Here is a 57,671-nt window from a genome sequence, read left to right as displayed (position 1 = left end):
GTTTTCGAGCCAGAGCCCCGTATGGAAATCATGCGAGGGTGTGGTAACGCCTGGATCCTGAATACTGATGCCCACATCGCGAACGAAGAGGGCGCCCTTATTCTGAGCTGTTCCCACGGCGCGAATGGCCATGGTTTTAACTTTCAAGGGATCATGCAGAGTCGCAAATTGCAGCCCTTTTAACTCGACCACAGTATTCGGAACGACCTGCACCGCCACCAGAGTTTGCTGATCACATGTAATACGTGTGCAGTCGATCGCAAGGGTGATTTTTGCACGTGGGTTACCGGTCAGAGTAATCTTGGAAAAACCTGACGCCGCGGTGTTGCCAAGAGTCAGAGCATTGCCACGCACGAAGACATCGCCTTCCAGGCGAAGCTCCAGCTCGCTGGCGTTTCGGCATGAGCTGGGACGCGTAACATAGGAACTGATGCTCCCGGGTGTGTTCGTCATGCTCGTCGAAAGATCGGTTGCAGCGGGAATGGACCGAACGCAAACCGGCTTTCTTTGAAAACAGGGAACGTCAAATTCTTCGAAATTGGCTGAATTTTCTGCACCTTTTTTAAGACGACTCTCCCACGGTTCATCAGTCAGGGCCATGGGCTTGAATCCGAGTCGTGTTTTGAAGTCATCATGGGGTTGATCGCATGTCCGAAATCTAAGCGCACGTTTGCCCGTCATTTCCAGGATGAGTTCATTCTCCAGGAAAGGGCTGCTGATGGGCTTCAGCTGCAGTCGTGAGTGTCCTGCAGAATCGAGCAGGATCGGCTCACCGGTCAGATCCATATGCTGGGGTTCGAAACTCTCGCAGTTGCTCGTGCAGTAGTCGAGCAGGAGGGTTTTTTCCTCAGGCGTTCCCAGAAGCTCAAAGGCTATATCCTGGGGTTTGATACCCAGGCGTTCGATCATCTGCTGTTCAAACAACTTAACCTGCTCGGTACTGAAGAGTTCCTGACCATCCAGACGATAGATCATGAACGAAAGGCTCTTGCCGGGTTCTTTGGAAAGGTAGCGCAAAAACCAGGTCGTCTGACTGTCACCGATCAGACTTCGGCTCAAGGCCCAACCTTCCTTATTCAGGGCAGGTTTCTTTTCATGGGCACAGCTGAACTGAAGGGTCAAGGCTTCCGATTCAGGACGGAAGGGAATCAGGGCATCCTCCGGTCGTTCCAGAAGCGCAGCCCACCTGGCGATATTGAGCTTACGGCCCATGGCAAAGCATGAGTTGGGAACCACCACATACGTGGGGCGTGCGCTATCCTGCGGATTTTCAATCTGCAAGGCGCCGTAGCCATCCGTCTTGCCTGCGGCGTGCACCGACGCTGGCCGGGATGCACCATCCAATTGAGCATCGAATCCGCTGCTGCAGCTGAAGGATGGGAGAACCTTTTTATCCCCTTCTTCAAACTGTTGAATCTCTTCAGAGCTCATGATCCGCGGAGACGTGGACACGTACCCAAACAGATTTTTAATCGTATCTTCCCCACAACCCTCAAACAGCACCTGACGTTTCTGACAGGAACTGTCCCGTGTCGTCACCACAAACTGCTTACGAAGACCAGGTTGCGCATTGGTCTCGCCCTCATCGGCTTCATGATAAAGGGCAATATCAGGGGCTTCGAGAGCACCCGGGCAGGTCAGAGGATTTTTTCCCTTTGCATTCTGCAGCTGACTCGATGCAGGTCCACTGCATTGCATCACGCAGGGGAGAACAGTCAGCCAAACAAACGATCGGATTATATTCATGGGTTTCGGCTCCGGGCTGTCTTGGGAAAGAGCAATTTATCAAAGGCCACTGGATCTTTCATGCACTGCTGGGCCTGAGCCGCCGGCATCACGCCGCCTGCCATGTAAGCCGCCGGAAAACCCGCTGCCTGGCAGATGTCCGTCACGCGGCGTGTGCCTCCGGGCACGTTCAGGATTCCAGCCGTCGTCGACTGAGGAACCTCACAGAGTGGGTTGATTTGATAAATCAGAAGGTTGGTTCCGGTCACCTTGGTCGATGAGCAAATGGTTTTATATTCAGGCTCCTGATCCTTGGCCCGAATTTCACAAAAATACATGGCGCAGAGCGAGCGGGTCAGCTTTTTACTGTTTTCCTCGCGATCCTTGCCCATGGCCTGAAGGGTGCTGGTCATCTTGGTGACGAGTGCCGGCAGTGAGGATTCCTCCTGGCCCGTCATGGAGCCTTTGCCCAGGAGAAATTCCATTTGGGCTCCAATTTCATCCTGCCGCCTGGCGACATCGATCAGCTTGTTATGGGGGCTGCCCGAACTGGTATCGGTGTACAGGCCACGTTCCCATTTATCCGCCAGATCATAGAGCGTTTGGGCCCGATTGATGAGATCCAGATAGGTCTTTTCCAAAGCGGCCACGCGGCTGGGATAAGCCCCGGACGCATCGAGAAGGCCTGTTTCGCTATCATAGGTTCCATAAATTTTTTCCAGTTGACCCACAGAATGGGTCAGCTGAATATTCTTGGCCGTCAGCTCATCAAAGTTGAGGCTGCTTTTATTCAAGGTATCCCGTGTCAGGAGCACCTTGCGTGCCAGCATCGCCGAGTAAGGGGGAATCTGAGCTTTGATCTTCTTTTCCAGCTCCGGATCCTCGGGATTCTGATTCAGGTCAAGGTAATGGGCCATGATTTCCAAGGCCGCTCTCTCTCCCAAAGCTTCGAGTTCCTGATCCGACAAGGCCGTGAAATCACCACAGGTCGTATCATGAATGCTGGCCAACACATCATTCCCGCATTGCCCGACTTTCTCCATGAGACCGTCCAGACTATCCTTGGCCGTCGGATTCTCATATTCCATTTGAAAGACCGCCCAATCGATATCACCCAGCGCTTCCCTGGCCATCGTCCGATGAGCGCAGAAGCGGGTCCGCTGCAGACGATCCGACAAAGCCTTGGGATCGCGCAAGGTCGTTTGAGCCAGATCGCAATGAAGAACCCCTTCAAAAAGCGAAGCGGCATGCTTCTGAACCGGTGCCAGGTTACGCGTCATGCTTTTTTGAAAAAGCTCCACCAGCGTTTCCTTGGCTTCCCGGGTTTCCGCCTGACCATGATAAAGACAAAGAGCCTTCATAAAGCCAAAAGGCGCCATCGGCGTATCCTGCACGTCATTCGGCAGGCGACCCGCGAATTTCAGGGTTTCGATGAGCGTATCATCGCAGACCTTCTGCGGATTACGTTCCGAGATCTCCTTGGGAATCAAGGTCCGATCGGGCCTGAAGGCCAGGTTGTATTCTTCATCACTCTGAGCATGGGACGCCGGGGCACTCCCAAGGATCAGAACGATGCTGAGTAAAGGAATAAAAGACTTCATAGTGTCATCCTAGAGAGAAAAAGGAGTTGTAAAGTTAAAACCAATTCTCAAACTACGCTTTTCAAAGCAGGTTTTGATCGTCAGAGGGCTCATGGGCTCCAACGCCACTTCATAGGTTCCAACCAGCGGTGCCCCAAGGAAACGGAGAGCACGGGTCTGACGCGTCTGAGGATCGACAAACGTTTCCGGGACATCATCGAGGCGGGAGAAGTATTCAAGATAAGTCTTGAACAACTCATCGGTGGACTCCTTGCTCACGAGAGGTGCGATGATGTCGACCCGTTCGACGTCCGTGGCCAGCTGGGGAACGCCCAGGCTGCCACCATCTTTCAGTGGCAGATAGCGGACTCCAAAACCCAGATGCCTGACGACAATCCTGGGATCGCAGTTGCGATCGTTCACACCAGGGAGGCCCTGACCTTCGAGGCCCAGGATCACATTCACCACGCTCATGTTGTAATTCGTCTGCATGCTCAGGGGCTCCCATTGCATAAACGAGCCGTTTTGCTTGATGTAGTCCTCGTAGTTCGCATCGTTGCCTGGAGGCAGAGCTTCAGGGGTGATCTCAAAGCGTGCGCGGCCTTTGCTCAGAAGCTCCTGCATGAAGCCACTGTCAGCTGGCATAAAGAAATCCGCTCGACGGATCACGACCGGGGTTTCATCAAAGGCCAGGGAATCCGTGCTGCACTGGAACGGAAGATCATTCAGGCGCGAGCAATTTTTAACGGCCTTCATGAGATCGTTATAACTTATGATGTAAGGCACCAGCTCTTCCTGCTCGCCTTTACCCTTGAGTTTCGACAGCGTATTGATACGGCTGCGGTAAAGGTTGTAGAGGAAGTTGACATAATGCATCTTCTCTTTCTTGGCCCGCAGGTACTCGTTCGCCCCGCGAGTCAGATCCGCAGCCACAGTCTGCGAAGCGAAGAACATGTCCTTCTGCTGATCGAACGAATCGGGCTTTTTAGCCAGATCCAGAATTTCCTGACGCTTGACACTGATCGATTTGGCGATTTCGTCAAGACCGGATTTCATGTTAGCCGTCAGGTCCAGAGATTTTTTATCGACTGTTTCAATTTGTTCTTCGATGCCGGCGATTTCCTTGGCCAGTCCGGTGATTTGGGCGGTGAGGCTGGCTGTGTCGGATTGCAGAATCTCGACCACCTGCTCCAGCTGACTGGAAGTGAGCAGACTCATCTTATCCTTCAACTGACCTGTGAGCTCGTTGATGACCTGTTGCTCGACGTTGGACTTGTCCTGCAGAAGTTTAACTTCATCAGCGGTTTTCTCAACCATGTTCTTGCGGGTCGCGGAGTTGGCAATCAGGGCCTTCAGCCGATTGATATCAACATCAATACCTTTTTTCTGGATATTGAGACCATCAATCAAAGCGCGCAGAGCATCCTTCTGATGACCTTCCTGCTCAATCTGGCTTTGGACGATTTTCAGATCGAACGCGATCAAACTGTTTTCTGCCTTCATCTTGTCCAGTTCGCGTTTGAGGCGATTGATTTCACTGTCAATACGCGCCGCTTCCGCTTCCAGATTGCTCATGGCAAAATCTTTTTCGATCAGGAATTTGCTGGCGTCGGCCATGATTGTCATCGTTTCATTCTGGAGCGTCAGGTCCTGACCCGTGATATCCGCCAGAGTCCGGTTCATCACCAGCTCTTTAAGATTGCCGGGTTCATACTGTTTAATGGCCGCTTCCATTTGCTGTTCAAGCTCAGCTTTGGCCCGCTCCAGTCCTTTGATTTCGGACCCGTAGTTGACTTCCATTTGTGCAATGTCATTGGCTCCATTCCAGATATCCAATGCCACGTCGTAAACTGATTTGGCCTTTTCGCCCAAATCAATCTCCAAAGTCACCAAAGGACCAAGACCGGCCACACCTGTCGTCGCCTTCACACCCGATGCGCCTACCCAGAGAGCACCCGCGACAGACGTCACCACAGTATGAGCCGCTTTGGAAATACCCAGACCGATGGCGGCCGTGCGAAGCAGCGTAAGGTTTTTTTCCAGCAGCTCTTTTCTTTCTTTGAACTTTGGCAATTCCACCTGTTCGAAGATTTCCTGTTCCTTTTTGTGGGTCTCCCGAGCGATTTTTTCCATGGATCCGAAAGCCGCACAGGGGTTGGAACCACTCGCCGCACCAGGTACGGCGGACGGAGCCGTCAAAAGACACTGACGCAGGGAGCTGATATTTTTTGTCAGCTTTTCACCCTTTTCGCCAAAGAACTCCCGGCGCATCTGAAGAAGGCCCTTCCAATAGGCTTCTTCAGACATTGTGATAGCTGGTGTGGGACAGGAGCCTCCTCCGTCGCTGTCGGAAAATCCTTCTGCCGAGCCCTTGAGTCGAGCCTTTTGAGCGATCAGCGCGCAAATTCCCATGACGATCGGTTTACGTGATTCCTGGTAGACCTGGGTACTGGACGCCTGAAACTTCGACGTCAGGTTATTCAATTCGGAAATTTTTGAGTTTCGCGCCTTGATTTCAGCTTCGTGCGAGGCAATGGTTTCATCCAGTGCTTGGGAATCCGTCTTGCGGACCGTAATCTGCGCTTCCAGGCTATCGATTTCGGATTTGAGCTGCTCGATCTGCAGAGCCAGGTTCAAATTCGAAAGGTTGACATCGATCATCCAACGGAACTCGTCCCGCTTTTCACGCGCCGAATCCCGGGCCAGGGACGTCAGGTCCACATCAGCTTGTTTTTTGATGATCTCCTGCTGGGTTTCGGCCTGTTTCTTGGCCTTGGCCAGTTCAAACTGCAGCCGATGGATGGCGTTGTTACGCTCGAGTATATCGGCTTTCTTGGCCATGATGCGGCCTTTAAGATCATTTTCTGAGAGGGCCGTCTCGAAATTGCGTTGGATCGAGGCTGCCGTTTCATTCAGCTGAGCGATCTCATAGCTTTTGAGCTCGATGCTGCGCGTATCACGAATGCGGTCATTTTCCATGCCGCGCCGTGTCTCGTCGAGTTTAACCGCTTCCCAGCTCTTGATTATGTCATCCACGCGGTCTTCCAGGACGGCGATGGAATTCAGCTGAGCTGCCAGGCTCGACAACAGGTCATCAGACTTTTTCGTGGTGAAAACTTCGGGATCGATATTCAGAAACAGATGACCCTTCTGAATCGAACGAAGTCGTTCAATCGTGTCATTCTTCAGACGAGCGAGCTCAAAGTATTCGCTGGCAAAGGCATCGGTATCGGGAAGGTCGATCAGGGCTTCCTGAATGATCCAGGATGCATCCTCGTACTTTTTAGAGGCAAAAAAGGTCTCCGTTCCATCATTCCCCGTCACCTTCTGCGTCACGTCCTTGCCGGCCAGCCGCATTTTGAGAGTTTCCGCCCTGCTGCGCGAAATGTTCTGATAGAGCCAATCCCCATGGGCTAGAATTGTGCGAGCCTTGACGGCGTTGAGGCGAGCTTGCTGGCGGAGGAAATTATTGAATGACTCCGAGTTGGTGCCGGTCTTTTCATCGACGGTCGCTGGCAGATCATGGCTGCCGAAGTTCATACGAGCCAGCTGGGCGAGGCCCTGATCCACGATGCGAATGCCCGTGTCAAAAGCCTTGCCGACACTGGCTTTCATCTGCCGTACTTTGGTCCCGTTATTGATATAAGGGAGTTCGGAGACCATGAACAAAGGAACTTCGGCTCGCTTTGCGTAGCATTCAGCATCGCAAATCAGGCCCTGGAATTCCTCTTTGGTCATCTTCGCCGGCGGCACGCAGGAGTTGAGCCAGGCTTCAATGTCATCAAAGTAGACGCTCATATTGGCGAAATCTGCATGCGTCAGCGAAACATTGAGCAGCGCAATGCGGCGGTTCAGAAATTTTTGCGCTTCCGCCGTATGACGGGAGTCGCAGAGGGGCTTCACCTCCTGGAGGGGATCGTTCTGAGGAGCCGCCCGGACGGCTTCGCTCACCATGAAGCTGAGGAACAGGGACATCCAAAAAGAGTGTTTCATATTCAATTCCCGCTCTTGAGGGCTTGGAAATAAGAGAGAAGCATGACAATTTTGCTGGACAACTCAACCTGAGCCGGATCATCGACCATGGTTTCCCGCGCCTCCTTATAGAGTTCGGCCGTGGCGATCAGGCACTTGTTGAAGTTGTCCTGATTTTTGGCTGCGTTCGCCGCGTCCTGACCCGAACTCAAAATCTTGGAGATATCGCTGCACACGCTCACCTTCTGCCGCTGTGCCTCCGTCAGCATCGGCAAGCGCGAGACGCTTTCCAGATCGCTGAGGAAAGGTTTCAGCGCCGTTTCGAAACTATCCAGGGCCTTATGGGCGACGGTGATTTGATCCGTGCCTTTGGCCATGTTTTTGATTTTCTCTTCGATTTTCTTCATCAGCGATTTGGTCGTGCCGCTGTCGGTATACAGCAGGAGCAGATCGCTTCGAATCATCATCAGAAGGCTGTTGGTGTCACGGAAGCCGCGATTCAGGGCGGAAACCTTGTCGATGGGAATGGCGACATAACTTTTGTTCACAACGGCCTGCAAGGCATCCTTGCGGTTTTTGATCACCTTATCGTGTTTTTCAATGGCACGACCGACGGCGTCAATCAAAGTGGCCTCGATCTTTTTTCGGACGATGGTTTCATCTTCCGCACGACTGAGCTTGGTTTGGAATTTGCAAAGATGAGCCGGAATCCTGGCAAAACCACGCGAACTGTTCCCAGCGAATTCCTGGACACTGCTTGCATAGCCGGCCCAACCGTCAGGCACAAGGTCGGATCGCAGGGTTTTCAGGTTATCCACAAAAGTTTGGGCACGGCTGTAGTAGCGGCATTTCTGATCCAGCTTTTCCGCCAGCAGAAACATCGAAACGTTGGCTGTGAAACGTTCCAGGTCCAATGCGTTTTGCCGTTTGATCAAAGTCTGATCAAAATCCGCGGGCGCATGGCGATCTTCGATGGAACCGATATGGAGCTGATATTTCTGGACCAGTCCTTCAATCTTATGCAGATTGCTATAGAGCAATTTACCTTGCTCCGCTGACAGACTCTTCACAGGGAAGTAGGTAACGACCTGGCCCGAGTCACCCTGAACAATAGTAGGGATGGCCCGCGGTGTACCCTCGTCGCTGTTCAGGTTAAGATCCTGGGCTCCCAATACCAGAAGTTCCTGGCTCAGGACTTTGTCAACCAGATCCTGGAACAGAGGTCCGTCGTTGCCAGGTGCATAGACCCGCTCCCAGGACTTTTGCAGTTCTTCTGCGGTGTACTTGAACTTCGGTGGGGCTGCCATGGCCTCGAGGCTCAAAAAGCCAGCAAGCAGCAGCGAGCATCCAGCAGTTTTCGATAGAGCGATCATGGGCTGTCCCTTCAGTTGAGGCAATGCCATTTGGTTTTATGAAAGACGAGTGTGCAGGGCTCATCCTTGCCTTTGAATGCAGTTTTGTATTCATTCAAAGCCTGCTGGAACGACGTGAGAGTTTGCGAAGAACCCGCGGTACTGCCTTGCGCCTGCTTCAGCTTCTCTTTGACGTCTCCGTCCAAACGGAAGAGGTTATTGAAGAGCGCCGAGCGTATCAGGTAGTCGTCGACCCGCTTCAGATTATCGTTGCGGATATCGGAGTAATACACAGTGTTCTTCTGGAAATACTGCTCCAGCCTTTGCTCCGCACTGCGAACGGGAATGGCACCTGAATTCTGCAGCTGAGCATCAAAACCATCGAGGTAGGCTCCGAGTTTGCTATCATCGATCGTGATATGCGAGAGCCCGTTTTTTTCTTCAACGGCCACGATTTCGGGGGACAAAGCCGTATCGCGCAGGAACAGCGAAATCTCGCCCAGATCCTTGCCGGCCTGGTCCATAAGGATACTGTACTGCGTGTAGCGGGATTCCAGCTTGCTGGCTTCAGTGACGAAAAGGTTCAGGGATTCCTGGACGCCCTTGAGGCCCTGATTGAGCGACTGCGTGACGGCATCGCTGCCGGTGGCCACTCCATGCACGGAACTTCGAAAGACGTCGTTGGTATAGAGCTTGCCGTAGCGATAGATGGAAGCCTCGGTATGAGCGGATTCCGCGCAACGCGCTTCTTTTTTCAGGACATCCTGCACGCGCGAGGCGTGATAGATCATATCGATGTCTCGATCCGATCCATAGCTGACCGGATTACGGGAACAGGTTTTGGCATCCGAAGGATCGGTACAGACTGTCTGCACAGCATCCATAAACTCTTCAAGCTGCTGTTTGGCGGCTTTGATGTAGTAGCAGCGGAGACTTTGAGCACGCACGCGATTCAAAAGTCCGAAGTAACTCACACCGGCGAAATAATTTTGAATCTTATTCAGGCCGCGTTCCGCACTGCCGACGCGATGAATGACCTGCTCATACTTGCCGCAACCATAAAGACGAAGCAGACAGGCATGCTCGGCCGCCTCGCTGGAACCATCCACCGCTGAACCTGTACACTCCTGCGGGAGAGACGCCGACGAGCAACTCCAGCCTTCGCTCTGGGCTTGCAAAGGCCCCGCAGCCAGCATCAGGAAAAACAAAATCCGTTTCATAACCTTCCTTTCCAATTATCTGATAATGACAGCAGCCTAAGAGGCTGGGACACATTAAATGTGTCCCAGCCTCCTAGGAGCAGCTCACGCTTTGTTGACTGTATCCGCCTTCGCCACCTTTCATGTCATGACGATAGGTCTTTTTCCATTGATTCTGGTACGGAACCTGAACGTTGGTGAACTGTAAACTACCGCCCCAGGACTCAAAGCCCGTAGCGGGTGAATGTGCGAACCAGTAAAGATACCGACCTTGCGTATCGATCGAAGCGGTCGCGCCCTGGGCCACCGTGAACGACTTCACTTCCCAGACGTTACTGGTGGTGACCAGTTTCAGCACAAGGCTGAGGTTGCCTCGGCAGTTATTCACGAAGCGGAAGTTGGTCCTGCGCAGCGCCTCGTAATCGGGTTCACTGCCGTGCGCGAAGTCGCCCTGATGCTGCCGGATGAAGTTGACGAGTTCCTTGTAATGAGCACGAACCGACCTGTCGTTACGGATCCACTGACGAACCTTGTCACGGGCAGCATTATCAATGCCTCGATTCAGGGCAGCCTGATAAGCCATGTCGATGACATGATCCAGATTCCAGCTGTTTTCCGCTCGCAGGAGCCATTCCACATGGGCCGACACCGCGTAATCATAGGTATAGGTCACATCAGGATGGGACATCATTTCCCCGGTCCACCACTTCAGGCCGCCCTCGGAGGCTTCATTCAACACATCCATGTAGCTTCGGATCAGTTCCGCGCGAGGCAGGTCCTTGATGCGACGGAGGTAGCTCACCAGCTCGTCATGATGGGGTCGCAGTTTCTTTTGCTTCAGAATCCAGACTGCAAAGAAGGCTTTTTCTTCGGCATGGGCTTCCCGGGATTTGGCGGCGCGGAAGGCGCGCTCTGTAATGTTTTTGACTTCAAATTCACTCGTCGCCATACCGTAGACGAAATAGTCGACAATGTCCTTGAGCTGGAAACTGCTCAGCTTCGGCTTCATGTCGGCAGCAAACGATTTCAGGGCTTCCTCGGACGTAGAGACACCAAAGACCTGAACAAAGGCCGATTGAATATCATCCAGTTTGGGATTCATCGAATCGCTGCCGCAGCCGATTTTATATTTCCGCGTCTTCAGTTGGTCCGGCACATACTTGCGAACGACATAATCGCTCGACTCCAACGTCATACTCTGCAGCAAGGCAGGTTCTGCAACCAACCGATCGATAAACTTGCCTGCAAAGAAGCGAGCCGCCGACTCGCAACTGAATTGCACCAGAGTATCCTCGGCCGCCTTGAGCCTCATCAGGGGATTGCGGACGGCTGATGCCACATCCTGCTGTCCCTGGTTGCTGATGCGGTAGCCATCACTGGCAAATTCCGGTCGCGATACGCTCGGACAATTCAGGGTGGGCTGAGCTTCCACCTTGCCATTGATATAGTCTGTGAAGGGAGCATCGGCCGAGGTGATGGTGGACAGTTTACCGGTTTCAGGGAAGCCGAAGGCCGTCTGCAGTTCACCATCCGAAGCTGTACAATTCAGCCGGAAAGCCTTGCCATCGGTCAGCAGAACCCGCAGCAGTCCAAGCTCATTATCCTGCACACGAAACAGGCGCGCATCGAAGGGATAGGGGGCTACAGCGTGGGTGGGAATGGACAGATCCTTGGCCAGCGGGCTTGCGGTATTGAAGCAATGTATGGCGCCGAGGTCATCAGCGCCGGGTAAATCCTTGACGCTCTCACGCAAAACAGGGATCGAGCCGGCTTGCGGCGGGCCAAACGCATCCATAATGTTCTGACAACCGACTTCAAAGAGGCGCTTATCCATAGGGCTTGAGGCATTGAAACGCACCAGATGATGAACCTTGCCCGCAGCCTGGTCGATCACTCGGAAAACCTGGCTGAACATAGGGCTGGTCTGCAGGTTGCCTTTGAGGGCATCACAGCGCAGGATGGGTTGTCTGGTGACCTGGAACATGTCGTCGAGTTCGGATTCTGTGATCAGCTCAGGGTTGTCTGTTTCCAGAAAGGCTTCACCAAACGCATTGACGACAGCGCGGGGGTCACGGCCTTTGCAGTTGATGGCAAATCCGAGCGGAGCATACTGCTCGGTGCCATCCGCAGCCTTCTTCTTCTGATTGATGATCATGACAGGAAAGCTCTTCGGCAAATCCTGCAAAGCCAGGCTCCGTTCACCTGCGATCTGAAACATTCTCACTTCGAGCAGAGTCGAATCGATAACGGCCTGCCCCAGGTTGCTGCTCGTGCCAGGGCTTGCATCCTGAAGCGACGATTCCGGGTCCCCGGAGTGACAGGATGTACCGATCATAGCCATGGCCATGACAGACAAGAAGGCTCTCTTAAACATTTTGGCTCCCTAAACAAAGGCCACTCACAGTGTCAATGTCTGGCCGCAAAGCAATCGATGTGCCAGTTATTGAAGTTGCGAATTTCATGAGATTCCAGGGTTTTTACCAGAAAAGAGCCAGGGATGGTGTGCAGTTTTCTGGACCTCGGGGTGAACCGGGTCCAGCTTTCGGGACATTGCTGAGCGGGGTGAGCCCACATTCAAGGCAGGTTTTCCGACCAGGCCTCAAGCATCCGCGTTTGGCGAGTTTTGTCGTTCAGGAGAAGCGCCGCCCACAGGAAAAAATCCTCGGCCTCTTCACCGTCCGCATTCATAATCATGCGATAGCGATGTCGCAGGACCTCCCGACCGTGACGATTCAGAACCAAACATCGTGTGCCATCCGATGACCGCTCATACGCGCAGCGAAGATCATGGTTGACGGAAAACTCCTCCGTGTTTTTCCGAAACTGGAGAGTACCCGTCCTGGAGTAAATCGCAAACCAATCGCGTTCCAACCGATAGGCCAGCCCTTGAATACGTCCCTTGAAAATAACACCTTGCCAAAGGCTGAAGCGGCCGTTGGAAGCCAGAACAACTTTGAGCCAAGGGACGTTCCAAACCTGGAGGACAGCCTTCATGGATTTCCTGTCTGTCGATGAGTGGGCGAAGGATTCATGTTCCTGCCGTCTTGCATCAGCAAACATGGTGCCATGCCTGGGTTCACACGCCGTGGTGCCTTGCGCGTCTCCAAACATGGACATCATGAACCCAATGTCCATTTTTATGGACGTCCCCCAGGCTCTGCTTTTTCAGAATTCGCTTTCTGTTCCTTGGGTTCTTGGCTCAACAGTCTGTGGCACTTCTATTGCTTGTCGGTCGTCCATGTTGCAATTGAGAGTCATTCGGACCTCGTTAACCAAGGAACGTACCATGCACAAGCTGCTGAGAGGACTCACTGCGAGTCTTTGCATGATTCTGGGAGTTCAAATTCCGGGATATGGCCACCTCGGTCCTCTGTCTTAAACACTAAAACATCCAAGAGGAAAAGACATGTTCAGTCCCCGGCAAACAAAATCGACGACATGCGCGCTTCTGCTGCTCGCAGCAGGATGCGGCCATGAATCGAGCGAGCCCGTCTCCATTTTGGCTGAAGACAACCCGGCCTCCACAATCTCCTGGCACGAGGCGGCTATCGATTCCACACTGCTCGAAGTTCGCATGTTCAAGCTGGAAGGCGAGATCAGTCCCGCTCTGAGTGAATTGCCTTCAGGTGGTTTTCCGGTTGTGATCATGAGCCAAAAGAAAAAGGATGCCAACGGCGTCGATCAAAAATCCCTGATGGGTTTCGCTATCTCGTGCAAAGGCCGCGATCCACGCGCCGTGGCTCGATCATTCGGCGAAGTATTCCTGGACACGAGTGATATTGAATTCATTACCGAGAAGGATCTGGAACAGGAATACAAAATTTCCGAGCAGCCTTTTCTGTCCTGCGATGCGTTAAACGGCGAGGGCCAGGTGGCCCCACTGTTCAGTCAGCTTTATCGGGTTATGGATCAGACTCAAAAGAAAAGCCACATCCTGGCGCGCTTCAACGTTTCCAGCCCCTTGGACAAAAATCTGTTCGAGATTGGCTGCCAGAATGTGCTGAACACTTTTGCCAAGGCCAGTGATCCGATGATTCCCATTTTTAAGGAAAATCTCGCGGATATCCCTGGCGGTGACAATATCAGTGCCTTTCACTGCTTGAGTACAGCCTCGCGCCTGCCCCAGGATCTTTCCATTCCTGCCGCTCAACCACGTCAGCTGCCATTTGATGCGCGGATCTTTAAAGTCAAGGATGACGAAACCAACGTGAGTCGTGTTCTCCTCACAGGTGGGCATGCCTTTCGTTTGAGCTGCCAGGCTCCCGACGACCGTCTGCAGGCAGCCTTTGGCTTGCCTGTCACGGGTGAACTGACCACGCTGGATCCTTCGGATGCCGAGTTCCAGGATTATCTGGATGGCAAAATTGAAGAGCAGCCCGTCCTTTACTGTGAGACCCCGACTCGACCTGATTTCGCCAGCGACGCGTATAAGATCGTCAATCAGCCCGAGCAGCCTGTTCCCCTGCTGCGTCTCAAGGCTTACCAGAATACGCTGGTGCAGTTTTCCTGCCCGTCCGCGGCAGCCCTTTTTGGCAAAATTCCGGGCTCGCTCCAGAACGTAACCGATCAGTCGCTGGACTATCTGGTCCGAAGCTATGTGCCCGGTCAACCCAAAGCGAAGGTCTACTCCATCGGTTGCGCTGCCAGTAACCTGGATGCGGCCGACATTCAAAAAATTTATCTTGATGTACACGGTCGCGAGATTGCGCCCGACCTCCAGAGCAGTCTTCTGAGCGAATGCCGCCTGAACCCAGGGGTCTGCAGTGAAACCTGGCTGGAACAAAAATTTGTCGATGCCTTGAAAAAATCCAAACTGGATAGTGCTGACATTGTCATCACAGCCTTTGCCGCAACCTTGAAGCGTGCCCCGCTTCCAGAAGAACTCAACTATTTTGCCCGTAAATTCCAGGCCAATGGCATGCGTCCGCATAGCCGTGAAATCCAGGATTTCCTCAAGACGGCTCAAGGCCTGGATCGCAGCACATTCGTGGCGTCCCTCGCCTATGCCTTCGGCACCGACTACCATGATAATTTTCTGGATCTCTGGACCACACGCCGTTTCGATGAGCCGAACCTGGTCATCACCCTCGATTCCCTCAAAACGGACCACGATGCCTGGATTCGCAAACAGTTTTTGGACCAGAACATCAAGCGGGTTTACGAACTCTACTTTGGGACCATGCCCAAGGATTTCCAAATCGCAGCCGTGAAAAAGAAAATCACGGAAAAAGCCTCGACGAGTCTGTTTCAAGACATCAATGCCATGCTCCAAAAAGTGCCTACGGAGTGCGTGACAGTTTCTCCCAAGAAAAAGGATCAGCCTTTCCAATTTCTGCGGCCCCGCTCCAAGCTGAAATCCGTGACAGGAACCTGGTCAGCCCTGGCTGATGGAACGAAAAAAGTTGGCCCGGCGGGTCACCCCGGCCCTTACACACCGAACAACTGGATGGCCAATAATTTGAATCTGGGACGCCTCCTGATTGCCACCAAAAACAGCGCCAATGCCTGGGGCGGTTGGGCGGGCTGGAAGGATGGGCTCACGTTCAGCAAGATCGCGGAAGTGAACATGATCATCAATGACAAAAAAGATGCCTTTGGTGACAACAGCGGCTCGCTCACAGCCTGTTTTGAATAATGAAAGGAACTGGAATATGAAACGCCTTCTTCTCCTGGCTCTGATTGCTCAGCCCGCTTTTTCCGCTGATTGTCTGTTCTATAAGGAACTGAATCGGGGCGGCACGCCTCTGGAACAAAACTCGAATCAGAATAGCGCCTATCAACTGGCCACCGCCTGGAATGATCAGATCAGCAGCGTTTGGGTCAAAGATGGGTTTTATGCTGTCCTGTTTGATAATCCTAAATTTCAGGTCAGCAAGGTGCTTTACCTTTATGGATCGGGATTATCATTTTCCAAGAATGTGTGGGATCGGACCAGCGGCACGGCCGTGAACGGCGGGACTGGGTTCAATCTGGATGGCCTGGGATACAATAAGGTGACGTCTTCTGTGCTTTGTCTGAAGGACTAATCCCTGACGATGCATGAGGCCGTATGGCTCCTGTGTTGGGAGTGATACGGCCTTAGCTTTAGCTGGGTTCTTTGCGTTTCAGAAGCTTGAATGTGTTGAAGAACTGCTTTCTCGATTCTGCAACATCCTTGCTATCCCAGTCCACGACTTTGGCCAGGAACTGCAATTGGTAATGATGGTTGTTGCCGATAAACATAATGCTCTCAAAACGGTGATCCTGGACTTCGATCGTGGCAAGCTGGGCATCGAAACCGCGGAACGTGATCAGCCTGGTTTGCTTGATCGTCCCCGCCATGCGTTTGACGTTATGCTGCAGGCTGGAATCGAAGAATGCCATTTTTTTCAAGATATCCATGTCCTGAGCCGATTGAATCATGCTTGCCGAGAGATCCACTTCGGCAATCATAAAAGCTCCCGAGCCTTGCTGAACGGTAAACGTACGGACTTTCATGGACTCCAAGGTTTCCTTGTCAGCGCCAGCATATTCCATGACACTCGGCATGCCTGGAAGATAAACTTCGAATGAGTTGGAATGCACAGGCACCCAGCTTTCAAGAGGGTCAAGCATCTCGGCTTCGGATGAACCATGGGAACTGACACAAGCCAATAAAATTGACCCGACCGCACCGACCAGGAGGGACCTCCAAAGCGCCGGATTGTAATTTCCCACTGTTGGTTCTCCCCATTGCGATGAGTTGCATCCAGGAAAAAAAGCAATAACCAGGCCATCTCTCACCGCGGGGAAGTCGCGATAAACAGGAGGGAATATCGAGACTTTCAGTTCATTTGCAAAATTTTGCCGGAACTCTAGGCACACCTGACCAAAGCCTGTCAGCTTATGAATCCGCGAGTTTTTGAGGAACTGTACCGACGGTAAGTAATTCCCACCTCGACAAGCTGACCCCGTCGCACAAACCCCGTATAATCATGGAGTGTGTTTGATAAACCGGAATGAGGTTAGACCATGAAGTTTGGAAGTGCTGTTCTTAAGATGGGTGCATTGGCCGTAGCCCTATCGCAGCTGGTAGGCTGTCAGACGATCGTGCAGAAGCCTGAAGTCAATGAAGTCAAGCGAGTGGCCATCGTCAGTCTATATGCCAATGATAAGGTGGCTCGTGCCGACGGCCGTGGTCTCGTCAAGGACTGGCCCAATGATATGAAAATCCAGATCGCTGACGAGGCGCTTCGCATCTTCAGCCGGGAGTTTCAATCCATTGGCTGGGAAGTCGTGAATCCGGATGCTGTCATCCAATCGGAAGCTTACCAATCAGCCTTTAAGGTGGAAGGCGTCAAGCCCGATTCCACGCTGGGCATGCTCGCAAACATGGCTCAGGATGCCTATGCTCGCTCCTTCTTCACCCCAGCCGGCATGCTGCCTATCGTTCTGAACGATAAGGAAGTTCGCACGACTCACATGGGTAACGTCGCCAGTGAGCGTGATGTCAAAGCCAAGTTAGCCAACATGGCCAAGACTCTCAAAGTTGATGCTGTCGCGTTGGTTCAGCTGGATTACTGCTATAAAGGCGGCACATGGTCCCTGGGTGGAACAGGCGCAGCGGTCATGACAGCGAAATCCTCGATCAAGGCCGTCAACCAAAAGGGCGACGTTGTTGTGAAGATGCAGGACTTGAGAGAATGCGATGAGGAAGATCGTTCCGTCTCGACCAGCACCACAGGCATGATTGAAGGCAATCTCATTTTCCCCAAGTCCTTCACCAAAGGCGGACTCCGGGACATGTTCATTGAAGCCACCGGCGCCAGCGCCAAGGTTTCCATGGAGAACCTGCAGAAGGCTCTGAAATAAGACCGTCTGACCGACAAGGATCGCCTCGGTGATTCCACCGAGGCTCCCCCTCACTTCAACAGTTTCTCGAGCGTATCCAGACTTTCCCCCTTCACAATCAAACGCTTTTCGCTTTTCGGGCACGCGTAATCATCCGCGTAGTAGACCTGGCTCGCCCCCTGTTGATCCACAATTCTGAGTGTGCGGACCCAGCTCGCATCCTCTCGACAGGGCACGGATTCCAGCGGCATGGTACGGATGGACTGCAGCTGCGCCAGGGCCTGTGCGGAAAGATCCTCACGCTTGATCTGCAGTTGGACGGGCCCCTTGCCTCCTGGTAGAAATCCACTCGGGCGGCGGACCAGTTCAATCTGTGCACTCTCCGCTGTAAAGACCGGCTTGCCACCGCCTCCACCTGACACGCAGGCATTCACAAGCAGGAGCAGCATCGGTGCCCATAGTTTACGCATAGTCTTCCTTTCCCTTAGGGTGAACCATACATGGCTTGAATGGTATCGATATCGCCCTGACTCAAGCGATTGCGATAGGACGAGCTATAGCAGTAATTCATGATGCTATCATGATCAAAAGGCCCAATCTTGATGTCGCCATCGGTGCCCTGCTGATCCTCGATACAAGTGGCATCGCGGTCGCTGCGGTTATGTTCATGAGCCATGGCCAGCGCATGCCCAAATTCATGAATCGCATTGGTGCCGATACACGTCTTGCGTCCCGCTTCACTCTGGGTACAGGCGGTCCCGTTGCCCCAGTTTTGATAGGTAAAGTTAAGGCTCATGTAACCCCAGGTCGATAGATCCGTGCCCAGACCCTCCGTATGCGGCGCGGAACCATCATCCTCGACGCGAATATTAATGTCCTCGTCCCGGAAGATTTCACATTCGTCCCAACCCACAAAGGTTAAGGATGAGTGTCGGGCCCAGGTATCTGCAATGCGCTTTTGCACGAGCGCACGGTCAGCCGCTGTGCTCTGGTCCAGGTCGGTCCAGCACACGCGGAGTTCACGGTGGCCCCAGAGCTTGGAGCTATTATAGTAGCCCTGCAGCTGACTGCCTGTCTCGTTATCAGCTGGATGCCCACAGGCGGCCAACAGGAGCAGCATGATGGTCGATGTCGATGATTTGAACAGATTCTTCACAAGTCCCCCTCGAGTTCAACAACTTCATAAAACTTCGCGTCTATCGCGATACTGCTGCCCACCAGGGTCGAGGGCTTGCCGATATCTGAGCGACTGACATAGCCATCGCAGTTCAGGATCGCAGCGCCTTTGGCCCCATTGGTCAGCAGAAGATTCTGCAGGGTATCCGCTTTGGTGGTTTCCATTTCCACGGTGTAAAAATAGCCCTCGGGCAGCGTCAGATCAAAAGGCGAGTCAATATACTGATTGAACTTCTCGGCTATAGGCTGCACCTTCACCGCCGAATAGAGCGCGCGCGGAATGGAATTGAAATTCAGGTCAGCGGCCGGGCACTCCAGACCACTCACGTAAAATTCGGGATGCTCATTTTGATATTTAACCAACTTGGACGCCACAGTAAGCGCTTTCTGCAGACTGATATCCGGACTGACGAGAAAGCGAAAAATAGCATGATTCGGTCCCAGGTTCTGGCGAATCAGGTTACCCGTGACAGTCCCACCAAAAAGGTCAGACACGCGGATGGTACCCACGAATTTTTTGGGAATCAGGAAAAAATTGGACGGGACCTCGGAATTCGGCAGCAGCCGCAGATAAGGTTTCGCAAAATCCACGCCGAAGTTCTCGGTGGCTTCCTCGAAAACGGGCTTGGCGTGCAGACTCGAAGACAAAAGGATCCCAGCCAGCACGGAGCTGGTCAAAAGTTTTTTCCGCATACATGTCCTAAAGGAGAGGGTTATTTGCTGCTATAGCTCACGAGCTTTAAATCCCGACTGCTGACTTTGCCGGTTTTCCGGTTCAAGACTTCCATATGTTCTTTGACAAGGCCCAAAGGCACCTTGCTGCTTACAGTTTGTACGAGTTTGACGTTGCCGATTTCAAACTGCTGACGGGTCAGCGTCGGCACGGTTCCCTGCGCAAGTTTTTCCTGCCCGCGGGTAAACGTATAGGCGTACATGTAAGGGTGAGAACAGTTTTCAAGAGCCGGCTTCGGATCGACGGCGTCACCGATCTTGACCTGCCAATCGATAAGGTCCTTGCTGTCCTGGGCGCCGGTGGCCTGACGCAAGGCCTCGACCTTGACCGCTCCGGTTTTCTTATTGATGCTCTTCAGGATCCAGGTTTCCTTGTAGCGCAACGCCTCGGTTTCCGGATCGGCTTTTTCCACGACCTCAAACACCAGTTTTTGGCCGGGTTTGGCGTCATCCAAGGATTGTTGCAGAGCGGCACGATAGTCATTGTAAAAACCCAGTCGCTGATCAAAGTTCTCACAGTAGTCCAACGGGGGAGCCAGCGTCGATGCAGCCATGATAAACAGAGAAAACATAGTCGTTCCTGCCTTGGTAAGGGGCCAGTTATGGTTTAGGTTGAGGAGTCTTGACTCCCCAGTAGAAGGCTTCGAATTGTGGGTCGAGGGCCACCTTCAGGTCCCAGCCTTGCGCTTCTGCCAGCAGCCTTTTATAGGGCTCCCAGGCGAAGTCATGCACGATCACTGTATCAACGGGCCGGGACGGAAAATTTTGGGGAATTTTTTCTTCTCCAATGTCCTTGCGCGTGGTGTAGCTCCTCTGCAGGTGGACCTCGGGATTAATGGCCACCTCACCCGGAATGTGCGCGATCTCGATCACGTCCTTTTTGGTCGTTGGATACTCGTCATACCAGGCTTTCATGGGCAGCTTGGGAAAGTTGGCCTGAACCACCGCTAGCATTTTATTCAGTATCAGAGGCTTTTTTAAACTCTGAACCAGAGCCTCGCGCTTGTCTCGCAACTCTGTGCAGCTTTCCATCCAGACCTGATAATCGGCCAGGAGGAAATCAAAGATGCTGTAAAGGTTCTGCAGGGAGGATATTTCCGGATGCAGAGGTTGCTCAATGATTCGCAGGAAACTGCGGTTGAGCTCATTCACCTCGTCCACGATCTCACTGCAGGCCAGGCCCTGATCCCGTGGCAGCTGAAAGCTCAACGCATTCGAACCTAAAAGTTCAGAAAGGCGTTTGCGTTCGATGAAATTGCCGCGTTTGAGTACCTCACGCGCTACCGGCCAGACCAGGACTTCGGCCTCAGCCGAACTTGGCACCAGACCGGCATAACAATTGAGTCGGCGGAAAAGGCTGATACTGCTGTTCGCGACGCACTCGTCCATGGTCAATCGATAAAGGTTCGGCGCGCGCAGCGATTCATAGGTCTGCAAAAGACCCTTGTTCAGAAGCAGATAGTAAATCTCCTTCAGCTGAACATCATCCTTCGGTCCAGACGCAAAGAGGAAGCGAAGGTGCGTGGCCAGAGGCTGAGCAAACTTATCGGTAATAGCCTGGGGCGCATCTTCATCACCAGCCTGTTTGTTGGGCAGCATACGAACCAGACTTTCCAAAACGCTTCCGGCCAGGTGCCGGTTGCTATGATTCAAGGTAAGCTTCAGTTTGTCGTGAAAGCCTGGCCATTCCTGGGGGCTGACCACGAACGCAGGCAGGGCTTTGGCCGCCGCGATACGTTCCGCCGAGGAAGCGCTGTCGTTTTGAATCAAGGTGATGAAACGCCCGACGATATCATTTTTCAGTCGAGTGAGGTTGGCTCCCTTGCCGATCGCACACAGCACTTCCGGTGACGCCATGTCGATGTTTTTCAAGTCATCGATGGTCGTAATTTTCTGATAAAAATTGGGGTCCACCTGCACCGCGTTGCAATCCACCAGAATTCTCAATTTGGTGGTGGGATCGGTCGAAGCCAGCACGCTTTGAGCATCAAGCAGCCAGCGTGGGCCGACACCCTTGATGCCTTCAAGCCGCACAGCTTCCGCCTCATCAGTCAGGCTTTTCAAGACGGCACTCAGAGCCAGTGAACTGCGGTACGTGCGCCAGCCCAAACCTTTCGCAGCCGCAGCCCGGAGGATGGGATCGGAGTCTTCAGTCATTTCAATCAAAAGGAAGGTTGCCAGAAGGTCATCCGACCCGGCCTTGGCAAAGGTTTGCGCCGCGGCACGACGCAGCAGCAGGTCATCCCCGCCTTTGCCTTCGGTTTTGTCGGCAATTTCCATCCAAATCAGCGACAGATCGATGGCATTGAACATGGAATCCGGCCCCAGATCATTGGCCGCGAACGTTTGGAAGAGCCGTATGACCGCCTTGGGGTCCGTCTTTTTCAAGCGTCCATAGGCCAGCAGGAGCGTATCCAAAGTCAAATCCTGACCCTGACACACCATCGCGAGAGGCGAGGTGGGATCCTGGGCGGACAGATCACAGTATTTCTGCTCCAGCCCCGCGGGTCGGGTCTTGGGGGATGCCTCGTGCTTTTCGATATCCTTTTTCAGGATGGGCAGTGTGAAGGTGATGCGATCGTCCTGGCAACCTTCTTCCTTGAATTCGCTTTTCAGACAGGTTTCGTAGCGCGTGCGATCACAGACATAATGGTAATTATTCTTCGTCGCCGTGCAAACCTTCTGCACTGTCTTCAGACAGGCCGGGGTGGAAAAATCGGTGGCCAAACAGTTGGTCCAGGCATTTTCCAGACACTGCCAGACCTCGACGTTTTCCGGCACGGTACAAATTTTATTGACCAAACGCTTGCAAACGTCGCCATCGAAAAAGTTGCGTTTGCAGTTCACAAAGGTTTGCATTTCATCAACGGCGAGGGATTGCAGAGACAAATCCTCACCGGCCACAAGTGGCTTCGCGAAAGCGAAACTGATCCAACAGATCGACAGAAACAATCGAAAGCGTTCACGCATGGCACCAGCCTTACCAGATGTAGTAGGAAGTTTTGTTAATACCCTGTTTTTCCTTGGCATAGAGAGTCGGCGTAGGAGACGGCCGGCCGACATCCTGAATCGGCAGATAAGCGAATTCCACGGTTTCCTGGCCGCCTTTTTTGGTCAGGATGAGGCGCTTGTTACGAATCTCATAGCTGCCCTCTTCGAAGGCGAAGGAACCGGAGCGAACCGAAAATTCACCTTTTTGGGTGGTGCCGCGAAAGAAAAGGCCGGCCACTTGGTTGCGGGCGAACACATCACTGAAAATCCGAGTTTCCTTTTCAAGCACATGGCCCATAAAGTCCGCGATCAGGTCCTCGCAGGGGCCACCGCATTTTTGGTCTTCGACGCCATCATCCGGTTGGGGTTCGACGGGTTCGTCGATCGAACCGCTGGCAAATTTGATCTTATCCTTGGCGACCACAGAGAATTCACGCGTGAACACTTTCTGCTGGGACGACTGCACATATTCAAAATTGATGGTTCCGGCGATCTCCATCATCACGGGCAGGTTCACCACGAAGGTGTCCTGGCAGTTCGCGGCGCCTCGCGCCTCCCCTTTCAAGGCAATACCAAACCTTGTGAAAGGATAGGTCTGGCCCTGTGGATCCTTGAAAAAACCTTTGCTGACGGAATCGAAACATTGGCTCAAAGTAATTTCCACCGTCCCTGCCATCTGGCTGGGAATGATGACCTGATTGCGACCTTCATTTTGCGTCAGCAGATAACTGTCGCTGCCGACCAGCTTGATCGAGGACGCTGCCTCTGCCGCCACAGTTTCGGTTGGTGCAGGATTCGGTCGTGAGGAATCACCTCGTCCTTGCGCACACGAGGCCATACCAAGGGACATGAACATAAGAGCGGGTTTGACGAACATAGAGATCACTCCTAAATGGGGGAAAGATTTCACTCACTTTTCAGTTTATAAAAGCGAGGCCGATCCGTGATGCTTGTAAAAGCTTTTTGCAAAAGCCGCTCGGTGAGGGCGGCCTGACAACGGTGAAACGTCGGCGACTGGGCCTGGCGACAGATATCCTGCAGGTGACGGGCGCTTTCACTGGGTGTTTCCAAATAGGCCGCCGTTTTCTCGCCCGGACATACCACATCGAAATAGAGCTTAAGTTCGTCCGCCTCGTCGCAGGACGGCCGCAGAACCGTGCAAACCACAGCATTGTCAATCGTACCGAGCCAGTACTCAGGTTCCTCAGGCAGATTCCTGCGAAGCTGAGCTTCGAGGGGAACCAACGCCGCATCAGACCAAAAAAGATCGCCCTGGGCACAGTCCTTCACAACTTCAACCGGTGGCTCCACCAGCTTCGGACCCTCGGGATCCGAATTCCTGCCTGACGATCCTTTGCACGCCGCCAGGAGCGAGACACCGAGGATCAGTGTAAGCAGAGTCTGTCGTGATCGTTTGCTATGTCTTTTCATGCAGGATTCCTTGTCGCTTCGTTCAGTCGGTTGGCTTCAACTCCAGCAGGAATCGGCCAAATTCTGCGGGATAGTACTGCACACCGGATGGAATTTCCACCTCGAGCCGGCCCGCATCATTGGCTAGAAAGCTGTCCCACACGGCTTTTTCCGCCAGCTTCAACTTCTTCGGATTATTGGACTCCAGGAGCAGGGAATTATTGCGTAAATGACTGAGCCAGCCGTCGATAATTTCCGTCTCATCAGGTGCTTGCCCGACCTGCGTAGATTTCTGTACACAGCCCCCTTCCGCTCGATACACGCGACCTAACAGAAGACGGCGACTGACCTCCTGTCCTGCAAGATCAGCCAGAGATTCTCCATCCAAAATCAAATCAACCAGGCAGCTGCGGGAATATTCACGCGTCCAACTGCTTGGCTCCAGGTACGCAGGAAACTGCGTCTGGATACCCATGGCAACCCGCATACCGGCCGTGCCGACTTTATACGCGCCCAGAAGCAGTTTATTTTCCTCATCCGAAAGGCTGATACTCTCACTGATGTTTATCCCTTCCACCGATGTCTGGGGATGCCAGTCACCCGGAACAAAGCCGCCTAGCATCTGATAGTTCAGCTTCAACCGGATATCGCGAAAGAACAGCGGGCGTACATCGACCTTGTCCGGTGTTGTCCCGAGGCTTTCGGCGAATCGCACCAGAATATCGCGTTCCTTGCCCAGGCCCAGGCGTTTCAGGCTGGCCACAAAACTGATTCGCGCACTCCCCTCCTGGGTGGACCACTTCACCAGAGGCCGTTTGGTCGTGGGATTGGTTGCGATCACCATTTCATAGGGTGCCCACCAATAGACACCCGGTGTCTCGTGATCCGGAAAAATTCGCAGGCTTTGGCCATACTCACTGGTGGCATCGATCAGAATCTCGCTGGCCCGCTCCAGATTGGGGGCCGCCTGGAGCGAGGTCGCGACGAGGGTACTCAGCATCCAAAATTTACGCATGTCATCTCCCTTAACAGTTCAGTGAGGGAATCAAAGCGCATGAACTCAACCCACCCAGGAAAAGCGTCGACGCATAGGGCAGACTGATCAGCTGTCCGGGTCGGTCAGGATCGGGCAGGGTCATGCTGAATGTAAGCGGCAGATAAAAGCCACTGCCCTGCACCAGGGCTTTACGGAAGCGTGAGACATTCTTTTTGGGAATGGTCAGCCGGAATGTTTGTCGGGAATCAGGCAAGAACGGACCAACCTCGGAAAAATTTTCGAACGTGGCATCAAAGCCATCGAAGAGTTCCTGATCCAAAGTCAGCGTTTCCAGGGCTGGGAAGATAACCCGAACCTGGACACCGGGACCGAGTTCCCGCTTCAGGATATCCTGGACCTGCACGGTCTGGCCGGACCAATCCTCGGCTCGCCAGGTAAAATCATAAGTCGAGGCCTTGGGGCCTTCGATCACCTGAATGGCAAGACCATCTGAATCCCTGGCCACTGCAAACTCATGCGGCAGTCGATAGAAGAGCAAAGGATCGTGACTATCGTGAATCAATTCCACCACACTGCCATCGGCAGTAAAAACAGACTTTTTATGATCAATCTGCGGCTGAGCGAGAGCCGTCGTCCCGACCAGAGCTCCCATCACCAGGAAATTACGGATCAATGGCATGCAGGGCCTCTTTCACGTGAAGGTTCAAACGAGCCTCATCTGGAGCGGCAAAAGTGAGCGATTGTCGCAGGGTACGAACGCCGCCTATTTCATAAGGAAGATCCCACAGCACCACGCCTCGAAAAAAGGCACGGAACGAAAAACCATCCCCTGCATTCTTCAGATTGTGCTGAAGCTGGGGACCGTGCAGATTCAATCCCACCCACTGCGCCTTATCAAAGATGTCGAGGTTTTCCCCACCATCGACTTCGGCGTTATAAACGCTGCTGCTCGATAGAAACTGCAGGGTCACCCGCGAAGCCTTGATTTCACGCAGCGTATGCTGAGGAAAAGCCGCCTTGATACAGCGTTCGACGTTGTCCGAAGGCAGGAGCCGCAGATTCAAGCTGAGGCTCAGCCAATCCTCCGAGGCTTCCTGCCACGTGAAGACGCTCACGCTGTCCGGTTGCGGGTCAAGCCCAATACGATAAGGCACATACCAAATGAACTGCGCATCAGCCACACCAGCGTCATTCACTTCCTGATACACGCCCTGGGTCGGACAGGCTGGCAGAACCACCGGGTTCAGTGTTGCAGCATAGGCCTTGGAACCGGCCACAACACTGAGCAAAGCACAGAGATAGAGACGTTGGCGTCCTGATTTTTTTTCCAATCGCTCACTCATGATTTACCAGTCCTGACAGGCGTCAAACGATACGGCACAGATGGGAACATCCAGGAACATCGGAATGCTGAAGTGCCGGGTTTCCGTCTTGGCTTCGATTTCATTATAAAAATGCACATCGGCTTCATACTGGGCAAAGCGCCAGCGTTTTTCCACCACCTGCTTGCGGAACCAGTTGGTGCCCTGGTAGGTGAATTGGAAATAGAAGGGCAATTGACCATCAAACGGCGTCATATCCGAGGGCAGCGCCTGGTCCTGGATGTAGGAATCCAGAGCAAAGGACTTCACCTTGCTGTCGACAATAGGCAGAGGCAAAATCAAAACGCGATCCGTCGGGACCTTATAACGCTCGGAATAGGTCGTGCGGATTTGTTCGAAACGCTCCGCGATCGCCACCGGAGCTTCCAGCTTCATGGTCGCGACAACTTCCGCTTCGGGATTGGCCGAGTTGGGACGAATCCAGGCAAAGGCGAATTCCGGCTTGCCGTCGGCGCCGCGAGCCACCACCGATCGTGTCGGGTTATAATAGAGCTTAATGAAACCGTTGGTCCGCTCCACATTCTCGTGATCTTCATAAATGAAAACCGAGCTGACACCCGGAACATCCGAGATGCGGGATAGCGAGGGCAAGGCCAGGGCTGCTGGGCTTGCACTGAGGACAAGACCCAGCAGAGTCAACGTCAGACCTGTTTTATGCATAAGGTACTTCCTTTCGAGAGATTAATTGTCGTCCAGGATTTCAAACGCGGCCAGTTCATGCGCATGGGTCGGTACAAAACGGCTTTCGTCCTGCCATTCTTCTGAGGCTTGGCCCACAACCACCGGGATGTTCAAACGACGATCATAACCGGACTCAATCGCATAACCCGATTCACCTCGATCACCGAGGGCTTCTGTAAACACCCGATCATAGACGCCCAGCAAAAAGGTACGATAGGAGACGCGAGCGTTGGGATTCTCCCGAAAATTTTTGCAGAGCCACTGCTGATTCTCATACGAGGTAAACAGCAGCGCGTTGTGGTTTTTTCCTTCGGTCAGACCCTTCAGATAGGACGGCGCGCCTTTCCAGGAATCCTCGGACTGCCCAACCCAGCAAGGGTTGAGGCCCACAACGGTTTGCACCAGACCGAATGCCACCGAACGCGGCAGCAGGGTTTCCCCGTTGCTCTGGTAGGCCAGGCTGCTGCCCGCTGTTTTCAGAAAATTTTCCACCTTGCTCAGATCAATCGAGATCTCACCCGTGGCAGCAGGCATGATGACTTTCTTCCGTCCTACGGCTTTGAATGTCACGTCGAATGTAACGGGAAGCACTTCACGGATGCGGCCAAAGTTTTCCCGAAATTCACGAGCGTTCGAAACTTTGGTGGAACCCAGGGCCTGGAATTCGCATTTGACGAAATTGGGAGCATTGTAAAGAGGAACCGGCGTCATCGCTGAAGGCCCGCAACGAAAACGGAATTCGCTGTTGCCGGATTCGTTTTGGACCTGGACCTGAAACCGTTCCACTTCCGTGGTCAAAGGACTCAAGGTATCGCGGTTCGCCATGCTAAAGACCACGCATTTTTTGTCCCGCGACCCATCGCAATTGGCAAACTCATTCAGGTCAATCTCAATCTTTGGCAGGCTCACCGCCTGACCTTTGCCATCAATCACGCGATACAGAAAGCCGCTTTCGTTGGCTTTCTTGCTCTCGTCCACACGCAGGGCAGGAAGGCCCGCCGCCAGCAGCGAACTGCTGATGGCAAGCGGAGCGAATACAAGCGAAGTTTTCAAGGCTGTTTTGGCCATCACACGTTTCATGCTATCCCTTTTTCTTAGTGCGAATACTTCAGTTTAAACGTGATGCTGTACTGTCCGATGTAGATGATGAATTCCTTGAAACCAGCCAGCTTGATTTGATCTTCGGCCGGTACGTTTGGTTTCCAATCACAGGTGGGCTTATAGAATTTGATCGCCTTGGCAATCAAACCATCCAGCTCCCGTGCGGAGTCCGTGGGATCGGCTTTGGCTGTCAGAAGAATGCTATGCCGGAAATCAGTGATGGCATTGACGCCAATCAACTTTTGTTCATAATCCATCACGCGATACGACTGATTCAAGCGGCCTGTGATCAGCGAAAGCGCCGAAGGAAAGTCGACAGGATCCAGCCCCTTGTCAGCGATTTCCGCCTGGGCGGCTTCAAAGCCATCGATGGCACAGCGCAGCTGATTCAGGCCCTCCTTGGAAAGGTCGATGCGCAAAGGCTCAGCCTGGCCGATGGCGTTCAGGACGAAATCCGCCGGAGCGCCTTCGCTGTCATCGACCAGGGTCAGGATCTTGGCATGTTCCGATTGAAAGGTACCGGCAAAGCTGCTGGATTTAGCCATCGGATAGTAGCGCGTCGCGATCGAGGGGAAGACCGAAGCGAGTTTGGATTCCGCGACATTGCCCGTACTGGTGACGACGGAAAAATCAAGGATCAGATTCTGGATTTTGCCGTTGCGATCATAGACCGGCAGCGTGGAAAAATCGGCCTTGCCGGTTTCCGGATCCTTAAAAATTTCAACGCGGCGAGGCAGGATATGCACGACCTTATAGTTACCACTGGCGAAATCAGCCCGGGTCATATCATCGTTATCCACGAGGACCAGAGCATCGGCATGTTTAAAGTTGGCAATCTGAGTCCCTACGGGGAAGGGCAACGCCAAAGCAGAAGCAGCAGGCAGAGCAAGAATACCAATCAGCGCGAGACTTGATGTTTGCATGAAAATCCTTTCAGAAAATTCAAAGCACCCCCTGGCCTGGCCAGGGAATGCTTCACAGAGTTGGAAAAACGTTCAGGGTGGGTCCAGAGTCACAGGAGGTGCTCCGCCTGTTTTAGGAGGAAGAACGGGCTGCTTGCCTGTTTCCGCCGTGGTCTGGATACCTTGGCCGTCACGTTCCCATTTCACAGGGCAGCCTTGGGCGCCGGTGCGAATATGGTTGAAGAGCTCGGGATGATCCTTGCAGAGGTAGCTGAAGCTGTTACCGACGACGGCTGGCAGGTTCACGATACCCTTGGCTTCGATCTCATAGGTATATTCACGGTTCTCGAAGGTGACTTCGGAGTTGTAAATATGGGCGATCGAGGCCGAGAAGCAAGCGCCGATCACACCGCTGACCTTACACTCGGCCTTGACCGGGGCATTGTCGATCGGTTTCCACGAGCTTGCCATAGGTTTAAAGACTTTGGCCAGAACGACTTTCGTGAGCTCGTCGATCATGCGATTGTAACGATCTTCTTCACTCGCGCTGCCGCCGCCGCCAAGATACGTGATCTTAACGTAACTACGCTCGATACCGACGCGGAGCAGTTTGCGAACCGTGTTATGGGTTTGCAGGGCGGCTTTGCCGGTTGCGCAGATTCCAAACAGGCAACCGCCGACTGCCGCTTCAGAAGCCGTGGCTATCTGAAACTCATTCTGGATCATGGCGGTGAAGTTGGTCCATTGGATGCTCGCGCGCATCTTGAACGGAGTGAGGACAGCTCGGAAATTATAGCGGTAGTTCACGCCAAGCGAGGCACCGGTATTATAAGCGCTGACAATGTACTGAATGGCTTTGGGGGCGATGAAAACACTCATGGCCACGGGTGTATCGGGCAAAACAGTATCGATCTGATCAAAGGCACCCAGGATAAGATCTGTGTTCTTCGACGACATCGACAGCGTCCAGCCGCCCGAGATCGGCATCAAAGGTAGAACCTTCTTGCCTTCGCCACGCAAGGTCTGAATGGCTTTCACGCGATTGGGGCTGTAACCAGCACGCACCGTCATGCTCAAGAAGCCGCCAGCTTCATCATAGGTGAGACCGAACTTCAAGCGTTCGTCCACACTGCCTACGGGGTCCTTAATATAGACCTGATCATAGGGAGCGTAGAAGATGTTCGGATCTTCATCATCCTGAGGGAAGATGGGCTGCATGGTTGGGTCCAAGCCGCCATTTTCAGGGTCGGCAAGCAGAGCGATGTCCGCGTACTTTTCTGCAGAAGGGAGAGAATACCCGTTCGAAGCAAGACCCAGGAGGGTCGTGGCCGCGAGGAGTGACTTGTAAATAAGTCTCATGTACATCCTTTAGTTGTTGTGCGTTGATTGTTCTTTATCAGGAGCAGCCGGCAACTCATGACAAAGTTTTTCTTGTGACATTGGGGAGACGCGAGAACCGGTCGCTTATTTCATGAGAATTCAAAGTATTTTCATGTATGTACCGCCGACTGAATAGATTAGTCGCTTGCGATTATTTGTGAGAACGATGTGTTGGGGATCGATGACTGAAGTGCAGACAGGTGGAGCGATTCCCTGCGACCTTTTCGCCTCAAACTGTTTTGAGCCGATAGATCCAGTAAAATCATTTGAGCGAATTTTTCGGACCTGAAGAGGCTCACGCAAAACGCGGCCGCTTCAGGAATCCATTTTAGTGAAGGCGCGCGGCATCAGCTGAGGTCGACCATTCACGCATCGCCTGGTCGCCCGGGCGATCGACATGAACTTGATCATCGACCGACGTGACCCAGCTGAGCGGAATATAATGATGCTGACCATCATCATCCCTCGATAGCTTGATCAGGTCCTGACCTTCGATATGATCGACGGTTGCAAATTGACCATTGTTTGAACAAACAACTGGGGTATCCGGCTTAATCTGGCTTGCATCAATCATGTGAACTCCTTGGTTACAAAAACCTTCACATGCTATGCACGTCTCGTGCCTGCTGAGGCTTTGTCTCGTCAAATTTGTCATGGGTAGAAAATCGTCAAGCGGTGCGGGGCAGCGTCGACTGCGGCTGTTCCACTTTCGGCAGATGTATTTCCAAACAAAATCCCTGATGCTGCGTGTCCAGGCCTGATCCCGACTCATCCAGCACGATTTCGATGGATCCACCGGTTTTCCGGATAGCCTCGCGAACCGCATTCATGCCTACGCCCCGGCCGGATATTTCGGTGACTTTCTCCGTCGTGGAGAAGTGGGGATAGAATATAAACGAGGCAACTGCAACGGGCGTTGGGCTCTCATCAGGAGCAAGCAGTCCCATGATCAACGCTCTGGACCTGATCGTGTCCATGGGGAGTCCACGGCCATCGTCGCGATAGCTTATCTTGAGGTAACGAGCTTTCTCGTCAAGTGCCATCGTGATAACACCGACCGACGCCTTGCCCGCTTGCTCACGTTCGGCAGGCCGTTCGATGCCATGATCGAGGGAATTCCTGATCAGGTGAATGAGAACCGTTTCCACGACATTCCGGGTGGCCTCGTCAAAATAATAGGCTTGATCTTCGACCTGAAGTCTCGGCAGCGGTTTGCCCAGGCCTTCCGCGATCTTCTCCAAATTTTGCAGCTGATGGACCGCAATCCTGGAAAGGGTATCCCGATAAAAGGACTTTAACTGATTGATATGGGGTTTGAGATCCGCAGCCCTGATCGTCCCTGCAACCAGCAAATTTTCCAGGTAAGCGACCTGCTGCGACATCTCCACGAGGGAGACTTCCAGATAGAGATCGGAACTTCGCTTCAGAACATCCATATCGATGCGTCGGTATTCCGTCAGCTCGTCCACCAGGTCATCCAGCATCTGCCTTAATGCAGTGATACGCGAGCCGCCGCCGCGTAATTGAGTCTCCACATCATGAATCCTGGCAGACATATCCCGAAAACCGAGACCACGGGAAATTCCCTTAAGCGTATGGAGCAGCCTCCAGGCTTCATTGACATCGTCCTGCAGCCAGAGATTTTCGTCCTTCAAAAAGATTTTCCCGATCGTGGCCAGGCTGGTCTGGGCCGTACGCATAAAGCTGACAAAATCTTTTTCCCTGGTTTTGATGATACTGAGAATGATCTGATTTTCTTTCCGCTTCTGCTCACTTTCCCATTCGGTCTTGCGCAGATCGGTCAGATCCTTGATGACCAGCAGGACTTCCTGGATCAAAGCCTCGGTATCCGAATAGATCGGCGTCCAGAGCAATTCAAAGATGCGGCCATGAAAGGTGATTTCGGTCGGTAGAAGGCCGACATTCAGAAGCCACTGCAGTTCAGTGTCGTGAATGGAAGCGGAAATCACATTCCGGGTGACCGCGACATCATCACTGCTGAGGTCGGATCGACTCAACATGATGTCATGGAGGCTTCGTCCATTGAGAACGATCGGAGTCCCAGGCTGATCCAGAGACGATTGAATCAAGGTCTCGATGAACCTGGAATGGCCTTTTTTGATGCAGCTCTGACCGTCTATTTTAAGGATACCCAGCGGGATGGAATCCAGAATCGACTGGATATCCTGGGTCTTTTCCTTGACTTCTTTGGCAAGGCCCTTGTTCAAAGCAATGATCGCGCTGTTTTTTTCAATCCGCAGAATATTGATACTGTCGGCCAGGGCGAACGAGAGGAAGATGATTTCAAAGAATTGCCCCAAAGGGTTGGCATACTTGGTCAGAATCGAATACGGAATCACCCCATAAGCGGCGACGGCGGTTACCATCCAGCCACCCAGCGCAAAGATCCAGGCCAGGATCAAAAACCGGGCCGCATGGTTTCCCCGCTTCAGCTGCACGGCGGACGCGACAATGATGATGATAGAGTTGATCAGCACCTGCAGGCTGAGGGGTCGTATCACTACGGAATAGCCTACAAAAGGCTGGGCTACCATGTATAGCATGGCAAGTCCGGTGCCCGCGTTAAGAAGCCAATAGTAAGTCGGCGATTTTTTCCTAAGGGACAGAAAGCTGACGATAAAAATATTCGCCAGTCCGATACTGACGGACATGGAATAGATTCCTACATACTCATTGAATCGCGGGCTTTCCGGCCACAGCATCTGATAGGCCATGCCCGCAAGATAGGCTTCGCGGATGACTGAGAGCAGGACGAGGAGGCTATAGTAAAGGAACTGGAGCGATCGGGTCGAGAAAGCCATCGCGAGATTATAAAGGCCCATCGCAATGAACGAGCCAAAGAACAGAGAATAAAACATGGTTTCATAAACCGTTTCCTTCTCATAGGCGTCAAAGCTATAGGCGTAAGGGTTGATCTGCAGGCTGCTTTCACTGGCGATGCGCACATAATAGCGGCGTTGACTGTGTGCGGGCTCGACCAATAGGAATGAGATATCGCGATTGGACCGGATTCTTTGCGATCCCGGAATGCCATCACCACTCAGCTGGGTTTGCAGTTGATGGTTAGCATCGATGAAATAGAGTTCGACGCGGTCCAGCAACGCATAAGGAAAACTCAAGACCCAGGTATGTTCGCTGGCTGTTTGATTCTGCACCGGCAGGAGAAGCCAGATGGGCATTTTGGAAAAGCCGAAGTTGGACGTATTGATCCGGGCAAATTGCGAATCGACCTGGCCTGTATAAATCACGGTTTTGTCGAAGCCGTCGGTTTCCATGAGGAAGCTGGTGTGGGGGCTGATGTCGAGGCCGTTCAGATCCTGATCGATACGAAGTTGGGACCAGGCCACCTGGGAATGTGCACAGAGCAGCACCCCTAGTGCGAGCCAGATGGATAAAATGAGTCGATGGGAAATTCTCATGGGCCTTATTCAATTGGTTGGTTGACACCACATAGGACCGGCCCGATACGACTTCAAATACTTACATAAATCATAGCATGGTCTGCATCCCGGCACGGGGAAGCCGACAGGGCAAAAAGTTCCGCCCTGTCCTGCCATCTTAAAAGCTGTTACGACGCTGGCTTGATGAGAGCAGCAAGGCGTGGGTAGTAATTGGGTCCCGACAGCAGCGTCCAGGTTTCGATCGCCGAGTTATCGGCAAACGGAAGCGGTCGCCAGGGTTTCCGTCTGCGCGGAGGCCTGACCTAATGCGATCACAGCGCAAAAGGGAATCGCATCCAGACCTTCAACATCCGGCCTTTGCAGGATGGAACGATCCAAAGGCTCAAGGGTAATGGTGGCGCCAAACGGTTCGAGTAGAAGCCGTACCGCATTCATTCCCATGCCGCGCCCCGCCAAATCCGAAACGGTATCCGCTGTGGAAAATATGGGTGCAAAAATAAACTCGACCAGCTGTTGGAACGTGACAGCCTCTTGCGGGGAGATCAGCTGCAACTCACAGGCTTTCTGCTTGATCTTCATCACATTCAAACCGGGGCCGTCATCATGAAGAATCAAGCGCTCCAGGTGCGCATGCCCTTCCATTCTTACATGCAGGGTGCCCTGATCGGCTCCTAATCCATGGACCAGGGAATTGCGGAATAGATGACCTAACGCATCCATCAAGGCATCGCGAAATTCCACGGAACACTCATAGGCCTGGTTGGTTTCGATGACCAGATTGGGGATAGCTTTGCCCAGTGTTTCGGCCAGTCGCAGCTGCTCACGACCGAGCTGCTCGATCCATTCCTTAAGGTCCCAGGCAAGTTTGGAGCTGATGAGATTGCGGATATCCGGTGTGAGATCCGGATTCCTGTTCAGCCAGGATCTTAGATGAACGGTCTCCGCGGGCGAGAAGAGGTTGAAGTTATCCTCATCGCTCTGGCCGAAAAAGCGGAGAAAAACCCTCGCGTAGCGTTCCAAAGTTGTCTGCAGATTGCCAAGGATGACCTGCAGCGCCGCAGGGTCCAGACGCTGCGATTCCGCCAGAGCGAGACGTAGAGGCTCTTCCGCCGCGTGGCACAAATTGGAAAGCGCCTTGAGTTGCAGCTGTCGCGCATTACCCTTGAGCGTATGCAAATACACAAAGATGGTTTTGAGAGATGTAAGGTTTAGGTCACGATTGCATTCTTGCAACATGAGCTCCATGAGCCGCGATTGCCTATTCAGAAAACTTCGCGTCATGGCCTTTGGGGCCAGCAGGAATTCCTTGAGAATACGGAAGTCCTCTTCCTGCTCGCGGGTCTCGGCTTCCAGCCTTTGGAGTTCGGTGACATCATGAATGATGCCCATGAACTGCATGATCTGCCCTTGATTTTCAATGGGATGCCAGTGGACCTGATAGGTTTTATCCGCCGCGATCAGGAATTTCTCGGCCATGTGTTCGCGGTTTAACTCCCAGTTGATGCTGTCTTCATGCAGGGAGGCTTCCAGGATGGAATCGACCATCGCAACATCATGCGCCGGCATATGAAAATGCTGCGTGAAAAGATCGAGAATCGGCCTTTCCGTGAGATTGCTGTCAGGGAAAATCACCTGCAGAAAACGTGAGTAGGGCGGCGCTATGGATTTGTCCTGGTCGATGATGAAAAGACCTTCGGGGATGTTGTCCATGATATGCCGAATCTGACTCGTTTGCTTGTCCACTTCGGTCTGCAAGGACGCGCTCAGGTGGGCCGCGCGATGATAGGCGCTGGCAAAACGCTTGGCCAAAAGCTGGCTTTGCAGGAACACAAATAAAGTGCCCGCGAAATGCCCGAGTCGGATGTTGCCACCGGCGCGGGAATGGACAATCTCCAGCACGAAAACCACGATAGGGACTGTCGACGCCGCCAGCATATAGAGGGCGCCCTCTTCCTTGTTTCGAATCGCAAGGATGAGAATACGCATCATGAAGATAACATTGACCACCGTCAGCAACTGGATCCAGTGCACATCCGTTCGAATACTTTCCAGGCTACGGAAGCAGCAGGACAGCATGTATGCCGCACTGAGTCCACAGATGATCTGCACCACTTTCTTTGGCAAGGCCGCCGACCGGAACGTTGTCGTTAGAAACGGCAGCATAGCCAGATTCACCAGGCCGACCGAAAGGTACTCCAAACGTCTTGAAATGTTATAGAACGTGGAGGTCTGGACAGGATCAAACAGCTCGCACAGCAGCATTTCCACACCGAGCGTCCGCAGGAAAAGCCCGAGGCAGATCAGGGCGAGGAAGAAACTAGGATAATCATCCTGCCGTCGTGCGAAAATCATGAGCATATAGAGGATCATGATCATCAAGGAACCGCAGGTCGCAAACACGAGGCTTGCATGGATATAATGCTGTCGGGATAGGATCTCGCCCTTGGCAATCACAGGCTCCGACCATAGGCCTCCTGTGATACGCCCATGACACGAAAAATTAATCACCAAAAACCATGGCCCTTCGGTCATGACCACAAAAGGCACGATACGCTTCACAGCGGTCCGCAGTTCGGTGTCTTCGGACACACCCTCATGTCCGGCTGTGATGAGCACACGCCGTTCCGGTTCCGCAGCACTCCACAGCCAGGCTGTATAACCATGATTGACATAATCAAGACCCAGTTGATAAGAACCAGGCGCGAGGGATGGCAGCTGGTACCAATAGGCCCCGAACTGATCATATGTCCCATCGGCGGGACGCACATGTTCAAAAATCCAGGGATAGCCGATGGTTTGTCCATCGATGGGAGGCGTGCCGGTGCGAACCTCGTCCCAGCTGAGCCAGCGGTTGAAGACAAGCCGTCCTTCGGCAATTTTTTCCTGAGCCCAAGCGGATCCCGGCCAGGCCAGGATCGTCAGCACAAGGCTCAGAAGCCAGTTCTTCATGCAGACCTTTATCATCCAAGGCTATAATGTCCCGGCTTGCTTTTCGGAGAAAATGGTCGTCTCGTGAAAATAGGCCGCGCCCAAGCCCGGAATGTCCGGACATTGGGCGCTGATTTTCTATTTTGCCAAGGGATAGGATGTCGGTAAAAAGAGGGCTTAGGGCAGACAGCGGGGTCCACTTGCGGTTCGGGTCAAAGGCTTCGCACAGGGATTGATCCCAAAGTGAAAATGCGAAATATGGCTGAATTCCCAAGGGTCCGTGATGCCGCTGAAACGAAAGTGTTTGGGAATCATGGCTCGGGCAATGGCGCTATCCAAATAGGATTCCATCTCATGGATATAGCTGAAGCCGGAGTAACGGTGTGAGCTGACCAGCTTGGCCTCGCTATAGAGCATATAGATGAACCAGAACTGAGCTTCAAAATCGATCTGCGAGGATTCATCATTGGGATCGATCAGTACATAACCCATGTCGACATCCAGACCCTTGCTATGGGCATCATGCGAGCCCGACGGATTGGAATAAGGGTGATTGCTGTTGACCCGCAGCACAGTGACGAAATGTCCAGGAAATAAAAGGCTGACAAACTTCGCCGATTTTTTAAGGAGCCAGTGCAGCGAACCATAGCCATAGATGTTGTTGAAACCGCTTTTATCAAAGGCTTTGAGTGTTTCATCCATCGGCATAGGCTGCAGTTCAGTACTGTAATAAATACTCTTTCGACTTTCGTCCTGAGCCCACACGTCAAGATCGGCCAGAGCTTTGGCAAGCTTTTCCTGCGTCACCTGGGGTTGACACCACCAGGCTTTCCCACACCCGGCCGGCACGTCCGCGGCAGCCAGCGGACTTGTCCAGAGACTGATCAACACGGTCGCTGCGCACGCCAAATGCTGGAGGGGGCGCAACGTTATACAGGCCAAACGATAGATTGGTCGAATCATGAATGTCTTCACTTTGTCTGAGAAGGTTAAAGAGTTACATCCAGAGGCTCTGCAGAATCCTGGCTATCACCGTTACCCAGTTCACCTAAAAAGCCGCTGCCCCAGCATTTGATACGCCCGGTGTCGAGCAACGCACAGGCATGCCTGGCTCCCACAGCAATATCCACAGCTCCACTGATCCCTTCGATCTCGATGGATTTCTGCGTGGTATAGGCGTAAACATTTTGCGGCTGGGTCGGCGTGATGAGTTTGGCTGCGAATTGCGTTCCACAGAGTCCATGCAGACAAACGCCCCAGCATCGCACCGTTTGCGTAGGGGTCAGACCGCAGGTCGTCTTACGGGCCGTGGAAATTTTGGAAAAGGTCTCGCCATATACCCGGGTCCAAACATTGGTGACACTCGACAGACCGCTCTGCTGATACCAGTTGTCGCCAAGGCAGTAGAGTTGATTATCCTGAGTCACGAAACAGGAATGTTGATCGGCCATGGAAAGGCTTTTGGGGCTCTTCGGTGTCGTCAGATCAACGGAAGGATACGCCTGCTCCGTGGGAAGCGTGAGATTGCCCCAGCAGGTGGTCCTGTTGCTCACCGTGACAGCGCAAAAGGCTCGATCGCCTCCGTGAATATCCCTGGCTTTCTCGCCCAGGATCGTCACCTTTTGGGCCATGCCCGTATGATGCGCGATGCCGCTATCTTTTTGCCCATCACCCAGCTGATAGCTGGCACCGCTACCCCAGCAGTAAACTTCGCCTGTTTTCGCCAGCGCACAGGTTGTGGCCTTGGTCGCTGCAATCTGCGTGATTGGAACACCATCGAGCCCTTGCACACGAGTCGGAAGGGTTACGTTATTCAATTTGGCTTGACCGCTGAAACTGAATTCGCGGCCTGATTTACCATTGCCGACGGCACCTGTTTGATTGTAGCCCCAGCAATAAACCTCGCCATTGAGCTTGATCGCGCAGGTATGCAGATCCCCTGCGGTGACGGACATGTTATCGCTTCCCAGATTGAGAACAGCAACGGGTTCGGCATGATTTTGAAAATCGCCCTGCCCCATCTGACCTGTCAGGCCATAGCCCCAGCAATACACGATGCCATCCCACACAACGCAGGAGTGATGTTCGCCGGCAGTCAGAGAACTTCGGCCAGCGGCTTGAATTTGATTGGAAGAGTCATCAATCCGGATACCATCCTGCTGCGGTGATGCGTCCGCGTCATGCACAGGCTGAGGATCATTTGAAGAGGAGGCGGGCACAAGATGCTGGAGCAATCCTGACTTTTTTGAACAGGAAACCAAGGATACCGATAACAAAACGAGGGACAGTGCTAAGCGCATTTTTGTTATCCAAACTATTGATTTATATTCAAGCCAGGGCCTGTTTTTTCGAAAAGCCCTGGGATCCGGATCTCCGGGGGCTTTACAGCCAACACCTTGCAGGTTTGTATTGTCTCTTCTATTGTACACCAAAACGACTGGTTTGTTAGCAGATTTAGTAAGCCCCTCGTGTGGATTAATTCTCATCCAACGTTCACGGTGACGTAAAACGCAGCAATATCCGGCATTCCGTGAATCATTGGAGATTTGAAGATCATTCAAGGTGGATGGTCGAGCACTCGAAAAGTAACCAGGGATGAAGGTCTATGCTTGGAATTCCTGGGGTTTGAGCGGTGAATTCTTTGCCTGCCCCTTACATCAGGGCAAGGGCTGGACTCGGTCCGCAATAAGCCCCTTCTCAACCACTTCATGAAAGTCGTCGGCCAACCGACGACATTCCTGTGTGACCTGACGCCAATACCGAAAACGCGCTTCGTCCTGTCCCTGAAAGCGTAGAAAATCCGATCGATCTGGAATCTTTTGCAAGGGTAAGCGCGCAATGAACTCTGGCGATGGCGCCACAACCAGGACATGCGACATGCGTTCTGCGTGTGGTTTACGCCAGGGAAGATGCTTATCAAACCAGCCTGGAATCAAGCGCTCTTCAAAGTGGGGGAAGAGAACCATCTGGTCATCATCACGAGGAAGGAAAGGCACGTTCAGGTGATAATCCATAATTCCACCATCGCGATAGACACCGGCTGGTGCGCCTTCAATATCCTTAACGCCAGCCATCACCAAAGGAATGGAACCTGACGCCATCAGCGCCTGCCGAACATTCTGTGGGGACAATGACACCGGGCGCGCAGCAAACGATGGCACCTGCAAATAGGGAGGCGGCGTGCGCGGGTCAAAAAACAGCGTGCGTTCAAAAAAAAGTTTAAGCGCCCGTGAACTCATCACATTGCCAAGCCCGGCTCCACCCAATCCCATCGAAAGAGCCAGATTACGATCACTGACGGTGGGCCAGCGCGAACGGACGGCCAGTACACTGAGTCGATGACTCGGATGATTCATCACATCCTGCAGACCCATCGGCGGAAGAAAGGCATCGAGAACCTGAAAACTGCGCGTGGTGACCTCAAGTGCCGTGGGTTTTGCCCGGTAGCTTTGTTCAATATAAGCCGCTTCGAAATTTCCAATCGCTGCTTCCGGATCTTTCTGCGAAGCGGCCGCAAAACGCCAGGACCCGATCGACGATCCCAGCAAAAAAAGAGGATCACGACGGCCTCGAAAAAATTGGCCAAACACCACGCGGTCCAGTTGACTCAACACCAGCCACTTGGCGCCGCCTGCCGCCCCGGCGACAACCTTGAATGCGTCCGGCCTTAGCCCTTCAAGGCTCAGGCGGGCTATAGCTTTGGTTCCGGCGAGAAAGCTTAGACTGGACATGGCTGGCCCCTTGCATAGGCTCGAATTTCACGCGTCAGCTCCGGCACCATAATTCATCTCATCTGGGAATTCCAGCTGTCAGAATTCACAGTCAAGGGCAGTGGCACACGCGATGAGTGCTTGCGTAACCTTCCTGAGCCACGCCGCGTCATCGGGCCTTGATGAGAGAGGAATGGGTGTACGTACAAGGGCAATCACGCGTAATTTCATGCCTGCAGACCGAGACCCTGGGAACAATCTGGATGGAAAGGGGCTGGGGGAATAAATATGATCCTTAAACCTCTCCACCCAAGCCAGGGGCTATGTCCCTGTCCTCGTTCAGCACCTGGGACGGGTTGAGATTGGGCCCGATATGCGGCGTGGCGTCACTGACTTGAACGGCTGGGGCGATGCTCCAGGCGGAATTATCGTCATGCGGCAGGGGGAGAATGCCCTGAATGTTATCAACTCCGTTAAGAGGAAACTTGACGAACTCGCCCCTAGCCTGCCTCAGGGCGTGAAGATAGTCCCGGTTTATGACCGATCAGACCTCATTGAACGGGCCATTGGCTCCCTTAAAAGCAAGCTGACTGCTGAAATCATCATTGTCAGCCTTGTCATACTCGTCTTCCTATGGCACCTTCCGTCGGCCATCGTTCCCATTGTTACAATCCCCGTTTCCATACTTCTCGCCTTCATCCCCCTTTATTTTATGGGCATCACGACCAACATCATGTCCCTTTCAGGGATTGCGATCTCAATTGGTGTCCTGGTCGACGGTGCCATCGTTGAGGTTGAAAATGCTTACAAGAAATTGGAACAATGGATTGAAGAGGGACGACAAGGTGATTTTCATGAAGTTCGCCTCAATGCTCTCAAAGAGGTGGGGCATCGGTTTTCTTTTCGCTTCTGGTGATTACTGTTTCATTCTTGCCGATCTTTACTTTGATCGACCAGGAGGGGCGACTTTTCAAGCCACTGGCTGTATCAAAAACCATGACCATGGCTCTTGCAGCTGTCCTGGCTTTGACACTGGACCCGGCTCTTCGCATGATGTTTTCGCGCATGGAACCTTTTCGATTCAAACCCCGTTGGGCATCGAAATTAGCGACTCAGGTGGCCGTTGGAACCTATTTTCCAGAGGAAAAGCATCCCATCAGTCGCGTGCTTTTCAGAATTTACGAGCCTGTTGTTCACGTTGTGTTGAAACATGCAAAATTAACGTTGGTGGGAGCAGCTCTGCTCATGTTGGTGACAGTGCCCGTATATCTGCGCCTTGGCTCTGAATTCATGCCTCGCCTTAATGAGGGGGCCTACCTCTATATGCCCACCACCTTGCCCGGAATGTCCGTGGCCGAAGCAAAGAGAATGTTGCAGAAGCAGGACACGATCATCAAGTCGTTCGATGAAGTGGCAACTGTCTATGGGAAGGCCGGACGTGCGGATACATCCACGGACCCTGCCCCTTTTTCGATGGTAGAAACCACGATCGTTTTAAAACCCAAGGAAGCGTGGCCTGCGGTTAAGCGATGGTACTCGCCCCTGCCAGCGTTTCTGCATCCACTACTCAGTTGGCAGAAGCCTCCGCACAAGACCTTTGAAGAGCTTCAAAACGCCATGAATGAAAAGTTGAAGTTTGCCGGCTTTCCGAACATCTGGACCATGCCAATCAAAAATCGTATCGACATGCTTTCCACAGGGATTCGAACACCGGTGGGAATCAAAGTCCTGGGACCCGACGTTACAGTCATTCAGAACATCAGTGAGCAGATTGAGGCCCAGGTTCAGACCATACCTGGCACCCGAACGGTATACGCGGCACGGACCTCGGGCGGTTACTATTTGGATATCATCTTTATCCGCGACGAGCTGGCCCGCTATGGTATAGCCATGGAAGAAGCTCAGATGATTGTTGCCTCAGCCATTGGCGGGGAAAACGTGTCATTCACAGTCGAGGGGCTGGAGCGATATCCTATCAATGTTCGCTATGCGCGTGAGTTTCGGGAAGGCATCAAGCGTGTTCTGGATCCAACTCCTCAAGGCCTTCCCATCCCGATGGCTCAGCTCGCCGAGATAAAAATGGTTGAGGGTCCGGCCATGATTCGCAATGAAAACGGTATGCGTGCAGCCTTTGTGTATATCGATATCGAAAATCGGGACCTCGGAGGGTACGTTGAGGAAGCCAGAAGCTTTATAACCAGACATATCTCCCTTCCCAAGGGCTACAGCCTTCATTGGAGCGGCCAGTTTGAGAACATGATCCGCGTTACAGAGCGCCTGAAACTCGTTTTGCCGCTTACTATTTTTCTCATTGCGATGCTGCTTTATATGAACACGCGCTCCTGGGTTAAAACCGGCATTGTTATGCTCGCGCTTCCTTTCTCTTTGATTGGAGCTATCTGGCTGCTCTATATCCTCGACTACAATATGTCAATTGCGGTCTGGGTGGGCATGATTGCACTGATGGGCCTGGATGCTGAGACCGGAGTATTTATGCTGCTCTACCTTGATATGGCTTATGAAGATAGGGTGAAAGCAGGTCAGATGCGAACCCGTCAGGATCTGACTGACGCCATCGTACATGGAGCTGTAAAAAGAATTCGTCCCAAGATGATGACTGTCATGGCCGCCTTTTGCGGCCTCATACCTATTATGTGGTCCACAGGCGCGGGTAGCGACGTTATGAAGCGGATTGCAGCCCCAATGGTTGGCGGTCTGGTTTCCAGCTTTGCACTCGAGCTTTTGGTTTATCCCGTTATTTATTTTATCTGGAAGCGGAAATGGCTCAGCGCCTGATTTTTTCTGAATTATTCATCACTTACGTGTCGGGATTCTTCGGATTATGGGCAGACCACCCAAAAAATCCCCGCGTGCCTCTTGACCTTACCATGATGGGAAGCCTTATGCTGAATCGTGACCTCATGTCAGAAGGAGGGTTCAGTATGAATATTGGCGAGGCGGCAAAAACGGCCGGTGTTAATACAAAATTTATTCGGCACTATGAAACACGCGGGATCATCCCTAAAGCCTTAAGAACCGAGTCTGGATATCGGGTCTATTCGGATACGGACGTTCATATCCTTATTTTCGTTAAGCACGCAAGAAACCTTGGGTTTTCTCTGCCGGAGATAAAGAAACTTGTGAGCCTATGGCGCAATAAGAATCGAAAGAGCGAGGATGTAAAGTCGATTACTGCGAAACATATCGAGGCACTTGACAGCAAAATTAGAGAGCTCGAGAGCATCAAAAGAGCTCTGGAGACACTGGCTCATCACTGCCACGGGGATGACAGGCCAGACTGCCCAATTCTCGAAAATTTTGCTGAGACGAAAAAAACTTGAATGCACTGATCAAAGTTCTGTCACATTTTTTAGAGTTTCCACGTATGGGTTGAGCCACAGACTTCAGGGCTCACCTGTTCAGTAAGGAAAAAGATGTATGCGGATGACAGGAAACTCAACTCTCCTAGGATTATGTCTATGTTTTGGAGGTGTAATGGAAGCGCAGCACGGCTCCCACACGCCAACGACCCCCACTCAACCAGGGAAGGCGTTTCCCTCGGATGTGACAGGGCTCAATCAAATCACCACACCTGTCGAAGTTAGTCTTGATGACGGCGATACCTATCTCCTGGAAGCCAAGGCAGCAAAACAAAAGATTGGTGAGCAGTGGATCAGAAGGCTGGCTTACAATGGTTCTGTTCCAGGCCCTATCTTTCGCGTCAAGCAGGGTTCATCAGCCACGATCACATTAAAAAATAGCACTGAACTTCCCACAACGCTTCATCCCCATGGTCTTCGTGTTGAGCCGCAATTTGATGGCGTGCCTGGAATTAGTCAGAATCCTATCCAACCTGGACAGTCTTTTAACTATGAGCTTCAGTTTCCCGATGCAGGAATCTTCTGGTACCATCCCCATGTTCGCGAAGACTATGCACAGGAAGCGGGACTCTACGGGATCTTTATCGTCGAACCGAAAAATCCCGACTCCTATAATCCAGTCCACCGTGAACTTCCACTCATCCTTGACGATGTTCTGATTGACCCCAAACAACCTTTCCAAACTGAGAAGGTCACCCATACGCTCATGGGACGCTTTGGAAACGTGAACCTGGTGAACGGGCTCGTAGGACCCACTCTTTCTGCAACCAAAGGCGAGACACTCCGGTTTTTTGCGCTCAACACCTCAAGTACCAGGGTTTTCGCACTGGCCGTTCCTGGCGTTAAAATGAAGCTGGTCGGCGGTGATAATGGACTTTATGAGAATGAGCAATGGTTGGATCGCGTGATCCTTGCGCCGGGGGAGAGGGCTATCCTTGAAATGCAGTTTCTGCAGACAGGCCTTTTCGCCATTCGGAACGCCAAGCCGAAGAATCCTGTTACGATGGCTCAAATTGAAGTGAAAGACGGTGCAGTGGAGACTCTTCCCGTTGAGTTCAGTAAGCTCCATAAGAATAGGGAGGCTGCTCAGGAACTCAGTGCCATTCGTCAGCAGCTTACGCGAGCCGTTGACAGGAAACTGAAATTGACCTTGACCATGGATCACAGCAAGCTCCCTATGGATCATTCCTCCATGGGCTCCACTGGTGCCATAGGCGGTATCGAATGGGATGACGAAATGCCCGCCATGAACATGGCCAGCGACAATAAGAATGTGGTTTGGAAGTTCGTCGACGAGCAGACTGCTAAAGAGAACATGTCCATAAACTGGGCCTTGAAACAGGGTCAGTACACAAGGATCAGTATTTTTAACGACCCCAAATCAATGCATCCCATGCAGCATCCTATCCATTTTCATGGTCAACGCTTTGTGGTTGCATCCGTTGACGGTGCTCAAGCGGCAAACCTTGTCTGGAAGGATACTGCGCTGGTTCCAGCCGGATCCCGGGTGGACCTTATCCTGGAGTCCTCCAATCCAGGCAATTGGATGGCGCACTGCCACATCTCCGAACATATGGAAGCCAACATGATGTTCAAGTTTAGCGTTACCCCTTGAATCCATGATGGCTATTGATATGACTTAGGTCCGTGAAATTTTAGGTGGAAGCAAAAGGCCAGGGCAGCGTCAGCCCTGGCCTTCTCCTCAATGCTTATTTCGGACCCTGGAGCGCTGCGGTGATCACCTGGTCAGCGAGCTGGCCAAAGGGGGCGTAGAATGCAGCCGTAATACCACCTTCTATTGCCTCAAAGACACCACGGCCATGTGAAAAGTTCTTGAAGCCTTCAAACCCATGGTGACAGCCCGTGCCGCTATAACCTACGCCGCCGAAAGGCAGCGAGGGAATGGCCGCCTGGAATGCCGCGGAGTTGATGGCAAACCCGCCCGAGATGGTGTTCTTGAGGACCTTATCTTCGGTCTTCCCATTCTTCGTAAAAAGATAAACGGCGAGAGGTCTCTCATCTGCATCACCAGCATGTTATCGGTTGGCGAGAGGATGAGGGTGAACGGCATCTGGCACTTCTTGCGGTCGACAGGATTTTTGTCCTTGTTAAGCTCAATCACCTTGGCTTTCTTATCCCTGGCATCCTTTACATAGCCAAGCAATCGATCCAGATGGCGCTCGTTGATGATGCTGCGGAATTCGATTGATCATGGCATGGAGTCAACTTCCGACCGCCGGAAAGCCAGGAAATCCGAGGAAGGCTTGATCAGGACCCGGTTCGAGCCAATGGACGGCGCCTTGGAGATGCGCTACCGTGATGATGGCAGTGGCTTGAATCTCGCGAAAATCAAAAGGGTCGGCATGCAGCGAGGTCTTATTCAGGCTGATGAAAATGATCCCATGACCACTGCCAATCTAATTTACCAGACTGGATTCTCAACGGCTCAGTCGGTAACAGAGATTTCAGGCCGAGGGGTGGGGATGGATGCTGTTCGAGTTTTGATTGAAAATGAAGGTGGCGAATTCAGCTTGAGATTTTTGGAATCCTTCAGCAGTTTCGAGCAACCTATCCCCTTCGAACTTGTGATTAGAATCCATGGATCTGCCTACGCAAAAAAGAATGAGATGGAGAATGCTGCCTAATCCGCACGACCGGGATGGTGTCAATAATTAAGCAGTGCGAACAGAACACCTAGTGACGAGAACACTCCAAGCCTTTTAAGAATTGTTACATAGGCCAGCGTGGAAGCAAGACCATCGAAATGCTGAGGATAATGGTCTATGAGAACAACAACCAAAACATTTTCGATGAAATCAAACACAACGTACATCAATGGCAAAGACAAAAGCAATCGTCTTATAGCGGGCTTCGACATGAATCTTTCTGTTGATCGACGCATCCAGAGAAAGAGGAACGGGAAAAGACTCAGAGGCAGAATCAAATCCGTGGACAGGTTTCGAAATCGATAATTTTCCCGTCCTTTGTCACCAAACGACTCAAGCCGTTGATAAATGCCATCTGCAGAAAACTCCATCGCATTATCAAATAGGGCACCGCCACCACTCGCTTCCTCGAAATCAGGTACACTCCCAGGGAACTTCAAGAAGTGAATGGCAAAAAACATGAGAAGAGCCCAAATCAAAGAGGCATAGAAAATTTTATTGCTGTTCATGGCTTTCCCCCTCGCCCTGGCTCTGAAGAAACTTCACCAAAACATCCAGATCGGCTCGAAGGGCCCGATATCGATCAGCCCCAAGACAAGCGCTGTAGCTCTCATCAATACTCGAAATCACGGTTACTGCCTGCTTCAAAAGCTTGCGGCCATGCGCTGAAAAAGTCACAATGCGGGCGCGGGCATCCTTCGGATCCTCAGAGACTTGCAAATAGCCTCTTTCCTGGAGGCTCGTGATGTTTTTGGCAACCGCCTGTTTGCTGATCATGGCTTCCTGGGCCAGCTGTGAAATACGAATGCCGGAACTTGGAATTTGCCTGAGAAGGTTAATATCCGAAAAAGTAAGATTGTCGACTCCCATGCGTTCGAGCTGGCGGATGAGGTGTTTTTCAAAGGCTCGCATGAGGTTAAGGACAAGACGCCCTGTTGGTATCGTTTCCAAAGGCTGGAGATGGCAGTGAGAAACGGGTTTCATGAAAATGGCTCCTCCTTACGGGACGCTGTGTGGCCCAACACTCAAGTCATTATCGGAAAATCCGCAGAATAGTCAACTTGGTTTACTAATTGGTCAACATGATTGACTAAAAGTATCTCGGTGAGTCTAAATCCATTGTTGCAGAATATGGACACGTGGATTCATAAATATGTGTAGTTAATATGCTCATGCCTGCAGCGGGAAGCCTATGCCCTGGCCTCTGGCGCTGTGAATAGACCTCACTCCGTTCATTGTCATAAGTAAAACATCCCCTGCCTGCCACAGATCAATAGCCTTAACCGTATTCCCGCAGGAGCTGGTGCTTAATTGTGGAGATGAAAATTACATCCAAAGGATTTGAAAAGGCCAGGAAGTGGGTTTTTCCTATGGGATGAATATGATGAAGGGGAATGTTATTGTTCAGTAGAATAATCTGACCTTGGAAACAATTCTTAAAATCTACGGACACCAGCGGCAGCAGGTGTCTGCTCGGGACCTTATACTCCAAGATTTTGCTGGCAAGCAAACCATTCGATTTTTTCACAATATTCGCATTTAAATATGAAACGTTTGTTTCTATATTAAGCATGCAAGCGCTGGATATTTTCTTCCAGCGATTCACTTCTCTTTTCATTAAGGATGCTTCATATGAAATTTTTTGCTGCCAGCCTGGTCGCGGTTACGATTTCGACAGGTGCTTTTGCGGTTAACCCGCCGGCTTCCAACGCCGACAAGGAAATGCATGACGCAATGATGAAGATGTGCGAAAGCATGGACACGATGCCAGCTACCCACAATATCAATGAGCACTTCGTCAAGATGATGATACCGCATCATCAAAGTGCAGTTGATATGGCGAAGGCCTATCTGAAAGAAGGAACGGATCCTGAAATAACCGCTCTTGCTCAAATGATCATCGAGGCTCAAAAAAAAGAAATCGATCAACTCAACACGTGGCTTGAAAAGAACCAACATTGATCGTCTCATAGGATAGTCAGCTTCTCTTAAAGGGTGCCAGTCTCCATGCTGGCATCCCTCCGGAACAAGGGCATGTATTCACCGCATTATGTTGCTTGGCTTGAACGCTGCCTTCCGAAAGTGAAAACGATGTTTCTCTGGCCATTTTCGCGACATGGCTGACCCGCGGCATCGCGAGGTAGACACTTCCTGCCACCTGGGGATCCCTGGTTTTTATGGGTAAGAAGTAACAGTGGTCCTGGTACGCAAGTTATATGATAAGCGTACTTCTGTCAAAAGGTCCTCACTAGGCTGACCGACCTCCCTGGACACCTATACTTTTCCAACTTTACCACAATAGGAATGTTTACATCTCTAAACCTTCCTGTAATGGGAAGGTGTCCTGACGTCATTTAAACTCAAAAAATAATCCTTTTCACCGTCCTCCTTACAGTCTCATTTTCCCTTACTTTTCAATTAGTTAAACATTCTCAATAAAAGTTTTAACTTTTTGCTTGACCTTCCCACGGTGGGAAGGCCGATGTTTGGAATGTGATTTGTGAGTGAGTCTTCTCAAGAAAGGAATTCATATGTACGAGTTCAAAGTTCAAGGCATGACCTGCGGAAGTTGCGCCAACACCATTACTTACGCCCTGCGCAGCATTGATCCAAAAGTCAAAGTTTCAGCGGATGTCAAATCGCAGACTCTTCGGGTGGAAAGCAATCAGGATCAGGGCGCACTGTCGAGCCTGATCGAAGAGGCTGGCTATACGGTGGTATCCGCAACCAGCGTTTGAGTAGTTGCCCGGCAGGGCCAAGGAAGAGGTCCTCTGTCCGGGGCCTCTTCCCGGCTGCCAGGGAAGTGATAATCAGGAGGTCATATGCAAACCAAAATCAAAGAAGAAATCGGATCAGAAGAAAATATCAGGATCAAAGGCATGACCTGCGCCTCCTGCGTAATGCGCATCGAGCGCGCCGTTCAAAAGGTTGATGGTGTAAATAGTATTGCGGTAAATCTGGCGACCGAAACCGCTCGAGTCAACCTTTCCCGGCCAGCGGCATGGACGGAGGTTATGGCGGCCATCGAGAAAGCGGGCTATGAAGTGGAAAAGAGTGAACTTGAACTTTCGGTTCAAGGAATGACTTGCGCGTCCTGCGTCCGCCGCATTGAAAAAGCGCTCTTAAAGGTGGCAGGAGTCCAGGGCGCCGCGGTTAACCTCGCAACAGAAAGGGCTAAGGTTACGTTCACACCTTCCAGTGCATCAGCCGAGCAGCTGATCCAGGCTATCGAGAAGGCAGGGTATAAAGCTGAGCTCATTAAAAAGGATCAGGCTCCCGGCAAGGCAGCTGATGAAAAAGCCAAGACACTCAGGAAGGAGCGTTTCCATTTAATTATTGGCGCTCTGCTGTCAGCGCCACTCGTTTTCCCCATGCTTATGGAGCCATTTGGTATTCACTGGATGCCCTCAGGATGGATTCAGCTCACTCTGACAATTCCTGTTCAGTTCTGGCTCGGGGCCCGTTTTTATAAGGCTGCCTGGAAAGCTGTTCGCGCCAGGTCCGGTAACATGGACCTGCTGGTTTCCTTGGGTACTTCGGCAGCCTTCGGCCTAAGCCTCTATCACCTTTTGCTCTACGGGGAACACGCAGGACACGGGGGTCAAGGCCACCTCTACTTTGAGGGTGCTGCCGTCATCATCGTTCTGGTGCTTTTCGGCAAATATCTGGAGTCCAAGGCCAAGCAGCAGACCTCAGCAGCCATCAAGGCACTGGAGGCCCTGCGTCCTGACAAGGCCCGTATTCGCAGAAACGGTCAGGATTTGGAAATCCCAATTCAGGAAGTTCTTCTCAATGATCTGGTCATCATTCGGCCCGGCGAAAAAGTTCCTGTGGATGGGCTCGTCACAGAAGGCGTCAGCCAGCTCGACGAATCCCTGATAACAGGGGAAAGCATGCCCATTACCAAGGAGCCAGGGGACAAGGTAACCGGAGGCTCCATCAATACAGATGGTCTTCTCCTCGTAAAAACCACGGCCCTGGGATCGGAGACAACTCTGGCGCGAATTATCAGGCTCGTGGAAAGCGCTCAGACTGCAAAAGCGCCCATTCAACGCCTTGTGGACAAGGTAAGTGCCATCTTTGTGCCGGTCGTTCTTCTCCTGTCAGTTGCCACGGTTCTAGGCTGGTATTTTTATTCCGGCAGCTTGGAAACAGCGTTGATCTATGGCGTGGCTGTTCTGGTCATTGCCTGCCCATGTGCTCTGGGACTTGCCACTCCAACATCGATCATGGTGGGGACGGGTGTTTCGGCCAAAGCCGGCATACTTATCAAGGATGCCGAAACGCTTGAAATTGCTCATTCGGTAACCACGGTTGCGTTCGACAAAACCGGGACTCTTACGGAAGGCCGTCCGCAAATCGCAGAGCTTTACCCTTTGAATATGAACCGTCAGGACCTTCTCAAAATAACGGCCGCTGTTCAGTCTGGAAGCGAGCATCCTCTTGCTAAATCCGTGGTGGAGAAAGCCCAGGGGGAGAGCCTTATTTATGCTTCGGCGAAGGATATAAGAGCCATTCCTGGAAAAGGCCTGGAAGGTCGGGTTGGGGACAAAACCATCCTGGTTGGCACCAGACTCCTAATGGTCGAACACAGCATCGATATCCATGTGCTCTCGCTGAAATCCAAGGAATTTGAAGCTCAGGGCTTTACGGTTTCATACATCGCTGAAAAGGAATCGAGAACGCTTTTGGGAATTCTGGCCTTCAGCGACACCGTTAAACCTGCGGCCTTTGAAACCATCAAACAACTGCATGCCTTGGGTATCAAAACAGTGATGATCACAGGCGACAATCAGGGAAGCGCTCTCCTTTCGGCCCGGGCTCTTGGAATAAGTGAAATTCGTTCCCAGGTGCTGCCGGAAGATAAATCGAAAATTATCGAGGAACTCAAGCGCAAGGGTGAAATCGTAGCCATGGTTGGTGATGGCATTAATGATGCCCCTGCCCTTGCAGCTGCGCACGTTGGAATCGCCATGGCGACGGGAACTGATGTTGCGATGCATACAGCGGGCATCACCCTTATGCGTGGCAATCCGCTTCTGATTCCCGATGCCTTGGATATCTCGCGAAGAACGTATCGCAAGATCAAGCAGAACCTTTTCTGGGCTTTTATTTACAACGTCATAGGCATTCCTCTGGCCGCGTTTGGTTTCCTGAACCCTGTCATTGCCGGAGCAGCCATGGCCTTCAGTAGCGTCAGCGTCGTCACGAATGCGCTACTCCTCAGAGGCTGGCGTCCGGCCAGCCGCTCGTCTTCAATCCTGACCATCAGTAAACCAGGAGTCATCCATGAGCTATAAAGCCACCATCCTTTCGATTGACGAAGATATTGTCGTTGTAGAAGGACAAACCCTTTTGGACGCTGCCTTAAACCAGGGGGTGGACTATCCCCACTCCTGCAAAAGCGGACGGTGCGGAGTCTGTAAATCACGGCTCACCTCTGGAGAGGTGGAACATCTGAGTCACCTTCGATTCACGCTGACTGAGCAGGAAAAAGCCGATGGTTTTATTCTCGCCTGCCGCGCTGTTCCGAAAACCAATGTGAAAGCCGCATGGCTTTCTCAGGAGGAGGAGCCACGGTTTCGACTGGAAGGGAGAGTCATCGGGAAGTCGCTCCTTACCCATGACACCGTTCGGCTTACTGTCGAGCTTTCTAACAGTGTCCGCTTTCATCCTGGTCAGTTTGTTCTTTTGCGGATAAATGGTCTCCCTGAACGCAGCTATTCGATGTCCAATCGATCCAGTGGATCAGCTTTGGAGTTTTTTGTGAGGGTGATTCCCGGCGGCCGCGTATCAGGCTGGATCGGATCTGAACTAAACCCCGGAACATCGGTTGAGGTCGAAGGACCATTCGGTTCGTCCTATTTAAGACAGGACCATACCGGCCCCATCCTGGCCGTGGCGGGAGGCTCGGGCATGGCTCCCATCAAGGCTATCGTTGAGGCAGCTCTTCACTACGGGATGAAGCAGGATATACATCTTTACTTTGGCGTGAGAGAGGAGCGGGATCTTTATCTTCTGGGGCATTTTGAGAGTCTGCAAAGGCAATATTCCAATCTATACTTTCACACTGTACTGGATCGCGGAAGTGAGCGATCAAGGCACCGCATCGGTCGGCTGGATCAGGTGATTTTTTCTGATTGGAAAGTATTTGAAGGCACGTGGCAAGCCTATGTAGCCGGCCCTCCCCCTCTGGTGGAATCCATGGCTCATCGTCTTCCGGATAAGGGGATTCCGCCAGACAGTATTTTCACCGACCCTTTTGTCTTTTCACAAGGCAATCCCTTATGACAGCAATGGTCACTTTTATTTGTCACAAAAGCGACCCTGGGTCTGTAGACCGCTGGATCACGCAGGAAAGGAAACTTATGAAATTCTGGTTCACGATAAGTCTGCTTTTGAGCTTTCTGGCGCAGGAAAGCTTTGCAGCAACGGCAGAAGGCAAGGTTATTCGATATGACCTGGTAGCCACCCGCGGGACGGCCAATTTAAGTGGCAAAAAATCAGTTGATTTTGTGCTGCTCGTAAACGGCAGTATCCCTGCTCCAACGCTTGAGTTCACCGAGGGTGATACAGCTGAAATCAAACTCACCAACAAGATTCCTGGCCAGGAAGTTTCAATTCACTGGCATGGACTTCTTCTTCCACCACTCATGGATGGTGTTCCCTATGTGAATACTCCGCCGATCCACAGCGGAGAGTCCTTTACGTACCGCTTTAAACTAAGGCAATCGGGAACCTATTGGTACCACACACATACGGGCGTCCAGGAGCAAAAAGGGGTTTATGGGGCTTTCGTGGTCCATCCCAAAAAGAAGACGATCGCTGCGGATAAGGAAGCGGTCGTCGTTATCAGTGACTGGTCGGATGAGGACGCCAATCAAATTCTCGCCAACTTGCGCAAGGATGGGGATTACTACCTTTACAAGAAAGGGACAATGAGGTCGATCGTAGGGGCAATAGAGGCCAAGGCGCTTGGTATCTACCTTTCCAATGAATGGACTCGGATGGGAGGCATGGACTATTCCGATGTTGGATATGATGCCTTTTTCATCAATGGAAAGCGGGATTCGCAGCTCGTGGTTGCGCATCCTGGCGAAAAAATCCGAGTACGGATTATCAATGCGGCTGCCTCAACTTATTTTCATATAGCACTTGGTCAGGCGCCCATGAAGGTGATCTCTGCAGACGGCGTGGATATGAAACCGGTGCTTACCCGCGAGATCCTGATCGGAATGGCTGAAACCTATGACCTCCTTTTTGAAGTGCCGGAACATAAAAACTATGAACTGAAAGTTACAGCTCAGGACGGGACAGGATCCGCTTCAGCCTGGATTGGCATGGGCGATAAAGTGCCTGCCCCTGTCAAACCCATGCCTCCCATGTATGAGGAAATGAATCACGGGAGCGGGCACGGCGAACACAGTGGCCATGGCGGAAATGAAGGTCATGCAGGCCATGGTGCTCAAGGTCCGGACTCACAGTCCGGTCAGGATCACTCGAAGATGGATCACTCGAAGATGGATCATGCAGGCCATGCTGAGGAGAATGCTGGAACACCGCCGGCTCATGACCATTCGAAAATGGGGCATGATGAACACAAAGGCAAGGTAGCTGCTCCTGCTGAGCAAATATCTTCCGACGTCCTTGGTACTCTAACAGTTGATGAATTGCGAGCGCTGGAAAAGTCCAGTTTTCCAAACAAAATGCCAGTGCATGACGTCAAACTGGTTCTGGATGGCGATATGGAAAGGTACGTCTGGCACATCAATGGCAAAGCGATTTTTGAAGAACGAACCATTGAGATTAAAGAGGGCGACGTGGTTCGCTTCACATTCGTCAATGAAACCATGATGCACCACCCCATGCATCTTCACGGACATTTTTTCCGGGTCCTCAATAAATATGATGACTATTCGCCGTGGAAGCATACAGTGGACGTTCCCCCGCATATGACCCGCACGATCGAGTTCCTGGCCAATGAACCTGGTGAATGGATGCTTCATTGCCATAACCTTTATCACATGAAAACTGGCATGGCTCGCGTTGTCAAGTATTCGAGCTTCATGCCGTCCAAGGAAATAGCGCCTCATCAAAAGAATGACCCCCATAATCACGATCACACTTATTTCTACGGCATGCTGGAAGCTGCCACCAACCATGCCCAGGCGCAATTCCGGCTGACGCAAACCTGGAATGAGCTCGACCTTCGGCTCGAAACCCGAAAGGACTATTCCTGGGATTTGGAAGGTGATCTTTTCTATCGCCGTTGGATGGACAGATACCTGAACATAATTCTCGGCGGGACGAGTTTCGACCATAAATCTTACGGCGTCGTAGGCGTGGGCTACCTTTTACCCATGCTTATAGAAAGTAATCTGCTCGTGGATCATGAAGGTAAATTGCGTCTTGATCTTGAAAAAAGATTCCAATGGAGCACTTATATTTTCAGCGACGCAGACGTTTCGTTCCGTCAGGATCATGAAACTGAATGGGAAGTTTCCCTTATGTACGCAAATTCGTGGGCATGGGCGGCGGGCTTCAAGTTTACAGGTGAAAGCACAGGGTTTGGGGTGCAGTACCAATTTTAAACATGAATGCCTCCATTCCGATATCGCATTCTGCATCGCGACTCAAATCTGGGCGAAGCGGATAAGAAGAGGGTCGTGAGTGGGTGGATGATTCTTTGAAGCTTATGAAAAATAGCCAGTTCCTGCGATTATCTTTCAAGTGCAAACTGTCCTATCACTAGCGGAGTTGTTATGGAAGAGAATGCAAAATCAGGAGACGATCATTCCGGACATCATCATGGGCACGACCACGGTCATGCCCATGGGCATCACGATCATTCGAAGCATCAATCGGCTGTTTCGTTACCAAAGCGCGAAGAGTCGAAACCTGCCTCCCCCGTGCTGACCACCGGACAGACCATTTATGTGTGTCCCATGCACCCGGAGATCCGAAGGAACAGCCCGGGCCACTGCCCCATCTGCGGCATGGCCCTTGAGCCTTTTCTTCCGGACGCCCAGGACAATGCGGAACTGAGAGACATGTCGCGGCGCTTCTGGATATCAGCAGCTCTGAGCCTACCACTTCTGTTTCTAGCCATGGGCGATATGCTTCCCGGTCAGCCAGTCTCATCCCTGATAACCGCTCAGGGCAGAGCGTACGGCGAGTTTATACTTGCCACTCCTGTCTGTCTTTGGGCGGCGTGGCCTTTTTACCAAAGAGGGTGGGATTCGATTATTAGAAAGCATTTGAACATGTTCACCCTGATCGCGCTAGGGGTGAGTGTGGCTTACTTCTATAGCGTCGTTGCGGTTCTTGCCCCAGGGCTGTTTCCAGCTTCCTTTCGCGATCTTGGTGGGCATGTGGCCGTGTACTTTGAAGCGGCTGCGGTTATAGTCACTCTCATTCTTCTGGGCCAGGTTCTGGAACTGAAAGCCCGGAGCCAGACAAGCACTGCCATTCAAAAACTCCTTGGGCTGGCACCCAAAACTGCTCATCTGGTTGATGCAGATGGAACAGAGCAGGATATCCCTCTGGATCAGGTCAAGGTCGGCGACAGGCTCAGGGTGAGACCTGGTGAGAAGATTCCCGTGGACGGTTTGATCGTCGAGGGAAAAAGTTTTGTGGACGAATCAATGATCACGGGTGAGCCGGTTCCGGTTGAGAAGACTTCAGGTTCCAAGGTGGTTGGCGCCACCATCAATGGGACCGGCTCGCTTATTCTGACCGCAGAAAAAGTGGGAGCTGACACCCTCCTCGCTCGGATTGTCCATATGGTGGCCGAGGCTCAGCGTAGCAGGGCCCCCATTCAAAACATGGCTGACACCGTGTCCGGCTATTTTGTACCGCTGGTTATTGTCATTGCAGTGTTTACTGCCATTGTGTGGGCCTCTGTAGGGCCGGAGCCAAGAATGGCCCATGCCCTTGTCAATGCCATCGCGGTTCTGATCATCGCTTGTCCTTGCGCGTTGGGGCTGGCCACGCCTATGTCGATTATGGTGGCAACCGGCCGTGGCGCCAACATGGGAATCCTTTTCAGGAATGCGGGTGCCATTGAGCTCATGAAGAAAGTGGACACATTGGTGGTCGACAAAACAGGAACATTGACACTGGGCAAACCGAAGCTTGCCAAGGTGGTGACGGCAGGTGCTTTTGATGAAAAAACATTTCTGCACCTGGTTGCTTCCCTCGAACGAAGCAGCGAGCATCCCTTGGCGTCGGCTATTGTCGAAGGGGCCGCGGAAAGGGGCATTGTAACTTCCCCGGTCACAGATTTTGAATCCATTACGGGCAAGGGAGTAAGGGGGCGGGTTAACGGGCAGCTGGTGGCTCTCGGAAGCCGTTCGTTGATGAATACCCTCGGGCTTTCATTGGATGACTTGTGGCCGCAGGCTGAGCTTCTGAGATCGGAAGGCCAGACTGTGATGTTTGCAGCCTTCGATGGTACGCTTGCTGGACTTATAAGTGTGGCAGACCCTATCAAGGATTCCGCCCGCCTTGCAGTTGAACAAATGCAAAGCGATGGCGTCAGGGTTATTATGCTAACCGGTGATAGCCGAACGACGGCTCAGGCCGTGGCTGGAAAATTAGCTCTGGATGATGTCGTGGCTGAGGTGCTCCCTCATCAGAAAGTGGACTACGTGGCTCAACTCCAGGCCAAGGGCCATATAGTGGCTATGGCCGGGGATGGAATCAACGATGCTCCGGCCCTGGCCAAAGCCCATGTTGGTATCGCCATGGGTACCGGGACTGACATTGCCATGGAAAGTGCCGGGGTTACACTTGTCAAAGGAGATCTGGGGGGGATTGTCAAAGCCAGGAAGTTGAGTCGTGCCACCATCAGAAATATTAAGCAGAATCTATTCTTCGCATTTGGTTATAACGCAGCTGGTATTCCAGTGGCAGCAGGGCTGCTTTATCCCTTCTTCCACTTGCTGCTTAATCCAATGATTGCCGCGGCTGCCATGAGTCTGAGTTCTGTTTCTGTTATAGCGAACTCCATAAGACTGAAACTGGCGGACATCAAGTGACATCCTCTCCCTCCAAGCGGAGTACCGCTATGGAGGGAGCTTCCCTTGCTTCAGGCACGATGCCCAAGGCTCAGCGTCTCACGTCCGAGACGGAGAATGTTCTTCGCAGCATTGTGGTCGCGGTCATGGACCGCTCC

Annotated in this window: 45 protein-coding genes and 1 pseudogene (1 of these 46 running past the window's edge); 14 read left to right on the top strand and 32 right to left on the bottom strand. The window is 52.3% G+C overall.

Annotation, left to right across the window (positions count from 1 at the left end; all coding sequences use genetic code 11):
- The 7 genes from VE954_RS18695 to VE954_RS18665 form a co-directional block, all read right to left on the bottom strand.
- A protein-coding gene (locus tag VE954_RS18695) for a hypothetical protein (protein WP_324955519.1) crosses the window boundary here: on the bottom strand, positions 1-1,746 show its 5' portion. The gene continues 615 nt to the left of window position 1, outside the view; 1,746 of the gene's 2,361 nt are visible here — the first part of the coding sequence; it begins with the start codon at positions 1,744-1,746; its stop codon lies beyond the left edge, outside the window.
- The gene (locus tag VE954_RS18690; protein ID WP_324955517.1) at positions 1,743-3,326 is read right to left on the bottom strand and encodes a hypothetical protein; all 1,584 of its coding nucleotides are present in this window, start codon (positions 3,324-3,326) and stop codon (positions 1,743-1,745) included. Before VE954_RS18690 ends, VE954_RS18695 begins: the two co-directional genes overlap by 4 nt.
- 9 nt (positions 3,327-3,335) lie before the next feature.
- The gene (locus tag VE954_RS18685; protein ID WP_324955515.1) at positions 3,336-7,298 is read right to left on the bottom strand and encodes a hypothetical protein; all 3,963 of its coding nucleotides are present in this window, start codon (positions 7,296-7,298) and stop codon (positions 3,336-3,338) included.
- Positions 7,299-7,300: 2 nt separating this feature from the next.
- Positions 7,301-8,650 carry a hypothetical protein gene (locus VE954_RS18680; RefSeq protein ID WP_324955513.1) on the bottom strand — a complete coding sequence of 450 codons (1,350 nt, stop codon included), beginning with the start codon at positions 8,648-8,650 and terminating at the stop codon, positions 7,301-7,303.
- A gap of 11 nt (positions 8,651-8,661) precedes the next feature.
- Complete coding sequence (locus tag VE954_RS18675) at positions 8,662-9,849, bottom strand: hypothetical protein (protein WP_324955511.1); 1,188 nt, start codon at positions 9,847-9,849, stop codon at positions 8,662-8,664.
- A gap of 73 nt (positions 9,850-9,922) precedes the next feature.
- A complete protein-coding gene (locus VE954_RS18670) occupies positions 9,923-12,202 on the bottom strand; it encodes a hypothetical protein (protein WP_324955510.1) in 2,280 nt (759 codons plus the stop codon).
- A gap of 200 nt (positions 12,203-12,402) precedes the next feature.
- On the bottom strand, positions 12,403-12,948 hold the full coding sequence (locus VE954_RS18665) for a hypothetical protein (RefSeq protein ID WP_324955508.1): 546 nt from the start codon (positions 12,946-12,948) through the stop codon (positions 12,403-12,405).
- Positions 12,949-13,234: 286 nt separating this feature from the next.
- Between VE954_RS18665 and VE954_RS18660 the strand changes: the two genes are divergently transcribed.
- Together VE954_RS18660 and VE954_RS18655 are read left to right on the top strand one after the other, a co-directional pair.
- Entirely contained in the window at positions 13,235-15,463 is a 2,229-nt protein-coding gene (locus tag VE954_RS18660) for a hypothetical protein (RefSeq protein WP_324955506.1), read from the top strand.
- Positions 15,464-15,479: 16 nt separating this feature from the next.
- Complete coding sequence (locus VE954_RS18655) at positions 15,480-15,854, top strand: peptidase inhibitor family I36 protein (RefSeq protein WP_324955504.1); 375 nt, start codon at positions 15,480-15,482, stop codon at positions 15,852-15,854.
- 58 nt (positions 15,855-15,912) lie between these two features.
- Here the strand turns inward: VE954_RS18655 and VE954_RS18650 are convergent, their stop codons facing one another.
- Positions 15,913-16,524, bottom strand: a complete 612-nt coding sequence (locus VE954_RS18650) for a hypothetical protein (protein ID WP_324955502.1) — start codon at positions 16,522-16,524, stop codon at positions 15,913-15,915.
- A 294-nt stretch (positions 16,525-16,818) separates the two neighbouring features.
- Between VE954_RS18650 and VE954_RS18645 the strand changes: the two genes are divergently transcribed.
- Positions 16,819-17,658: a hypothetical protein gene (locus VE954_RS18645; RefSeq protein ID WP_324955500.1), complete on the top strand. Its 840-nt coding sequence runs from the start codon at positions 16,819-16,821 to the stop codon at positions 17,656-17,658.
- Positions 17,659-17,708: 50 nt separating this feature from the next.
- Here VE954_RS18645 and VE954_RS18640 read toward each other — a convergent pair whose 3' ends face one another.
- The 20 genes from VE954_RS18640 to VE954_RS18545 all read right to left on the bottom strand — a co-directional run bounded on the left by VE954_RS18640 (position 17,709) and on the right by VE954_RS18545 (position 40,470).
- Positions 17,709-18,107 (bottom strand): hypothetical protein, encoded by a 399-nt coding sequence (locus VE954_RS18640; RefSeq protein WP_324955498.1) that lies wholly within the window; start codon positions 18,105-18,107, stop codon positions 17,709-17,711.
- A 14-nt stretch (positions 18,108-18,121) separates the two neighbouring features.
- Complete coding sequence (locus tag VE954_RS18635; protein ID WP_324955496.1) at positions 18,122-18,793, bottom strand: hypothetical protein; 672 nt, start codon at positions 18,791-18,793, stop codon at positions 18,122-18,124.
- Positions 18,790-19,506 carry a hypothetical protein gene (locus tag VE954_RS18630; RefSeq protein WP_324955494.1) on the bottom strand — a complete coding sequence of 239 codons (717 nt, stop codon included), beginning with the start codon at positions 19,504-19,506 and terminating at the stop codon, positions 18,790-18,792. The genes VE954_RS18635 and VE954_RS18630 overlap by 4 nt, the downstream gene beginning before the upstream one ends.
- Positions 19,507-19,526: 20 nt before the next feature.
- Entirely contained in the window at positions 19,527-20,117 is a 591-nt protein-coding gene (locus tag VE954_RS18625; RefSeq protein ID WP_324955492.1) for a hypothetical protein, read from the bottom strand.
- Positions 20,118-20,145: 28 nt separating this feature from the next.
- Positions 20,146-22,515 carry a HEAT repeat domain-containing protein gene (locus tag VE954_RS18620; protein WP_324955490.1) on the bottom strand — a complete coding sequence of 790 codons (2,370 nt, stop codon included), beginning with the start codon at positions 22,513-22,515 and terminating at the stop codon, positions 20,146-20,148.
- Between the two features lie 10 nt (positions 22,516-22,525).
- Positions 22,526-23,413, bottom strand: coding sequence for a hypothetical protein (locus tag VE954_RS18615; protein ID WP_324955488.1), 888 nt, complete (start codon positions 23,411-23,413; stop codon positions 22,526-22,528).
- A 29-nt stretch (positions 23,414-23,442) separates the two neighbouring features.
- Entirely contained in the window at positions 23,443-23,967 is a 525-nt protein-coding gene (locus VE954_RS18610; protein ID WP_324955486.1) for a hypothetical protein, read from the bottom strand.
- A 22-nt stretch (positions 23,968-23,989) separates the two neighbouring features.
- Positions 23,990-24,961, bottom strand: a complete 972-nt coding sequence (locus tag VE954_RS18605; protein WP_324955484.1) for a hypothetical protein — start codon at positions 24,959-24,961, stop codon at positions 23,990-23,992.
- 10 nt (positions 24,962-24,971) lie between these two features.
- Positions 24,972-25,622 carry a hypothetical protein gene (locus VE954_RS18600; RefSeq protein WP_324955482.1) on the bottom strand — a complete coding sequence of 217 codons (651 nt, stop codon included), beginning with the start codon at positions 25,620-25,622 and terminating at the stop codon, positions 24,972-24,974.
- The gene (locus tag VE954_RS18595) at positions 25,606-26,286 is read right to left on the bottom strand and encodes a hypothetical protein (RefSeq protein ID WP_324955481.1); all 681 of its coding nucleotides are present in this window, start codon (positions 26,284-26,286) and stop codon (positions 25,606-25,608) included. The genes VE954_RS18600 and VE954_RS18595 overlap by 17 nt, the downstream gene beginning before the upstream one ends.
- 3 nt (positions 26,287-26,289) lie before the next feature.
- Entirely contained in the window at positions 26,290-26,985 is a 696-nt protein-coding gene (locus VE954_RS18590; protein ID WP_324955479.1) for a hypothetical protein, read from the bottom strand.
- A 21-nt stretch (positions 26,986-27,006) separates the two neighbouring features.
- A complete protein-coding gene (locus VE954_RS18585; RefSeq protein WP_324955477.1) occupies positions 27,007-28,086 on the bottom strand; it encodes a hypothetical protein in 1,080 nt (359 codons plus the stop codon).
- A 14-nt stretch (positions 28,087-28,100) separates the two neighbouring features.
- On the bottom strand, positions 28,101-29,030 hold the full coding sequence (locus tag VE954_RS18580) for a hypothetical protein (protein ID WP_324955475.1): 930 nt from the start codon (positions 29,028-29,030) through the stop codon (positions 28,101-28,103).
- Between the two features lie 72 nt (positions 29,031-29,102).
- Complete coding sequence (locus VE954_RS18575) at positions 29,103-30,368, bottom strand: hypothetical protein (RefSeq protein WP_324955473.1); 1,266 nt, start codon at positions 30,366-30,368, stop codon at positions 29,103-29,105.
- 349 nt (positions 30,369-30,717) lie between these two features.
- Positions 30,718-30,963: a DUF2171 domain-containing protein gene (locus VE954_RS18570; protein WP_324955471.1), complete on the bottom strand. Its 246-nt coding sequence runs from the start codon at positions 30,961-30,963 to the stop codon at positions 30,718-30,720.
- A gap of 94 nt (positions 30,964-31,057) precedes the next feature.
- Positions 31,058-33,829, bottom strand: coding sequence for a 7TM diverse intracellular signaling domain-containing protein (locus VE954_RS18565; protein ID WP_324955469.1), 2,772 nt, complete (start codon positions 33,827-33,829; stop codon positions 31,058-31,060).
- Positions 33,830-34,060: 231 nt separating this feature from the next.
- On the bottom strand, positions 34,061-36,760 hold the full coding sequence (locus VE954_RS18560) for a 7TM diverse intracellular signaling domain-containing protein (protein WP_324955467.1): 2,700 nt from the start codon (positions 36,758-36,760) through the stop codon (positions 34,061-34,063).
- 156 nt (positions 36,761-36,916) lie between these two features.
- The gene (locus tag VE954_RS18555; protein ID WP_324955465.1) at positions 36,917-37,702 is read right to left on the bottom strand and encodes a hypothetical protein; all 786 of its coding nucleotides are present in this window, start codon (positions 37,700-37,702) and stop codon (positions 36,917-36,919) included.
- Between the two features lie 26 nt (positions 37,703-37,728).
- On the bottom strand, positions 37,729-39,039 hold the full coding sequence (locus VE954_RS18550) for a hypothetical protein (protein WP_324955463.1): 1,311 nt from the start codon (positions 39,037-39,039) through the stop codon (positions 37,729-37,731).
- 357 nt (positions 39,040-39,396) lie between these two features.
- On the bottom strand, positions 39,397-40,470 hold the full coding sequence (locus VE954_RS18545; protein ID WP_324955461.1) for a hypothetical protein: 1,074 nt from the start codon (positions 40,468-40,470) through the stop codon (positions 39,397-39,399).
- Positions 40,471-40,822: 352 nt separating this feature from the next.
- Between VE954_RS18545 and VE954_RS18540 the strand changes: the two genes are divergently transcribed.
- The 4 genes from VE954_RS18540 to VE954_RS18525 all read left to right on the top strand — a co-directional run bounded on the left by VE954_RS18540 (position 40,823) and on the right by VE954_RS18525 (position 45,444).
- Positions 40,823-41,365 carry an efflux RND transporter permease subunit gene (locus VE954_RS18540; RefSeq protein WP_349263831.1) on the top strand — a complete coding sequence of 181 codons (543 nt, stop codon included), beginning with the start codon at positions 40,823-40,825 and terminating at the stop codon, positions 41,363-41,365.
- Between the two features lie 14 nt (positions 41,366-41,379).
- The gene (locus VE954_RS18535; protein ID WP_324955459.1) at positions 41,380-43,245 is read left to right on the top strand and encodes an efflux RND transporter permease subunit; all 1,866 of its coding nucleotides are present in this window, start codon (positions 41,380-41,382) and stop codon (positions 43,243-43,245) included.
- A complete protein-coding gene (gene cueR, locus VE954_RS18530) occupies positions 43,230-43,790 on the top strand; it encodes a Cu(I)-responsive transcriptional regulator (RefSeq protein ID WP_324955457.1) in 561 nt (186 codons plus the stop codon). The genes VE954_RS18535 and cueR overlap by 16 nt, the downstream gene beginning before the upstream one ends.
- Before the next feature lie 154 nt (positions 43,791-43,944).
- Entirely contained in the window at positions 43,945-45,444 is a 1,500-nt protein-coding gene (locus VE954_RS18525; RefSeq protein WP_324955455.1) for a multicopper oxidase family protein, read from the top strand.
- Between the two features lie 94 nt (positions 45,445-45,538).
- Here VE954_RS18525 and VE954_RS44305 read toward each other — a convergent pair.
- Positions 45,539-45,826: pseudogene (locus VE954_RS44305) on the bottom strand (aldehyde dehydrogenase); the annotation flags it as partial.
- Between the two features lie 189 nt (positions 45,827-46,015).
- On the opposite strand from VE954_RS44305, the gene VE954_RS18520 reads away from it, so the two are divergent.
- A complete protein-coding gene (locus VE954_RS18520; protein WP_324955453.1) occupies positions 46,016-46,474 on the top strand; it encodes an ATP-binding protein in 459 nt (152 codons plus the stop codon).
- A 20-nt stretch (positions 46,475-46,494) separates the two neighbouring features.
- Here VE954_RS18520 and VE954_RS18515 read toward each other — a convergent pair whose 3' ends face one another.
- From VE954_RS18515 to VE954_RS18505, 3 genes are all read right to left on the bottom strand, one after another.
- Positions 46,495-47,004 (bottom strand): hypothetical protein, encoded by a 510-nt coding sequence (locus VE954_RS18515; protein ID WP_324955451.1) that lies wholly within the window; start codon positions 47,002-47,004, stop codon positions 46,495-46,497.
- The gene (locus tag VE954_RS18510; RefSeq protein ID WP_324955449.1) at positions 46,991-47,479 is read right to left on the bottom strand and encodes a MarR family winged helix-turn-helix transcriptional regulator; all 489 of its coding nucleotides are present in this window, start codon (positions 47,477-47,479) and stop codon (positions 46,991-46,993) included. The genes VE954_RS18515 and VE954_RS18510 overlap by 14 nt, the downstream gene beginning before the upstream one ends.
- Positions 47,480-47,774: 295 nt before the next feature.
- On the bottom strand, positions 47,775-48,113 hold the full coding sequence (locus VE954_RS18505) for a hypothetical protein (RefSeq protein ID WP_324955447.1): 339 nt from the start codon (positions 48,111-48,113) through the stop codon (positions 47,775-47,777).
- Positions 48,114-48,127: 14 nt separating this feature from the next.
- On the opposite strand from VE954_RS18505, the gene VE954_RS18500 reads away from it, so the two are divergent.
- The 6 genes from VE954_RS18500 (at position 48,128) to VE954_RS18475 (ending at position 57,534) form a co-directional block, all read left to right on the top strand.
- Positions 48,128-48,457, top strand: coding sequence for a DUF305 domain-containing protein (locus tag VE954_RS18500; RefSeq protein WP_324955445.1), 330 nt, complete (start codon positions 48,128-48,130; stop codon positions 48,455-48,457).
- Between the two features lie 569 nt (positions 48,458-49,026).
- Positions 49,027-49,233 carry a heavy-metal-associated domain-containing protein gene (locus tag VE954_RS18495; RefSeq protein ID WP_324955443.1) on the top strand — a complete coding sequence of 69 codons (207 nt, stop codon included), beginning with the start codon at positions 49,027-49,029 and terminating at the stop codon, positions 49,231-49,233.
- A gap of 84 nt (positions 49,234-49,317) precedes the next feature.
- Positions 49,318-51,795 carry a heavy metal translocating P-type ATPase gene (locus VE954_RS18490; RefSeq protein ID WP_324955441.1) on the top strand — a complete coding sequence of 826 codons (2,478 nt, stop codon included), beginning with the start codon at positions 49,318-49,320 and terminating at the stop codon, positions 51,793-51,795.
- Positions 51,785-52,786 carry a 2Fe-2S iron-sulfur cluster-binding protein gene (locus VE954_RS18485; protein WP_324955439.1) on the top strand — a complete coding sequence of 334 codons (1,002 nt, stop codon included), beginning with the start codon at positions 51,785-51,787 and terminating at the stop codon, positions 52,784-52,786. Before VE954_RS18490 ends, VE954_RS18485 begins: the two co-directional genes overlap by 11 nt.
- Before the next feature lie 77 nt (positions 52,787-52,863).
- Positions 52,864-55,086, top strand: a complete 2,223-nt coding sequence (locus tag VE954_RS18480) for a multicopper oxidase domain-containing protein (RefSeq protein WP_324955437.1) — start codon at positions 52,864-52,866, stop codon at positions 55,084-55,086.
- Positions 55,087-55,257: 171 nt separating this feature from the next.
- A complete protein-coding gene (locus VE954_RS18475) occupies positions 55,258-57,534 on the top strand; it encodes a copper-transporting P-type ATPase (RefSeq protein ID WP_324955434.1) in 2,277 nt (758 codons plus the stop codon).
- Positions 57,535-57,671: the final 137 nt, after the last annotated feature.

Source organism: Oligoflexus sp. (assembly GCF_035638955.1).
In the GTDB taxonomy this organism is placed as follows: domain Bacteria; phylum Bdellovibrionota_B; class Oligoflexia; order Oligoflexales; family Oligoflexaceae; genus Oligoflexus.
Note: the sequence above shows the minus strand (reverse complement) of the source record. Positions and strands in the feature narration are given on the sequence as shown.

Excerpts from the sequence above, each read along its gene's own strand:
- VE954_RS18590 (WP_324955479.1), bottom strand. The coding sequence starts at position 26,985 with ATGCATAAAACAGGTCTGACGTTGACTCTGCTGGGTCTTGTCCTCAGT.
- VE954_RS18625 (WP_324955492.1), bottom strand. The coding sequence starts at position 20,117 with ATGTTTTCTCTGTTTATCATGGCTGCATCGACGCTGGCTCCCCCGTTG.
- VE954_RS18655 (WP_324955504.1), top strand. The coding sequence starts at position 15,480 with ATGAAACGCCTTCTTCTCCTGGCTCTGATTGCTCAGCCCGCTTTTTCC.
- VE954_RS18480 (WP_324955437.1), top strand. The coding sequence starts at position 52,864 with ATGAAATTCTGGTTCACGATAAGTCTGCTTTTGAGCTTTCTGGCGCAG.
- VE954_RS18550 (WP_324955463.1), bottom strand. The coding sequence starts at position 39,039 with ATGCGCTTAGCACTGTCCCTCGTTTTGTTATCGGTATCCTTGGTTTCC.
- VE954_RS18675 (WP_324955511.1), bottom strand. The coding sequence starts at position 9,849 with ATGAAACGGATTTTGTTTTTCCTGATGCTGGCTGCGGGGCCTTTGCAA.
- VE954_RS18690 (WP_324955517.1), bottom strand. The coding sequence starts at position 3,326 with ATGAAGTCTTTTATTCCTTTACTCAGCATCGTTCTGATCCTTGGGAGT.
- VE954_RS18605 (WP_324955484.1), bottom strand. The coding sequence starts at position 24,961 with ATGCGTAAATTTTGGATGCTGAGTACCCTCGTCGCGACCTCGCTCCAG.
- VE954_RS18630 (WP_324955494.1), bottom strand. The coding sequence starts at position 19,506 with ATGCGGAAAAAACTTTTGACCAGCTCCGTGCTGGCTGGGATCCTTTTG.
- VE954_RS18640 (WP_324955498.1), bottom strand. The coding sequence starts at position 18,107 with ATGCGTAAACTATGGGCACCGATGCTGCTCCTGCTTGTGAATGCCTGC.
- VE954_RS18610 (WP_324955486.1), bottom strand. The coding sequence starts at position 23,967 with ATGAAAAGACATAGCAAACGATCACGACAGACTCTGCTTACACTGATC.
- VE954_RS18505 (WP_324955447.1), bottom strand. The coding sequence starts at position 48,113 with ATGAAAAGAGAAGTGAATCGCTGGAAGAAAATATCCAGCGCTTGCATG.
- VE954_RS18580 (WP_324955475.1), bottom strand. The coding sequence starts at position 29,030 with ATGCAAACATCAAGTCTCGCGCTGATTGGTATTCTTGCTCTGCCTGCT.
- VE954_RS18560 (WP_324955467.1), bottom strand. The coding sequence starts at position 36,760 with ATGAAGAACTGGCTTCTGAGCCTTGTGCTGACGATCCTGGCCTGGCCG.
- VE954_RS18555 (WP_324955465.1), bottom strand. The coding sequence starts at position 37,702 with ATGATTCGACCAATCTATCGTTTGGCCTGTATAACGTTGCGCCCCCTC.
- VE954_RS18575 (WP_324955473.1), bottom strand. The coding sequence starts at position 30,368 with ATGAGACTTATTTACAAGTCACTCCTCGCGGCCACGACCCTCCTGGGT.
- VE954_RS18670 (WP_324955510.1), bottom strand. The coding sequence starts at position 12,202 with ATGTTTAAGAGAGCCTTCTTGTCTGTCATGGCCATGGCTATGATCGGT.
- VE954_RS18490 (WP_324955441.1), top strand. The coding sequence starts at position 49,318 with ATGCAAACCAAAATCAAAGAAGAAATCGGATCAGAAGAAAATATCAGG.
- VE954_RS18515 (WP_324955451.1), bottom strand. The coding sequence starts at position 47,004 with ATGAACAGCAATAAAATTTTCTATGCCTCTTTGATTTGGGCTCTTCTC.
- VE954_RS18485 (WP_324955439.1), top strand. The coding sequence starts at position 51,785 with ATGAGCTATAAAGCCACCATCCTTTCGATTGACGAAGATATTGTCGTT.
- VE954_RS18680 (WP_324955513.1), bottom strand. The coding sequence starts at position 8,650 with ATGATCGCTCTATCGAAAACTGCTGGATGCTCGCTGCTGCTTGCTGGC.
- VE954_RS18510 (WP_324955449.1), bottom strand. The coding sequence starts at position 47,479 with ATGAAACCCGTTTCTCACTGCCATCTCCAGCCTTTGGAAACGATACCA.
- VE954_RS18525 (WP_324955455.1), top strand. The coding sequence starts at position 43,945 with ATGGAAGCGCAGCACGGCTCCCACACGCCAACGACCCCCACTCAACCA.
- VE954_RS18595 (WP_324955481.1), bottom strand. The coding sequence starts at position 26,286 with ATGAGTGAGCGATTGGAAAAAAAATCAGGACGCCAACGTCTCTATCTC.
- VE954_RS18615 (WP_324955488.1), bottom strand. The coding sequence starts at position 23,413 with ATGTTCGTCAAACCCGCTCTTATGTTCATGTCCCTTGGTATGGCCTCG.
- VE954_RS18660 (WP_324955506.1), top strand. The coding sequence starts at position 13,235 with ATGTTCAGTCCCCGGCAAACAAAATCGACGACATGCGCGCTTCTGCTG.
- VE954_RS18585 (WP_324955477.1), bottom strand. The coding sequence starts at position 28,086 with ATGAAACGTGTGATGGCCAAAACAGCCTTGAAAACTTCGCTTGTATTC.
- VE954_RS18645 (WP_324955500.1), top strand. The coding sequence starts at position 16,819 with ATGAAGTTTGGAAGTGCTGTTCTTAAGATGGGTGCATTGGCCGTAGCC.
- VE954_RS18620 (WP_324955490.1), bottom strand. The coding sequence starts at position 22,515 with ATGCGTGAACGCTTTCGATTGTTTCTGTCGATCTGTTGGATCAGTTTC.
- VE954_RS18540 (WP_349263831.1), top strand. The coding sequence starts at position 40,823 with ATGCGGCGTGGCGTCACTGACTTGAACGGCTGGGGCGATGCTCCAGGC.
- VE954_RS18495 (WP_324955443.1), top strand. The coding sequence starts at position 49,027 with ATGTACGAGTTCAAAGTTCAAGGCATGACCTGCGGAAGTTGCGCCAAC.
- VE954_RS18665 (WP_324955508.1), bottom strand. The coding sequence starts at position 12,948 with ATGATGTCCATGTTTGGAGACGCGCAAGGCACCACGGCGTGTGAACCC.
- VE954_RS18685 (WP_324955515.1), bottom strand. The coding sequence starts at position 7,298 with ATGAAACACTCTTTTTGGATGTCCCTGTTCCTCAGCTTCATGGTGAGC.
- VE954_RS18475 (WP_324955434.1), top strand. The coding sequence starts at position 55,258 with ATGGAAGAGAATGCAAAATCAGGAGACGATCATTCCGGACATCATCAT.
- cueR (WP_324955457.1), top strand. The coding sequence starts at position 43,230 with ATGGCTCAGCGCCTGATTTTTTCTGAATTATTCATCACTTACGTGTCG.
- VE954_RS18570 (WP_324955471.1), bottom strand. The coding sequence starts at position 30,963 with ATGATTGATGCAAGCCAGATTAAGCCGGATACCCCAGTTGTTTGTTCA.
- VE954_RS18545 (WP_324955461.1), bottom strand. The coding sequence starts at position 40,470 with ATGTCCAGTCTAAGCTTTCTCGCCGGAACCAAAGCTATAGCCCGCCTG.
- VE954_RS18600 (WP_324955482.1), bottom strand. The coding sequence starts at position 25,622 with ATGCCATTGATCCGTAATTTCCTGGTGATGGGAGCTCTGGTCGGGACG.
- VE954_RS18565 (WP_324955469.1), bottom strand. The coding sequence starts at position 33,829 with ATGAGAATTTCCCATCGACTCATTTTATCCATCTGGCTCGCACTAGGG.
- VE954_RS18520 (WP_324955453.1), top strand. The coding sequence starts at position 46,016 with ATGATGCTGCGGAATTCGATTGATCATGGCATGGAGTCAACTTCCGAC.
- VE954_RS18500 (WP_324955445.1), top strand. The coding sequence starts at position 48,128 with ATGAAATTTTTTGCTGCCAGCCTGGTCGCGGTTACGATTTCGACAGGT.